The following is a 43,466-nucleotide window of genomic DNA, read 5'->3' as shown; positions in this document are numbered from 1 at the left end:
ACTGACAAAAGTGTTATAAGCCGCTGATACTCATAGAGTTGAAGCCGTGGCGCAGGCGGCCATTGAAGAATGATTCGAATCCGTTTGATTGCAATACATAAAGAAAGAGACCTGCGCATCCATTGCGCAGGTCTCTTTCTTTATATATGTTCATAAGGGAATCGGTCGTTTTTTGTCATTATTATCTGAAAACAATCTCTACCTTAGGGGAAAAACTCATACCTACCGTATCAGTTTGATGCGGACAACTTATGAACAATTTTTCTATATGACGCTATTTCTTGTAATTTTAATGGACTGGCGTTTGCCCGTAGAAGTAGCGTATAATCCGATACATATCCCTTTGTTCCGAGAGGTGAGACGTATATGATTGTCCCCCATTCCGCAGGTCTCCGTTTGCAGAAGCACACCGGATAACGAATAGATACGTAATATCCCGGCTTCTTTGCTCTTCAGGTACAACTCCTGTCCGTGGCAGGAATAGCTGACGATGGGATTTATGGTATACTCTGTTTCGTTCCGACGGTCTTTGATGCCATCAGGGTCGTCCGGTTGTACTTTTCGGATGATGGCGAAAGGAAATTCTGAAAACACGCTTCTCGTCGTTACGCTTAAAGCCGGATTGCCGGCATCGGTTTCGAGAAAACCTGAGCCTGCGGAAGAAGAAAGACCGATGGCGTACAGGTCTTCATCCGAATATTTGCGGAAGAGATTGAAGGAATGTTTGGAATAATCGTTCTTTGTAGTCAGTGTCCCTTCGTCAGACAAATGTTTATTGTTATCCGTTTGGCTGACAAACATGTAACGGTCGCCATAAAGCGGCATGGGACGTATCCTCCACAAAAAAGAGCGGTCGTCGGTTTCGTCCAGACCGGTGAACGTGGCATCCGTATTCCTCAAGTACCGCCCGGTTTGCGGGTCTTTAATATAAAAACTGTCTTTTACTTGCGGTTCGAGCGTATTGATCTCATATACAGGCAGGTTGAAATGCAAAACGGTTTCGGTTTTCGAGCCTGTTTGTGAAACGCGGTGGAACATCAACGTGTATTCCATGCAGGTGTCCAACACTCCGACACACAAGGTATCGTTCAGGTCGGCCACTTTTCCGCCCAAATCGTTCAGGTGGAAAGTCAATGTGTCGGCTTGTATGGTGTCTTTGTCGAGTATCCACTTGTAAATGCGCGTGGAGTTGGCAGACTGGGCGAGCAGGGAGTTCGGCGAGGCGTACAAAGACACGGCTGTGTGGCGTGGCACGGCCAAGGTCGTCCCGCTATAGTTTTTATCGTCGCCATACGCAATGAACGGGTCTATTTCCGACACCTCCACGCGGAACGTTTGTTGTAATCGGGCACCGGCCTGATTGGTCATTGTTACCCGGTAATAAGCATTCGATGAAACGCTCGGCAGCGTCATCAGATTTTCGTTGTGGCTCAGTGCATTCCAATTCTGCCCATTGGTACTTTTTTCCCACTTCCATTCACGCACGGGCGTATCGATATACTCCATCCCAAATGTCTGTTCATCATATTTCCTCACGTAAATCAACGTGTCTGTTCCCGTCGTGCCGTTCATTTTATAATAAGGAGTAAAGTTACCGGTCCATCCCTCCCCTTCCACATGAAGGGCGAACAACTGCGTGTTGCTCACGCCTTTTTCGTTGGTGTAATGCACACGGAAGGTACGCGAAGTGTCCAGCACGATGTCACGTGTGGCCGAAGTGCATGACGGCTCATCGTCCCATGCCCATTTGCCGGTATCCGTTTCTCCGTCCGGCAATAGGGCCGTCAGGGTCACGGTCGCCCCTTTGGGAATACAGTTCACGTCAGGCCGGTTGATTTCACGGCCTTCATACGCGATTTTTCCACTCAGGACCGTGGGGACTTTAGTCTTGTCCTCCAACGGGTCGAGCGTACACATCAGGGTACTGAAACCCAAATGGTCGTATCCGCCGCTGTTCCCTCCGCCGAATCCGCCTCCTGCGTCTATACCGTTTTCGTTCATTTCGAGCATCTTTCTGGAGTAAGGCACCTCTATGCCCCGTATGTTTTCATAGTAATTCACGATACGGGCTTGAGCCGGACGGTTGGTTCCCCGTCCTCCGTCTCCCATTCTCATGAAAGTCCCGTCGCAATTCGTATAAGGACTGTTCGGCAAGTCGTCCACTCCGGAATTATAGGCGTTGACGTATTCAAACCCACATACGATACGGTCGTCCTTCAGGGCATAAAAGTCATCGCCTTGGTTTCGCCCCGTGCCGCAAAGGTCTGCGGCCAACGCAAGCGCCATGGCGGCATGCCCTTGGTCGCGGTTGGATTCCTGCATCTGCCCGAAATAGCCGAAAGGGCCGCGTTCGTCCGGATGAAGTTTCCAGACCAAATGATGCAGCGATTCGCCATAACGGTGGTCTTCCATATACTTATAATACTCCGTAGCTTGGTTGTAGATGAAGACATCGTCGCACAAGATACCGATGCTCATCGCACACAGCACGTTGCACAAGCCCCAATTCGACCAATAATGGTCGTCTTGTGTCCCGTTGCGTCCTTGCAGGAAACCGATTACCCCGTGGTACCACACTTTCAGCATCCATTCTTTGAATCGTCCGAAGTCCGTGTCGTCCCATCCCGGATAGTCTCGCATCAGTTCGGCAGCGTTGGCAAACTGGTAGCCATACAGCCCGTATGCCAGACAGGCATTCGTGTCTCCGCTCACCTTCTTGCAGGTCTTGGCCCAAGCATTAAGGATTTGGACGGACTTGTCCGCATACGCCTTATTGCCGGATATGTGCCAGACCAACGCACATTGGTAAGCTGTGGCGGCATCCCGGTAAGCCAACTGGTAATTGTCCGGGTCGGGTTCCCAAATCGTCCGGCCTCCGCGTACGATTTTCTCGACCGGAGCAGCCTTCCAGTCCAAATTGACATGCGGGCTGGTCTGCAGTTTCCTGTAAGCGGAAGCCCAAGGCTCCTCGCCGGCTTCTACCTTGGCTTTTGTCCGGTCCAGGTCGGCCTGCGTATGCAACATGCCGGGATGGATGAAGTTTTGTGCATTCAGCCATAACGAACTGCACAGCGTCACGACTATCAAGTATCTTTTCTTCATGGTAAATGTTTTTGATGGACAGCGGCAAAGTTAGCAGGTAAATACCGTACGGGGGCGGATGAAAAAAAGCATCTTTTACGTCGTTCTGAACCAAATGCTACTGAAGGCTGATTTTCAGCCACGGCGTATGGGAAAATGTCCGAAAAAGACGGCTGATTCAGTACGATGCAACAAAACGACCTATATTTTGAACCAAAATATCCTACGTCAAATGATGCCGATTGCCTATCTTTGTCTAATCATCATTCGTTATTTGAAAGAAAAACCATGGATACCGTAAAACTAAAAGTCAATTTCCAAGCCTTATGGTTCATCGTTCCGACACTGTTCCTGTTTTTTGCCTCGTGCCTCTACGCACAAGACCGTCAATACAAATTCCGCCTTATCGATGCTTCGGACGGACTTTCGGACGGACAGATCCGCAGCCTGACGATGACGGAAGAAGGTTGTATCGCCATCAAGACCGGTTTCATCCTGAACATTTACAACGGTGCCACGTTCGATCGATTCCCCTACGACAAGCAGCGCAAATACACTTGGGCATACGACCGTCCGCCCAAAGAGTATTACGACCGCGAAGGACGGATGTGGCTCAAAGAGTTGGGCTACCTGCTTTTGCTCGACATGAAGAGCGGGCAATATGATTATTCCGTTACCGAAGTGTTGGCGTCCATGGGAATAGACCGACGGCTGAAGAACCTTTTCATAGACGATTATAAGAATTATTGGTTCGTGACCGAAGACAATACCGTCTCTTTCTACGACGTGGAACAGGGGCGTTTGCGCACCATAGAGGATGGTGGTAGCAAGTTTACCCGGCAATACGGCGTTCCGGTGGAAATGGTGCAATACAAGAACCTTTGTTGGATTGTATATGAAAGCGGGCTGATTCGCTGTTGGGACTACTCTTCGGCCGAGTTTGTATCGCAAGAGACACGTTTCCTGCATGTCATCAACCTGCTTACCGACCGCATATACTTGCATCCGGATACCCAAGGAAACATCTGGCTGATGTATAATAACGGGCTGTTTTTCTACAACCGTATGGAACGTACCTGGAAGGAGGCGTGCGGCATCAGCGGGCTTTCCAACTTCTTCACGTGCATGGATTTGGACCGGGAGGGCAATGTATGGGTCGGCACGTCAAAATCCGGCCTCCGCATCATCGATGCCCGGACGTTCGAGGTGACCACACTTCCTGCACTGGAACTGACCGACGGTGGAACACTGGAGAACGATATTTATACGGTATTTTCCGACCGAAACGGGGGAATATGGGTGGGCACCCTCTTTCAGGGTTTGTGTTATTACCATCCCAGCATGCAGAAGTTCTCTCTCGGCCACACGGTGAAGCGGTATTCGTCCGTTACCAACGAGAGTGTCCGATGCTTTTTGGAGGATGGCGACGGGAATATACTTGTCGGAGGTGCCTTCGGACTCTTCCGTTTCCGTCCGTCCACCGGTGAAATGGAGCAAATGTTCAAGGCCGAACCGAATGACATTTGCCTTTCCGTCTTTAAGGACAAGGGCGGACGTATATGGGTGGGCACTTTCCTTCACGGTTTTTATTGCATCGAGGACGGACAGGTTCGCAACCTTCTCCGTTCTACGGTGAATTGGGAACAAGACCCTAACCAGAACATATCCCGTGCTTTGTACGAAGACAGCGAAGGGCGTTATTGGGCCAGTGTGACCGGCGGGGTCGGACGTTTCGATCCGGTCACGGGGAAGATTACCTATATGTTGCACGACCGCCATCCCGAACTCCGTTCATACGCCGTGGTTCATGCCTTCTACCCGGTGGACGGCCATACGTTCGCCGCTTTGGGCAACAGCGGCATCTACTATTATGACACGCAGAAAGACAGCGTGTGGATTCCGGACTTTCTGAAAGAACAGCGGTATGCCGACACCAAATATTTCTGCATGCTGAAAGACCGCCACGGCGTGGAATGGTTCGGGACGGAAGACGGCATTTTAGTGTTTGACCCTCGCCGCAAGGAGGCCATGGTGCTGACCGAATCCGACGGACTGCCCAACAATGCCGTCACGGCTTTGTTGGAGGACAACGAAGGGACGGTATGGGCATCCACGTTGAACGGGCTTTGCAAAATCGCATCCCGTGATGACCGTAGCGGCAAAGGGTTTTCCGTGGTGAGTTATGGGGAAACCGATGGGTTGCAAGGCGGCAAGTTCTATGAGAATGCGGCTTTGAAGACCCGCTCAGGCCTCTTGTTTTTCGGTGGAGCGCACGGATTCAATTATTTCAATCCTTCGGAAATCCGGTACGACCGGAGCGACAACCATCCCGTCTTCACCCGTTTCTATCTGTTCAACCACCCGTTGAAAGTGAACGAAACGTACAACGGGCATGTGATTCTGACACAGACCGCAGACCAAACTTCAGAAGTCCGGCTCCGTCACGACGAAAACTTCATTATGATAGAATTTTCAGGTCTGAATTACGTCAACCCTTCGCACACTTACTATAAGTATAAACTGATGAACTACGACAAAGAGTGGAACGAAGTGGTGGCCAACGGGAGCGGACGCGCCACCTATACCGGATTGCAGCCCGGTGAGTACAAATTCGTGGCCTATACCGCCAACGGAGACAAGATTTGGGGGAAGACACCGGCCGAAATCACCATCGTCATTGCGCCCCCGTTCTGGGCGACGGCATGGGCCATCGCGGTGTACGTCGTGCTGGCTGCCGGCTTGATGGTCTGGTCGTGGAGAAGGTTCCGGAGGCGGGCACAGCTCAAAATCCGGATGGCTCAAGAAGCCAACGAACGGAAACAGCGCGAAGAGCTTGACCAGATGAAGTTCCGCTTCTTCACGAACATCAGCCATGAGTTCCGCACTCCCCTCACCCTGATTCTTACGCCTTTGGGGGCACTCATCCACGATACGGGCGAACCGGAGCTGAAAAAGAAGTTGGAACCTATTTACAATAATGCGCGCCGCCTGCTCAATCTGGTAAACCAGTTGCTCGATTTCCGTAAATTGGAAATGAAGGGCGAGCGTCTCAGGTTGAAGATGAACGACATGGTCTTTTTCTTGGAAGAAGCTGTCAGGCAGTTCACCGACTTGGCGGCAAGCCGTGAGATAGAACTTTCCTTCGAGCCTAAGGTGGAACGTCTTTTCATGAATTACGATTCCGACAAGATGTATAAGATGCTCAACAACCTGCTTTCCAATGCCTTCAAATTCACCTCCGCGCACGGACAGGTACGGGTCACGCTGGAGAAGGTATCGGAAGACGGACGGCCGTATGCGGCGGTCAGGGTGGAAGACACCGGATGCGGCATTGCGGAAAAGGATTTGCCCTTCGTTTTCGACCGTTTCTATCAGACAGCCACGGAGGGACAACCGGCCGGGCAAGGCAGCGGCATAGGTCTCCATCTGGTGCGCGAGTACGCCAAACTGCATGAAGGAAAGGTCACGGTGGAAAGCCGGACGGGAGAAGGCACGGCCTTCACCCTGTATATCCCGACCGACCTGCATGGCGGAGGGACGGCACCTGCGGCAGAAGAAAAGACGGAATGCCGGGACGAAGAGAGCGAAATCCACGACATGCCGCCCACGGAGACGGGAAGGAAGAAGATTCTGGTGGTGGAGGACCACGACGAATTCCGTCATTTCCTGGTGGAGCAACTGCAAAAGGACTTTTGTGTGGTGGAAGCGCGAGACGGCGTGGAGGGCGAACAGGCGGCACGGACGGAGTTGCCGGACTTGATTGTGTCCGACCTGATGATGCCCCGCATGGACGGCATGGAACTGTGCCGCAGGCTGAAAGGCGACATACAGACCTCACATATCCCGTTCATCCTGCTTACGGCCCGCAGCTCCGATGATTCGCGCATCGGGGGATACGAAGCAGGGGCGGATTCTTATATCTCGAAACCGTTCAACTGGGAAATGCTGCAAGTGCGCATCCGCCAACTCATCGAGCAGAAAGAACGGCGGCAAAAGATGTTCCGCAAGTCCATCGACGTGTCTTTCGAGGCCATCACCACGACTCCGGTAGACGAGAAGCTGATGGAAAAGGCATTGGAGTCCGTCAAGAAGAACATCAGCAATCCGGAATATTCCATAGGCGACCTGAGCTTGGACGTGGGGATGAGCAAGACCCAGTTGAACCGCAAGGTACAGTCTATCGTAGGCATGACCCCCTTGCAGTTCATCCGCTCCGTCCGATTGAAACGGGCAGCCCAACTGTTGAAGACCACCGGATGCAGCGTGAATGAGATAGCCGACCTCACGGGATTCAACACCATCAAGTATTTCAACCTGCATTTCAAGGAAGAGTTCGGCATGACACCGACACAGTTCAGGGAAAAAGAAGGAAAGGCGTAAAATGACGTAACAATCGGATGAAATCATCCCATCCCCTCGCCTGCCGTTAGGCTACTTTTGTGGTAGAAATCAAACGATGTGCCATGGAAGCAAAAAACGACGAAAAAGGACTGGCCGCGTGTTACGTACGGCAAAAGGAGGCTTTGAAGCATTATATCGCATCCCGCATCGACCGCCCCGACGAGGCGGAAGACTTGGTGCAGGATGTGTTTGAAAGATTATGGAGCCACAAGGACTTCATACATCCTGAGGCCGTACTGACTTTGACGTACAAGACGGCACGTAACCTGATAACCGACCGACAGCGAAGATACCGCAAGGAAGATGACGTGTATGGCGAACTGCTTTACACGCAAGAGTCCCTGCAAGACACGACGGAGGAAAAAGTCTCTTTCAAGGAATTGAAACTGATGTTCGACCGTTTGGTGTTTGCCCTGCCGGAAAAGCGGCGTAAGGTGTATTGCCTGTCTTTTTTTGAAAACCTCACCCTTTCCGAGATAGCCCGTGAATTGTCTGTCTCCAAGCGTACGGTGGAACAGCATATCTTGTTGGCGCGCAAGGATATTAAGGCGCAGTTGCGAAAGGAATACTTCAGATATGGGTGAAGCGTATGGAGAAACTTACATTTGTACGTTTTAGAGGACTTTAAGCTATCAAAAAGACAGTTTTTCCGGAATCCTCCTATTTCAAGAAGAAGGGAAAAAGGACTTTTCAGGTCTTTTTTCCGCATATTTATACGGTATAAATACAATATTATGGCATAAATCCTGCATATTCGTGCTTTTTTCTCAGCCGAACGGTAAATCGTTCGGCTGAAAGCGATTTTTCATTCTCAGCATATTGTGCATCCATACTCTTCCAAAAGGGGAATCCGGAGGCTGAAAACGGTTGGAAAATGCCCTTTGAGGGGTTCTTCAGACGCTAACTGAAGAAAATACGTCTCGCAAAAACGGAATCAGAATGTTCCGGAGATTCGCGTCCGGCTAACAGGCCAACTGTTTTCTTCCGTACTTCATTCCTTGTAGCCGGACAAAAAGAATGTGAAAACAAGTCTATGCTTACAAAATATTAAAATTCCATCCTCACGAGAATAGCGTATTTGTTTCCGGCTTAGAGCCTAAGAGCAAATACGCTATTCTCGTGAGGGTGGAAGTGACAGATTGACAAAAGTCAACGTTTTATCCTGATAACCGTGAAGGAATAGGCCGGCATTTCGTAGGGGAACTTCTCCCCTATTTCCATTGCGCTTTCCACCGGTACGGCATCCGTATCGGACGGACGGCCCGCAAGGACTGTCCGCTGCCCCTCGGCTTGCCGACCTGCCAACGACGGGATTTCCACATCCGCCTTGACCGCCACCGGAAGCAGGTTCACCAATTTCACGACAAGGTCACCGCTTTCGCCGTCTTTCACCACGGAAACGCCCACGCGGCTGCGCACATCATGCCTCCGGTTGTCCACCGTCAGCGTGGAGGGCAGGTATTCGCTTCCGGCGTTCTGCCCGTACATCTTTTGCACGTAGTAGTCCACAGTGGGTTTCACTTCCGTGTTGTTGAAGTAAATCAAGTCCGGCCTCCACTGCGTATGCCCCTCCTTGGCCAAGAGCGGAGCGTATGATGTCATGCTCACCACATCGCCGTTGCGCTCCACCGAAGTCAGGAACAAGGCAGCCGCCAAGGCCGTTTCGATATTGCTCGGCCGTCCCGGGGCATGGGCCGCATACTCTCCCAGATAGACCTTGGACTTGTTGCGGTCGTAGTGGTCGTAGTAATCTTGGTTGTAAATGAACCATCCCGGCGTGTTGTAATTATGCTCGTCCACCATGGGCAACTTCAAGCGGTCGGCCAAGGCCCATCCTTCCTCATAGTCCGTGCCTTCGCTGAAAGGTCCCGTCGTACCGATGACCGTGATTTCGGGATATTTCTCCCGGATGGCCTCATAAATCATCGTAAACCGTTCCGTAAACACGCGGCTGATGAGGTCTTCGTTGCCCAAACCTATATATTTCAGGTTGAACGGTTCGGGATGTCCGGCCTTGGCCCGTTCGCGTCCCCATCGTGTGGTCTTGACATCGCCGTTGGCGTATTCTATCAAGTCCAACACGTCCTGCACATATTGCCCCATCTCTTCCATCGGGATACCGCCCTGCTGTCCAAGGCTCGTCACAATGTCCTTGGAATGATGGCTCGGCCCTCCGATGCCTGAGTTCTGGCAGGGCACGCCTGCCGCCACGACCGGTAACGGTTCGGCACCGATGTCCTCGCAGAACTGGAAATACTCGAAGTAGCCCAAACCGCGCGTCTGGTGGTAGCGCCAGATGTTGGCCGCAGGCTTGCGGGCTTCCAACGGGCCGATGGTTTCTTTCCAATGATAGATGTTGTCCACCCCGTCCCCATGGGCCAAGCATCCACCGGGGAAGCGGACGAAGCGCGGACGGATGTCGGCAATGGCCTGAGCCAGGTCGGCACGCAACCCGTTCTTCCGTCCCTTGAACGTCTTTTGCGGGAACAATGAAATCATGTCGAGGGCATACCGTCCGGCAGACTGCGGGATGATGACGAGCCGGGCCTGAGCGACGGTGGCCGTGGCTTTCAGCACGGCTTCCCGTTTTTTCCAGGTTTTGGAGGACAACTTGACGGTGGTCTCGGCCACGGTCTTTCCCTGTGGGTCGACCAGACGTACCACGGACTTTCCGCCTCCCTTGCCGTCAGGTGTACAGGTAAAAAGCGAAAAGTCGTACTTCTCGCCTTCCTTCACCGCAATGCCGTCGAATCCCGTATTTGTGAAGCTGCCGCCGGGCTGCGCCACGTCGAGCACGGCGTAATGGGGATTGTTGGGATGAACGGGCTGTTCCGTGGACACGTCAAATGTCATGCCCTTGCCTTCCACGCTCCATGCGTAGCGGCTGTTCCAGCTCTTGTCCTTGTTACCATCGGTTTCGGAGTACTCGAAATCCCGGTTCTGCACCAGTTCGGCATACAGTCCGCCGTCGGCTGCATAATTCAAGTCTTCAAAGAACACACCAATCAAGTCCTCACTGATGGGCTTTGCCCGGCCTTCGTCCACGGTAATCCGCGCACTAACCGTTTGCAGTCCGGCAAACCGGGCCGCGTCATGTTCTGCACGTTCCCCGCGTTGGGCGTTGAGGGCAGAACGATATACGCCATGCCGTTCCAATCCTTCCACTATGCCGTACGGCACCTTCAGTGCAAATCCCGCGATAGTCTTGTCGCCCACTTGCACGGTGTCTGCCACCGGCATACGTGCGTTTTTCACCTCATGGCGCGATTTCTCGTCTGCCATGAAAAACTCTTGAGGTTTCCACCGTATCAAGTCTGTTGAAGAAGAACTGCCCATCGCGCTGCCGTCCGGGGTCAAATCCCAGAAGCAATGCCACCGCCCGTCCGTCCGATCCTGTACCAACTGCGGGCGGTACACATGTTTCCAAGGACCGAAGTCGCATTTCAGGAACACCATGCCTTCGGCCACGTCGTGCCATTGCTCGCGATCCGTGCTCCATACAAGTTGCATGCCGCGCCGCCCGTTGTCGTTCACCGTAGGATACGGAAAAACATACACGGAGTCCGGTTGTGCCGCCCACGTAGGGACAACAAAAAGATTGACAAAAGCAATACTTAAATAAATATTATTAAAATTCATGTTGACTGCACATTATGATATTTTTCTTCTTAATATAAAGGATAGCTGTGGGTAACAGGAGTCATGATGAAAGTGAAATCATAATCTCCATACGGCAGGCGGAATTCCGGTTCGGGCATGGCACTCCAACTGTCGATACAAGCCAATCCCATCTGCACCTTGTCTATCAGCACGTTGGTCAGGTCTGCCTTTTCCACTTCCTGCGAATGGCCTTGTTTCTTCACCGGCCCTTCGTCCAACGATTCGATGGTGTAGTGCAGGGAGGAAGCCGAGAACGGAGCATCGGCCACGAACTGCAACCCCGTGCCTTTCACGTCGAGGACTTTCCACCAACGGATGTCTGTTTTCGTGCCAGTCTCTTGCGGACGGATGTAGGGATAGAACTGCTCGTCTACGGTCTGGTGATAAATGCCAAGGTCCGTACTGTGGTTGCGGTTGCTGTAATTCTCCACCGGCCCGCGACCGTAGTAAGACACGTATTCAAAATCCTTGGGCATGACTAACTGCATGCCGAAGCGGAACATCTCCGAAACCTTTTTTCCCTTGTCGGCCACCATCTTTTGGTTGACCCTTACGGCTCCTCGGTTGTTGATGGTATAGGTCAGGTAAAGTTTGGCCGACACGTTTCTCATGTCGTATTCTGCCGACACGACAACCTGTCCGTCTTTCGTTTCGTGTTTTAAAGACGTGAGATGCAGGTCGGGATTTTTCCAAGCCGCGTATTTTTGTTGCAGTTTGGCACCGTAGTCATTGTCGGTCGGGGCGCGCCAGAAGTTCGGGGTCAGCGCATCGCCTTTCCGGATGAACTCTGTCCCGTCTACAGCATAACGTTCCATGTATCCGGTCATCTTGTTGAAACGTATCCGGAAGTCCTCTCCCGTGATAATCAGATGGGCAAGATTACGGTCGTTGACTTGTGGGACGGCATCCGGAATGTAACGCAGGCTTTCGTTCTTCAACACCATGTCCAGTGCCTGATAAGGCCGGAGTTCAATTTGTGCCTTGGCCACCACGTGGCGTGCCGGAAGAATTCCTTCCCTGTCCCGTTGCAGGTATCTCACGTTGAGCAACCATTCGCCTTCCCCGTCAGTTTTTCCCCAGTCCAAGTTCATCGTGACGGTTTGTTGCGGTTGGCAATCTATCCGTTCCACCGTTCCGCTGCGCACGACTTTCCCGTTTTTCAGCACGTCCCACTCCATGACGTATGCCGAAAGGTCGCGGAAGAAATTCTCGTTGTATATCTTGATTTCGCCTTTCGACAAATCTCCGGGCGTGGTCCAGATGTTCTGGTAGAAGTACCTCACTTCATGGCTATGCGGGTTCGGCACACGGTCGGGGCCGAACAGGCCGTTGTCCATGTAGTTGTCATCTTTCGTCTTATAATCATCGAAATCCCCGTCGTAACCGTATATCATTTCCCCGTTGCGACCTGTCCATCTGGGCGACTGGTCCACCCAGTCCCAAATGAAACCGCCTTGGAACTTGGGATATTTCCGGATCAGGTTCCAATAGATGTTGAAGTCGCCCAAAGCGTTGCCCATGGCATGGGCATATTCGCACATGATGAAAGGTTTCTGTTTGCTCTCGTCCTCGCAATATTTGATGCAACGGGAATAAGTGGGATACATCGGGCAGTAGACATCGGTGGTGGAACCGGTGTCGTAAGCCTGTTCAAAGTGGACGAAGCGACTGGGGTCTTCTTGTTTGACCCAATCGTAACAGGCCTCGAAGTTCGAACCGTTGCCGCACTCGTTACCCAACGACCACAGGATGATACTCGGATGGTTGAAATTGCACTGCACGTTGCGTTGGTTGCGTTCCAGATGTGCTTTCTTGTAGCTCGGTTCTTTGGCCAACGTGGTTTCCTTGAATCCCATGCCGTGGCTCTCCAAATTGGCTTCGGCCACAAGATAAAGGCCGTAACGGTCGCACAGCTCATACCAATAGGGGTCGTCCGGATAGTGGCAAGTCCGCACGGCATTGACATTGAATTTCTTCATGAGTTGTATGTCTTGGAGCATCCTCTCGCGGGTAACATACGAACCTCCGTCGGGATCCATCTCATGACGGTTTACTCCTTTGATGAGCACGGGCTGCCCGTTCACCAAAAGCTGGCTGTCCTTGATTTCGATTTTCCGGAATCCCACTTTTACGGGTATGACTTCACGGATGGTGCTGCCGTCCTTCAGTGTGACCCTGAGGGTGTAAAGGTAAGGAGTCTCTGCCGTCCATTTATGCGGGTTCTTCACCGGCATGGTCACAGACCGGTTTCCTGTTCCCCCGACCTCTTCCGTGCAAACGGTTTCCCCGTTGGCATCAAGCAATTCAAGCGCAACATGGGCTTTGCCTTTCACGTCCAGACGGACATCCAATGTCCCGTCCTGGTACCGGTCGTCCAAGCCGGGAGTGACCCGAAGGTCTTCTATCCGCTTGGTGTGGCGCACGTAGAGGTAACAGTCGCGTGATACGCCGCTGTAACGGAAGAAATCCTGGTCCTCCAAGTAGCTGCCGTCGCACCAACGGAACACTTGGAAGGCTATCAGGTTCTTTTGCCCCGGTTTCAGGTAAGGGGTCAGGTCGAATTCCGCTGCCATCTTGCTGTCCTCGCTGTAACCCACAAACTTTCCGTTGACCCATAGGTACATGTTGGAAGACACGGCACCGAAATGGGCGATGATGTCTTTTCCTTTCCAGTCTGAAGGAATCACCACTTCACGGCGGTAGGAACCTACGTGGTTGTTTTCCACCGGGACATGGGGCGGCTTCTTGAACGTGCGTCCTTCATAGCCTTTCCAACCGAAATCTATTCCCGCATACACCGGGACATCATAACCGTTCAGTTCCCACACGCCCGGAACCGGGAAATCTACCCAACCCTTGTCGTTGAACCCCGTTTTCCAGAAGCCTTCCGGACGTGCGTCCGCATGTTCCACCCAGTTGAATTTCCAGTTCCCGTTCAGGCTCATGAAGTTCTCGGAAAGTTCTTTCATTCCTTTTGCCGCCAGTTCCGTACTTTCGTAGGCAAAAAAATCGGCGTGCATGGGGACACGGTTGACGGCATTGGTTTCCGGGTCTTGCCACTCCTTGAATGTTTGTGCGTAGGCATGGCATGCGCATACGCCTAATATTCCCAATAATATTCGTTTCATCGTATGTCGATTCTATTTATGAATGTACATGGTACAATCTTTAATTATAGACTTGGAATGACTTGTTTTATTGTGCCGTCTTCATTAAAAACCACGCGATCCATGCAGACTTCGCGGTGATAACGCTTCACGCCCCATCGTGATGCCGTCGGGGAACTTGAAGCGATGGTAGACAATATACCATTCGTCTGTGCCGGGCACCTGCAGGAATGACTGGTGGCCTGTGGCGTAGATGCCCTGATCGGGCTTTTTGCAGACTACCACCCGGCTTTCCGACGGGTCAATCGGGCCGACAGGAGACTTGGAGCGCACGTAACGGACTTCATAGTCCGCGCTCCGCGTGTCGTTTTTAGACCATGTGAAATAATAGTAGCCGTTGCGGTAAAAGACATAAGGCGCTTCACTGTAATGCCGGTCGTTGTCGATAAGTATCTTCGTGGTGTTCGGTTTGATGGACACCATGTCGTCGTCCAGTTCACACACGGCCATGTAATAGTTGCCCCAGTACAAATAAGTCTTACCGCTCACGGGGTCGGTGAAAACGTCCGGGTCGATATTCTGCCCGCGTTTCATTCCGCTGGGTCGTTTGCGGCTTATCAACGGTTTTCCGCTATCACGGAACGGCCCTTCCGGACGGTCGCCCACAGCCACTCCGATTTGCCGTTCTGCTGTATAGTAAAAGTAATATTTGTAACTGCCGTCTGTCTGCTTTTTCTCTATGATGCAAGGTGCCCATGCGTTCTTTTTCGCCCAAGACACGTTTCTCAGATCCAAGACGACGCGTTCTTCTTTCCAAGTCTTCAAGTCGGCAGACGAGAAAGCCTTGAAACTCGTGCCGCCCCAATTCGGAATACCGTCCGTCGTGGGATAAATGTAATATTTCTTAGTCTGTTCGGAATACAGCACTTCCGGGTCTGCGTAATAACCGGAGAACAGGGGATTTTTCTGTATGGATGCCGTGGAGACATATTTCCGTTTGTTCTTCTGCCAGTAAGCTTCAAGCTTGTCGGCCTCTTCTGCGGTCAGATGTGCCACAGCCCCATGCTTGGGCGCGTTGAAATTCGTGGATTTCATTACGCCTTCGTTGAAACGTCCTAGATTCTTGAACGTGATGAAGTCCGAAGTTTCGGTAAAGGCGAAATTGTGCGGCGTGATGCTGTATACGTCGTACATCAGCACCCATTTGTCCTCTCCGAGGCGTTTCCATACCGTGGGAGCCTCACAAGATTTCGGTTCAAAGTCGTACCAACGCGGATCGTATTCGTAGCCTCCGTTGATACGATCGGAAACGGCCTGCTTGATACCCGGCTGTCCGTCGTGCGCCACGTAGAAAAGATGGTACTTGTCCCCTACCTTGGTGATGTCGCCGTCGATGGCCGAAACCGTTTCGTCCGGGTATTCGTAGAGCAGTTGAGGCAAGCTCTCGATACGGTCGAAATCATCATTCACATACACGTAATACAGTTTGTTGCGTTCGTCACGGAAGCGCATGGTGTAGTAAATCATCAGTTTGCCCACCCGTTCATCGTAGGCAATTTCAGGTGCCCATGCGCAGCCTATTTCACTCAAACCGGCTGTCAGTTGGTCGAAACGGATGTTGGCGCGTTTCCAGTTTACCAAGTCCCACGACTTCATCAGCACCAGTCCCTTGTTGTTTCCCCAACCGTACATGTTGCGGTCGCGCTCCCACTCCGTTTCGCGGAAACCGTCACGACGGGCAAATACGTGGAGGTCGGTCATGGCCAAATAGAATGCGCCATCCGGGCCACGATAGATATAAGGGTCGCGTATCCCTCTTTGGTAAGCAATCGTATCACCGGCTAAGACAGGTTCCCCGTCGTTCAGGGCCGTGAACGTGTATCCGTCGCGGCTCAATGCCATGTAGAGCCCGTGCGTTTCGTCCTTGTGGAACACCATCAGGTAGGCACTCAAGTCTTTTTCCTGCGGAACGGCGTTTTTATAACGGAACCGGTGGAAAGCCGCTTCACCCTTCCCGATGGAAACCAAGCCTATACGCAAGGCATAGAAACCCTTGTAGGCGTTGTGGTGCATGCCGGACACATCGATGCCTTCGGCCAGTGTGGCCCATTCCTTTCCGTCCTTTCCAACCAAAATGGAGACGTGGTTGCCTTGGTTCTTTATCCGTACCGTGAACTGTCTGCCTAACGTGTTGGGCATTTCTGTCTTTTGTCCGGCGTGCCGGTAGACGGTGAACGTCTTACCGTCCGATACCAGTCCGGCGTATGCTTTTTCGCTATAATAAAGCAGGAGTCCGGCTGTATTGTTTTTCCCGACCGTGACTTCAACTTGTGTTTCATAATTCTTGTCTTCCGCAGTAGCGAGCAACAGTCGGCCGTCTGCTGGAGTCTTGCCTTTGGCTTGCAGCCGCAATGTTTGGTTTTCGAGCGTCACGGCTTTCGGGGCATATTCTTTCCAGAACGTCCATTGTAAGCCCAATACCTTCCCCTTGAAGTCATCGGAAAGTTCCAGGCCGTGAGGGATGGGAGCCTCAGTCTTGGGAAGCGTGCCTGTGGATTTGGCACGGCACCATCCGTCTGGCGTCCACTCGATCGGTTCGATAAGGGTTTGCCGTCCCAACGTATGGTAACCTTTGGCGTATGCGTGGTACACCACCCACCAGTTTCCGTTTACGTCGTCTATCAGTGTGCCGTGCCCTTTAGACCACCAGCTTTCCCTTTCACTGTAAGTATGCACCAACGGGTTGAACGGAGAGTTTTCCCACGGACCGAGTACGCTTTTCGAGCGTGCCGTCACGACCATGTGACTGGTGCCCGGTCCGGCAGTTCCGCCTTCGGCCGACGTGAGGTAATAATACCCGTTGTGGTAATTCAGCTTCGGAGATTCCAGGTACATGCCTTCTGTTCGCCAGTTCCGGGGATAGGGCCAACCGTCGTAGACCTTTTTTACCTCGCCCACCGTAGACAATCCGTCGTCGGAGAGCTGCACGACTTTGCCTTCGGAAAGATAGAGGTAACGTTTTCCATCCGCATCGACCACATGTCCGGGGTCGATGCCTTTCACCTTTAAATCTACCGGTGTGCTCCACGACCCGAGGATGTCGTCTGCCCATATCACCCAATTCGTCCCTGCGGCCGGATAATAGATATAATACCTATTATTATATTTCACCAAATCCGGTGCCATGGCCGAGCCTTCCCATTGTGCCATGGCACGGCATACCGGTTCCCAATGTTCCAAGTCTTGGGAATGCCAGATCAGGAAGCCCGGCGCATAATAAAAAGGAGAATGCGTCATGTAGTAATCCTTCCCGTCGCGCAAGATGGAGGGATCGGGATAGTCTCCGGCAAGGATGACTTTGGGAAAGTCCTTCGCTGACGAATTCCATACCATGAGAAAGAACAGGAACAATGAAATAACTTTTTTCATAAAATCATGTTTGGGTTTGTGATGTGATACATTATTTAACAATATACTTTTTACCATCTACAATATAGATGCCTTTACGCAACCCTCTCAACGCATCCGTGCGTTTCACGCTTTGGCGAACCATGCGTCCGGTCAAGTCGAATACATCCACTTCGTCCTTTCCATCAGGATTACCATTTGAAATGCCGTGGATATTATCACCCTTGTTCTGTCCGACATAATAGAGGCGGAAGTTGTCTGCCCACCAGTATTGCCCGTTGCCTCCTACGACTCCGGTTCCCCGTACACCGATGACTACCGTACCGTTTTCCACATACACCTCCGGGATGACCGTGGTCGTGGAAAGTGCCCCTTGGGCTACGTCCCATTTGTCCTTATCCCCGTTGAAAGGCGCATCCGTGAAAACGCTGTCCGAATACACATAGACCGTACTATCAGCTCCTGTACCACTTTCAACAGTTTCAATATCAATTTGGCGTGTCAAGGCAAACAGTTGGATAAGTTCAGGCTGTTTTGTGCAATAAGTTGCGGCTTCTACACGATAAGCACCGTCTGGTAAAGCCACTTTACCTTCTTGGTTTCCCATATTGCCCAACACTTGGGAATAAACATTGGGTGTGCCGATATTATGTGCGGCATTTCCGGACCAACTCCAACAACTCAGCCATGTATCACCTGATAACTGGTCGGTTCTGGCCGGAGAATCCGCAGTACTCGTGCACTCCCAACCGTTGACGAGGGTGTTTATAGGGGAACCGTTTTCATCCGTCGCGTTTTGATAGACATTCGGGTTCACAATGAAACTGGTCATATCCAACGGATGATCCACACTCACTCCTGCCAATACTTCCGGAGTCATTGCTTCCACGCATGCCATCTTCAAAGCCTCCGTATTCATGTCGGCATCGATTTCGTCGAAATCATCGTTTTTCAATAATTCCACCACAGCCTTATAGGCTTCATTATCAGACAAACCACCGATTTGGTCTGCCAAGGTTTTGGCTTTGGCCATAGGATAGCACAAAGCTATGGAGGCTCTTAAAGTTTGCATACAGCCGTTAAGGGTTTCTATTTTGGTCTTGATTCTTTCATCCAAATAGTTATCCCAACTCATGTCTTCGGCATAAACCATAGCGTCTTCCAAAGCAACCGAGAAATCAGCCGTAGGTTTAGGCTGGGCGTATGCAAGCCCGTCTCTTATCTGGGCATCCAAAGCAGAACCTTCGCTTAACAGCGGTGTGATGGTCTTATAGTGCTTTATGATACTGTCAGCTTCTGCATTCAAATCATCCAAGTCTTCAATAGCCATTTTAAGTTCCTCTACGGTGGCATGTCCTATCAATGACGGATAACCTTCCTGCTCATCCAAAGCAATTCCATAAGTATCGCTGTCGTCAATTCCTATTTCTACTATCACCCCATGCTTTGAATATGCTGAATCCAAACGGACTTGTAAGCGGTCGCGGTAGGCACTGATTACATCTTTCTTTATGTAATAAAGGCGGAAATTATCCGCATTCCAATCCTTTCCGTTCCCGGTTACGGGGCCGTCGCAAACGACACCGATGTACAGTTTACCGTCACGTACCTCAAAACTGGACACTTCGGTCGTGGTACCGAATGTCTCGCTGGCGTTGTCATAAAGTGCCTTGTCAGCATTCACCTCGGCAAAAGCAAAATCCATACTGTCGGTAGAGGCATACAAATGCACACTGGACGGTTCCGTATTGGTCCACGTGGCGGCTTTCAGTGTATACAGGCCGTCCGGTAGCTTGACGGCACCATCCGAATCGCCTCCTATCAGTTGGCTGTAATTGGATCCCGTAAGGCGGCTTCCTGTCCAACTGTTACATATCAATCCTTTGTTACCTGTGCCTTCCGGAGTGGTATACCATTTTCCATCGGCACTCCCTTTCTGGCACTTCCAACCATCAGGCGGTGTCATTTCAGACGTTTTTTGGTAAATATTGGGATTGGTGATGAAACTGGTAAGTTCTATCGGATTCTCATCAGAAGCTCCTTCCAAAAATTCCTCTGTCATGGCTGGGAGACATACTGCATTCAGCGAAGAAGTCGCAGCAGCGGCTACATCATACGTAATTTCTTCCTTACCGGAGAGCAAAGTTTCCACTTGGGCATAAGCTTCGTTGCCTTCCAATCCACCTATCCTGTCGGCCAAATCCTTTGCCTTTTGCAGGGAATATGCCAAACTGATGAACGTAGTGGCTTTCGCCGTGGCGGCTTCCATATCGGCAATACCTTGTTCCACACCGTCTTTCACTTCGTTCAATGTAGATAGTTGTAATATGCTTTGGGCCGCTTCAATTCCATTTTTCAAGTCCGCCCTCACGGCATCTGCAACCTGATAAACACCGCTTTCCATTTTGCCGTATATATCCTGTGCCCTTGCGATGCTGTTACGTAAAGTTGCCCCATGGGTACACAAGGTTTGGGCCAAAGCCGTATGCTCTTCTATAATGACGGTAGCTTGTGCGATTTCGCTTTCAGGGGTGGAAGCATTATATTCCTTATACTTATCGATTATCGATGACAATTCTTGAGAAGCTGTAATCCCCAAGACCTGAAGAGAATCCTGTAGGAACTCCAACTTGTTGAGCTTTACGGCAAAAGCATCGAAAGCCGTACCTTCAATGTACAGTTTAAAATTGTCCCAACAAGTCCATGTCCCTCCGGCATTGGTGGTAATGGCGATACCCATTAGCATTTCCTTCCCTTCGTTCACGGTGAAAGTAAGTTCGTTCCAATAACTTTCCGGATATTTTTCACAATAGGCATGCATGCCTTCCATCCCGTCCGGCCATCCGTTTCTTTGGTTTGCCACGCTCCCATCTTTCGCTTCGCTATAAAGCGATTTCATTTTTACAGAATCCGTCCCGGCAAACAAGTAAGCCTGAATGACCTCCGTCCCGGCTTCATAACCGGCACCGTTGTCATTTCCACCCGCACGGTAAAAACCTTGCACTGCCAATTTGTATTTTCCGGCTTTCAGGCCCATGACTTTTTGGGAGGCCGAATTTTGTGATTGGTAAAGCTCTGCATTCTGGAACGTTGCATTTACCGCAGGAAGTATGGTTCCGGATTCCCACCCTTCGTTCGTACCGGTGGAGAAATCTGCGTTCACGATGTACGTATCTGTTACATCAATCCAATTTTGCGCGGAAAGCATGCCGCTGACGGCCAATGCCATGGCAAAAGTAGCCACCCCCCGCCGTGTATCCCGCAAAGGGCTACTCTTAAAAAAGTCTTTCTTCTTCATAACGAAATTCAAGGTTCTATTAGTTTTACCGTAAGACGCAGCAGAACCGATATAACTGCGAGACCGGACTGTTTTCTAGATAGTTTTATATATAGGACGAATGATGGGATGAAAATACCTAATTGGACCTCGAAATTTTAACATTTGACTCGAAATGCCTATTAATTATCAGGAGAAAGCGAAACAGGCATACTTCCTTTACTGTTTTTTTCGTACCTTTGCGCCCAAATTATGAAGTTAGGCTGTTTTCCTACATATAAATCAAACATACACAAGAAGAAACCAATGGAAGAATCAAACAAATCCGAATTAAAAACAGAGTTGATATACGGGTTGAACGATCGGCCGCCTTTACGCGAAACTTTATTTGCAGCTCTGCAACATTTATTGGCCATTTTCGTGGCTATCATCACCCCACCGCTTATCATAGCCGGAGCTTTGAAGTTGGACATCGAGACGACCAGTTTTCTGGTTTCCATGGCATTGTTTGCTTCCGGCGTATCCACGTTTATACAGTGCAAGCGAATCGGAGGTATCGGTACGGGATTGCTGTGCATACAGGGCACGAGCTTTTCTTTCATCGGTCCTATCATCTCTGCGGGGCTGACCGGAGGTCTTCCCGTTATTTTCGGGGCTTGCATGGCGGCCTCTACAGTAGAAATGTTGATTAGCCGCTTATTGAAATATACCCGTAAAATCATTACGCCGTTGGTTTCCGGTATTGTCGTGACGCTGATTGGCATGAGCCTTATCAAAGTGGGGATTACGGCCTGCGGAGGCGGTGCGGTGGCCAAAAGTAACGGGACTTTCGGCAGCTTTGAACATGTCGGCCTGGCGGCTTTGGTTCTGTTGCTGATTATTTTCTTCAACAGGAGCTCGAACCGTTACTTGCGTATGAGCTCGATTGTCATCGGACTTGTCATCGGTTATGCGGTGGCTTGGTGTATGGGGTTGGTGGACTTTTCTTCGGTACAGAGTTATGGAGGGTTCAATATACCTGTACCTTTTAAATACGGCTTGTCTTTTGACTGGTCGGCTTTTATCGCTTTGGGACTGGTGTATTTGATTACGGCGATTGAAGCCTACGGCGACATCACGGCCAATTCACTCATCTCGGGAGAGCCGGTAGAGGGAAAGACGTTCGTGAAACGGGCTTCCGGAGGGATTTTGGCCGATGGTTTCAATTCCATGTTGGCCGGAGTGTTCAATTCCTTCCCCAACTCAGTCTTTGCCCAAAATAACGGGATGATACAGTTGACTGGAGTAGCGAGCCGTTACGTAGGATATTATATCGCAGGATTCCTTGTCTTGCTAGGACTTTTCCCGGCCGTGGGTCTGGTGTTCTCCTTGATGCCTGAACCTGTATTGGGCGGTGCCACGCTGTTGATGTTCGGCACAGTGGCTTCCGCCGGAATCCGCATTATTGCAGCCCAGACCATCGACCGCAAAGCCACGTTGGTGATGGCATTGAGTTTTTCTTTGGGATTAAGTGTGGAATTGGTGCCCGAGATTCTTTCACAACTTCCGGAAACGGTGAGAAACATATTCTCGTCCGGAATCACGACCGGTGGTGTCACAGCTATTTTGGCCAATGCCTTGATTCGCATTAAAGAATAGGTAGAAAGGAAAAGAACGGCTTTGGGCAAGGGTAAAAACAACCGGATAGAGGAAGAGCAGCGTACGGTAGAATTGATGATTCGTCTCTACTGTCGCTACAAGGAAGGCAACAGGACTTTATGTCCGGAGTGCCGTGAAATGTTGGATTATTCCCGTGCACGTCTATCACGGTGTTCCTTTCAGAAAGATAAGCGTACGTGCCGTCTTTGCACCATACATTGCTACCGTCCGGACATGAAGCGACGCATCCGGAAAGTGATGCGATATGCAGGTCCGCGTATGTTATGGTATCATCCCCTGATTGCTTTGCGGCATTTATGGCGGGAATATAGGGGATAAAGCTACGATTATTCAGAAGGTTTTTGATAATAATAATACCACCAATACGTATTTCCGTACATGCGCCGGCATTGGTTCGAGCGTTCCGTCGCATGGGTATATTGCATACCGTAGTGGAGGAAGTCGTTCAGATTTGTTTCTATTACGCTGTTTTTGTACGTAATGGCCGGAGTGGTATGCAAACGGTTATATAGAATGAGAGCCTCTTTGTAATGTAACGGGAGGTTGTCGTTCACTTCATGGCAACGTGGTAGTACGGTGACAAAAGCATCAAGGTTCTTGTCCAACAGATAGGCGCAGAGCAAATAATCTTTTGCGGCAGCAGTGGCCGAAGGCCGTTGTGACAGAAGCTCGAGAAACTGAGTGTTGTCTTTCATATTTTTCCCCGGCTTCCCCCCTAAATGTTTGTATAAGGCCTTTGTCCAATCATGAGCGTAGGTTGTATCAGAAAAACTGGGCAACAGCCCTTGGCTACCATTATATTGAGGAAAATCGAAAAGCTTCTCGCCTAAAAGGTTCTCACGGCTTAGTGCAAACATTCTCATGGCAGTCAGGCTCCGGTCTGCCTGTAATGATTTGGCTCCTACTTGCAACGCCAATGAGTCCTGCCCTTCGACGAGGCATCTCTCGGCTTTGAGCCGATAGTGGTATACATCTTTCGTATTGGCTATGCTGTTTACCATGCAGAACTGCAACGCAAGCCATAGGAAATTCACCCAAAGGAAGGAAAAAGCATTCTGTTTTCCGTTTTTACGGTCCGGGAAATGCAGGGCTGTCCATGTCACAAGGATATACAGAAAAATGCAGACCGTGAGCCATATCCAATTAGTGGATAATTGCACATTCCATCCCGTTTGAGGAACAATGGACGTAAGCAATCCCAACACGACGCACGACGGGAAATAATAGAGCGCATGGAAACGCAACGGATATACCATTATCCGCCGAAAAACTCCCTGCAATAGCAGTAGCAGAAGGGTAATGACGACCGCTCCCCACAACGGAGAATAAACGGTCTGCCCTTTCGACAACAAATGTTGTGCGGTAGCCAATAAGTCAGCCTGCATCACAAACAGGTAAAGCAGGGAGAACAAGGTGAAAAGAGAACCGCATACCCATGAAATCATGCGTGCGGTTCTTTTCTTATATGTCGGTTTGTACATCCGGAATCCAGTTTCAGTTTATTTGTTTTTACTCTTATTCATTTTCCGTCTTTTTATCTTCTTGCGCCCGACGGAGTACCATGGCGGAACGTGCCGGAAGATAGAGTTTGAGCCATCCCTTTCCATCCCGGGCCAGAAGCGGGTCGAAGTTGGTCAAGTGGCGGAGGCTGTCATCATTCAATCCGTGTCCGCCGAATGCCGGGGCATCAGTGTTCAGCACCACGTCGTAAGCCCCTTGAGGCACCATGAAGCCGTAATCCGTATACGAACGGGCATAGCTGAAGTTAAAGACAAATATGAGGTCATTACGGCTATAGGCCAATACCTGGTCGCCATCGTTATGCCAGATTTCCGTCACGGGAGATTTCTGGATATTTTTCTCCTTGCCAATAATATCAAGCATTGCTTTGTCGAAATCGCCTAAGTAATGATAGCACAACTCTTTATTGTCTACAAGATTCCACTGTCTCCGTGCATACTTGTGACTCCATCCGTTACCTTCACGCGGAAAATCAATCCACTCCGGATGACCAAACTCATTACCCATGAAATTCAGATAACCGCCGTTGATGGTGGAAGCCGTAAGCAGGCGAATCATTTTATGCAAGGCTATACCGCGTTCTACAGCGTAGTTTTCATCTCCTTTTTTGAAGTGCCAATACATGTCGGCATCTATCAAGCGGAAAATGATAGTCTTGTCGCCCACCAAAGCCTGGTCGTGGCTTTCACAATAAGATATGGTCTTCTCGTCAGCCCGTCGGTTCGTTACTTCCCAGAACATGCTGCTGGGTTTCCAGTCCTCGTCCTTCTTTTCCTTGATGGTCTTTATCCAATAGTCGGGAATGTTCATGGCCATGCGGTAGTCGAACCCGTATCCGCCGATTTTGAACGGGGCAGCCAATCCCGGCATGCCGCTCACTTCCTCAGCTATGGTAATGGCTTTGGGGTTGACTTCGTGAATCAGCACATTAGCCAACGTCAGATAACAGATGGCATTGTCGTCCTCATGCCCGTTGAAATAATCCCCATAGTTGCAGAACGCCTCGCCCAACCCGTGGCTGTAATAGAGCATAGACGTGACACCGTCGAAGCGGAAACCGTCGAAATGGTACTCGTCCAACCAGAATTTGCAGTTGGACAATAGGAAGTGCATGACCTCGTTCTTGCCATAATCGAAACACAAACTGTCCCAAGCAGGGTGTTCACGCCGTCCGCCCGAATAGAAGTACTGGCAGGGGTCACCGGCAAAGTTGCCCAGGCCTTCCACTTCGTTCTTCACGGCATGGGAGTGCACGATATCCATAATCACGGCGATGCCCCTTTTATGGGCCTCGTCGATGAGCTGCTTTAGTTCCTCCGGCGTACCGAAACGACTGGAAGCGGCAAAAAAACTCGACACATGGTAGCCGAAACTTCCGTAGTAAGGATGTTCCTGTATGGCCATGATTTGTATGCAGTTGTACCCGTCTGCAGCGATGCGGGGCAGCACGTTTTCACGGAATTCATTGTAAGACCCTACTTTCTCCGCATCTTGCGCCATGCCGATGTGGCATTCATAAATCAGCAAGGGAGCCGTATTGGGGCGGAAAGTCTTCTTTTTCCATACGTAGGGCTGTTCGGGTGCCCAGACCTGTGCACTGAAGATTTTGGTCTGTTCGTCTTGCACCACGCGGCGGCACCATGCCGGAATACGTTCGCCGCATCCGCCTTCCCAATGTATTTTCAACTTGTAAAGGTCGCCGTGCTTGAGGGCTTTGCCGCGCAATTTGATTTCCCAGTTGCCGGTGTCCTTTATCCTTTTCAACTGGTATTTCGGCGATTCCTTCCAATCATTGAAATCGCCTATCAAATAGATTTCGGTGGCATGGGGCGCCCATTCGCGGAACACCCACCCCGTAGCCGTGCGGTGCAGGCCGAAATATAAGTATCCCGAAGCGAAGTCCGACAAAGAGCATTTCCCATTCTGCGTGAGTTCTGCGATTTTGTCTTCCGCATGCCGGTGGCGACCCACGATAGCGGCTTCATAATCTTTCAGCCAAGGGTCGTTTTTAATGATGTCCAAAGTCTTTGGACTTGACTTTACTGTTGATTTTGCCATAATAAGAATAGAATTAAGGTGTTATTTTTATTGTTGGTTCCAATCATCCGATACCGGAATTTTAAAGACGGCTTTCTTCAAAGCTGTCGGTGTTACGCCCGGCGCGTGTGCGTCTTGCGGGAAAAAGATGGCAAACATGCCTTTCTTTACGGTGACGAAATTTCCAGGGCACTCTTTATAGAATGAAATGTCTTTGGTTTCATCGTATGGTGTAGGCTGCAATTCTTTTAAGGGGGAATATCCCATGGTTTCATCGCCCGTGAGAGGTATTTGTATGTCTACCATTTTCCTGTGCGATTCGAGAACGGCTTGGGAAGAAGCCTTTGGAGGGACGGTCTGCACGTTTACGAAGCATCCGTCGGCATCCCATTCAAAGCGTCCTTCCGGTAAAGCTTGCAAATCGTGGCTTTCCAAAAAGCCGATGACCGTCTTCAATGTAGGGAGAAGACGGGTATAATCTTTCAGGTGCGCTATGTCATCGATAATCATAATGTCAGGGGTTTATCGTTCTGTCGGTGCAAATATAGACGTTTGTACGAATATCTCATTCATTTTTCAGTAACTTTTTATGCCTTTGGAGCACTTTCAAGAGATCTTCATGCACTTTTCCGTTCGAGGCGAACACTTCCTTGGCCCCGAGGCAATCAGGATTGCCGTCAAATCCAGTCATTTTACCACCTGCTTGTTTCAGGATGATGTACCCCGCCGCAATATCCCATGGCCCTATGAAAGCCTCCACGCGGGCTTCAAAGCGCCCGGCTGCAATATAGCAGATTTCTGCGGCGGCCGCGCCCATAAGCCGCAGCCCTCCCACATGGCCGTACAAGTCTTGTATGAGGCCGAGGGCGAAAGAGCGGTAGTTCTCTGCTTTATATGGGAACCCTAATTCAATGAAAGATTGGTCGAGCACACTTTGGTCGCTGACGTATATCTCCTTGCCGTTCAAATAAGCCCTACTGTCTTTGTTGGCCCAAAAGAGTTCTTCACGGCCGCACTCGTACACTACGCCCAACAGTATTTCCTCACGGTTGCGCAAGGCAATGCTCACGCAATACGGCATGCAGTCATGAATATAATTGCTCGTCCCGTCCAAGGGATCCACCACCCAACAATATTCCTGTTCTTCCAACGAACCGGACCCTTCTTCGGCAATAAAACCGGCTTCGGGGAGCAATTCATGCAACCTCTCCACGATATGTTTTTCAGATGTCTTGTCCACGTACGACACATAATCATGTGCCGCTTTCTGCTCTACACGGCTACGGTCAAAAGAAAGCCGTTCTTTTTTTAAAAACTCACCGGTCTGTCTGGCCAGTTTCTTGACTTCCTCGGTCAGAAAATCCAAGTCCATTTATGTTCCTCCTATTTTACTATCACTCCGTGGCTGTACTCTCCTTTTTGGACTATATTGCCGTCCTTGTCTTTCATCACGAAAGGGCCGTCTTTCTCATTGTCCTTGAAGTTTCCTTCGAAGCGCATACCGTTTTCATCCTCCATGATGCCGGGGCCGTTCTTCTCTCCGTTCTTGAACATTCCCTTGAACTTCGAGCCGTCTGTCATACGCAAGATGCCTTCCCCGTCCATTTGTCCGTCTTTCCAGTTCCCTTCGTAGGTGTCGCCGTTGCTCCACACGTATTTTCCCTGTCCGTCGCGTTTGTTGGCTTTCCACATGCCGGTGTACGATGCGCCGTTGTGCCACGTGAACGTGCCTTTACCGTCTTGGAATCCGTTCTTGAACTGGCCGACGTACTTGTTGCCGTTGGCAAAAGTGAAAATGCCTTCACCGGTACGTTCGCCCTGTACGTAACCGCCTTCATATTGGTCGCCATTGTGGAATTTGTACACTCCCTTCCCGTGCTGCACGTCGTCCACCCATTCTCCGGTATATTTGTCCCCGTCGGCATAGTTGAACGTACCTTTGCCGTTGCGTTGGTTGTCTTTCCACATGCCGTCGTACCATGAACCGTCGTTCCAGTCGAAGATGCCTTTGCCGTTTTTTTGGTCATTGCTCCATTCTCCCCGGTAGAATGCCCCGTTGGCGTATTTATATTCCCCGTAACCTTCCCGCTTGTCGGCTTCCCAATTACCTTTATACACGTCTCCGTTGTAATAGTACATGGTGCCCTGTCCCTGTTGGAAGTCGCGGAACCACAAGCCTTCGTATTTATTGTTGTTCATGAAATAATATATGCCATGCCCGTGTTGTTGGTCTTGAAACCATTCGCCTTCGTATTTTTCTCCGTCAGGAAATTTATACACGCCGTATCCTTGGCGTTTGCCTTTCACGTATTCGCCTTCGTAAGAGTCCCCGTTTTTGAAGTGGGTAATGCCTTTGCCGTAGGGTTTGCCTTTGAACAGTTCCCCCTGGTATTCCGCACCGTCTTTAAAAGTATAATTTCCTATTTTGATTTCTTGGGCGTAGCCTTGCAGGGCAGGCCATAACAAAACTATGCCGAAGAGTTTGTGTTTCAATCCCATTGCCGTATTGTATGTATTTGAATGTGTTATCGTTTGCTCCTGTTCTTCAGGAAAGCTTCGGCCGCTTCGAGGTCGGCCGGCGTGTCGATGCCGATGGTTTCTATTTCACTGGTGCCCACCTTGATGGTGTAACCGTTTTCCAACCACCGTAATTGTTCCAACGATTCGGCCAGCTCCAACGGTGATTGCGGCAGGGAGGTGAGTTCTTTCAACACATCGGCCTTGTAAGCATACAAGCCGATATGCTTGTAATACACATGCCCCTTCAGCCACTCCGTTTTATCCTTGTTGCGTTGGTAAGGAATGATGGAACGGCTGAAATAAAGGGCCTGCATCCGGCGGTTGACCACCACTTTGGGCGAGTTGACGTTTTCCAAGGCAGACCAACCGTCGGCTGACGTGAAAGGCTTCACCAAGGTGGCGATTTCCGTTTGCGGGTCTTCAAAACAAGCCTTTACGGCATCCAACTGCTGCGGTTGGATGAAAGGTTCGTCGCCCTGGATGTTGACGACCACGTCGTATGGTTTGCCCTGCGATACGTAAGCCTCATAGCAGCGGTCCGTGCCGCTCTTGTGGTCTGCGCGGGTCATGACGGCCTTGCCGCCGAATCCTTCTACAGCCTTGAGAATCCGTTCGTCATCGGTGGCCACGAGCACATCGTCCACCGCGCCGGCCACTTGCTCGTACACCTGTTGGATGACAGTCTTGCCGCCCAACATGGCCAAAGGCTTGCCCGGAAATCTCGTGGAAGCATATCGTGCCGGAATAATCCCTATGTAATTCATTTTTTAGCTATTAATAAAGTATACCATACAAAAATACAAAAAGATTTTGTAAGGGAGGGTAAAACTCCCTATTTTTGTGGATAAAAAGAACGGATGAAGAAATGTTTCATAGGATTGGGCAGCAATGAATGCACGGCGGCACGGCTTTTGGCAGCGCAGTCCGACTTGCGCATGTCGTTTCCCGGCATCGTGTTCAGTCGCTTGGTGCGGACTGCCCCTGTGGCCTTCGATTCGCCCCGCATGTTTTACAATCAGGTGGCTTGTTTTACTACTCCGCTCACGGCATCGCAAGTCCGCGAATGCCTGAAAAAGATAGAACGTGACCATGGGCGTACACCGGACGATAAGTCGCGAGGCATCGTGAAAATAGACATCGACCTGCTGTGTTACGACGGGGAATTACTCAAACCGGAGGACTGGCAGCGGGGTTATGTCCGCGAGGGGGTAGCGGAACTGGCCTTTTCCTGAAGGACGGAATGCCTACGTATATTTCAAATCATAAAAACAAAAAAGCGTATGAGAACAAGACTTTTATTCATGCTGCTCCTGGCCGGTTGGGCATGGGGCGTGGTGCAGGCCGTTACTGACGAAGGGCGTTACATTGAAGTGACCGGTACTTCCGAGGTGGAAATCGTACCGGATGAGATACATTACATCATCGAAATCAAGGAATATTTTGCCGAAGAATTCGACGGCAAATCCAAAGAGGAAGATTACCGTACGAAGGTACCCTTGGCCCGGATAGAGGAAGGGTTGCGGAAAACACTCCGGGAAGCCGGTGTCCCGGACGAAGCCGTGCGCACACAGGAAATCGGTGACTATTGGCGCGAGAGCGGACGGGAGTTCCTCGTTTCCAAGCGGTTTGACCTCACGCTGACCGACTTCAAGCAAATCGACCGCATTGTCCGGCATGTGGACACCAAAGGCATCCATACGATGCGCATCGGTGAGTTGAAGAACAAAGACATGCAGCTTTACCATCAAAAAGGGAAAATAGCCGCCTTGATGGCCGCCCGGAAGAAAGCCGCTTATTTGGTTGAGGCATTGGGCCAAAAACTTGGAGGAGTGGAACGCATCATTGAAAATGGAAACAACGGCCTTTCTCCCATGTTCACGGCACAAAGCAACGTAAGTTCTTCCGACGCGGCTTCTTTCGATGGCTTTCGAACGATTAAGAACCATTATTCCATGTCGGTTCGTTTTGAAATTTTGGATGAATGACCATTGGCATATTGTCAGAATGTCAAATCCGGCCACACGAGAATCGCGTGCATGTGGGCAGGGCAAGCCTACGAAGATTTTGAGCGATTCTCGCGAGTTTTGCCCGATTCAAAAAGAAAGAAAAACGTGGTCGTGCCTGTCATTTGGCTAGGACTGGTAGTGCGTCTTGCCGCATGGTGAGCCGTTCCGAGTAAGCCGGTTGGGACTTTCCGGGTACAGGATGCCGCAGTGCCCTTGTCGGACGAATAAGAGCTAATAAATTCGCCATGCGCAGAAAAAGCCGGTAAAAAAGGCCGTGGAGCAGGTCTTCGCTTTGATATTCGGACGTGCGTTTTCCAATCTGCGCCAAGTGAAAAATCGCTTTCAGCCGAACGATTTTCCGTTTGGCGCAGAATGAATTGATTCTTGCCACGAAAAAACGAAAAAAACTCCGGTTGTCGCCTCTCTGACAACGGCATCATAATCGGACGGCCCCGAAAGGGAAGCTTTTTTCCATGCTTCGCCTTCGGGGCCGTCTTCATGATTTGCGTCTTTAGGAATGACTTTATGCTTCTTTTTTAAGGTTTTTGGTGACACTTTGTCCGCATGCCATGGCTTATTCAAAAACCTCGTCGATGCCGCCATATTCCTCCACCGGTGCCTCTTCTGTCAGGATGGTGTCCTGGCAAGGGTCGAACCCTTCGGGAATGCTGAACTTCTCGTCGGGGGAATATCCCAAGTCTTTGTCTTTATATACCTTTTGGAAGAAATAGGCGCAGACGGGCAAAGCCGAAGAGGCTCCCTGCCCGTACGTCATGCTGTTGAAATGGATGTCGCGGTCTTCGCCGCCCACCCAACAACCGGCGGAAAGCGACGGCGTGAAGCATACGAACCAACCGTCGGAGTTCCGGTTGGTGGTTCCCGTCTTGCCTCCCATGTCTGCGTTGACATGGTAACGGAAACGCATGCGTCCGCCCGTACCTCCGTTCATTACGCCTTGCAGCATGATAATCATTTTATAAGCGCTTTCCTCGCTGATGACTTCCGTCATGCGGGGTTGGAACTCCCCTACCACATTCCCTTCGTTGTCTTCTATCCGCGACACGAAAAGGGGAGCCGTGCGGATGCCGCGGTTGGCAAAGGCGGTATATGAACTGACCATCTCTGCCACGGAGATTTCACAAGGACCGAGGCACAGCGACATGGAAGGATGGATGTCGCGGTTGAGCACGCCGAACTCGTGAATCAGCCGTACCAAGGCCGACGGACTGAGGCGGCTCATCAGGTAGGCAGAAATCCAGTTGTTAGACTGGGCCAGTCCCCATTTCAACGTAACCATTTCCCCGTATCGGGAGCGGCTGCCGTTGCGGGGAGTCCAAGGCTTTCCGGCCACGATATACGTCTGTTGCACGTTCGGCGCAAGGTCGCAGGGCGACATGCCGTTTTCCATGGCTAGCGTATAGAGGAATGGTTTGACGGTAGACCCGACCTGGCGTCGGCCCACTCCGGCCATGTCGTATTGGAAATAGCGGTAATCCGGTCCGCCCACGTAGGCTTTCACGTATCCCGTGCGGGTGTCCATGCACATGAATCCTGCACGCAGGAAACTTTTGTAATAGCGGATGGAATCCATTGGTGTCATGATGGTATCCACTTCGCCGTGGTAAGAGAAAACGGTCATTTCTTGTGGCGTGTTGAACGACTTTTTGATGTCTTCTTCGCTAGCTCCGTTTTTCTTCATGGTGATATAGCGCTCGCTTTGTTCCATCGAACGGCGCATGATTTTTTCCACCTCCTTAGTAGAAAGTTGGTTGGAGAACGGACGTGTCGTCTGGTGACGTTTTTCTTTGTCGAAGATGGGCTGCAGGTAACCGGCCACATGCTCTTCCACGCTTTCTTCCGCATATTGTTGCATGCGTGAGTCGATGGTGGTGTAGATTTTCAGGCCGTCCGTATATAGGTTATAAGGCGTACCGTCCTTTTTCCGGTTCTTGTTGCACCACCCGTATAAAGGGTCGGTTTCCCATGCCAACGAATCCTCATAATATTTTTGGTCTTGCCATGAAGCATAATCGCTTCGGTCGGGTTCTTTGGCCATCAGCATCGTGCGCAGCCGTTCGCGCAGGTAAGTGGCCAGTCCTTCTTTGTGGTCCACGCGGTGGAAACGCAGCCCGATGGGTTCCAACTTGTGCAGCTCGGCATCTGCCTTGCTCAAATAACCGGCCTTGACCATCTGGTCCAGTACCACGTTGCGTCGCTCACGGCAACGTTCCGGTTTCCGCACCGGATTGAAATAAGACGGGTTTTTGCACATGCCGATAAGCGTCGCCGCCTCACATACCGAAAGGTTCTGCGGTTCTTTGTTGAAGTATGTGCGGGATGCCGTCTTGATGCCCACGGCATTATGCAGGAAGTCGAAATAGTTGAGGTACATGGTGATGATTTCCTCCTTGGTATAGTACCGTTCCAACTTGACTGCAATCACCCACTCTATGGGTTTCTGCAAGGCACGCTCCATCGTGCTCTGCGCCACGTCGCTATAAAGTTGTTTGGCCAGTTGCTGCGTAATGGTACTTCCTCCCCCGGCATTGCTTTGCCCAAGGATACCACGCTTTACCACGGCCCGCGCCAAAGCACGGTAGTCGATGCCCGAATGATCATAAAAGCGCTCGTCTTCCGTGGCCACCAACGCCTTGACCAACCAAGGGGAAAGGTCGTCGAAGCCCACGAAAATACGGTTGGCCCGGCTGTACGACCAGGTACCCAGAAGTTTGCCGTCGGCCGAAACGGCCTGTGACGCGTATTTGTTGACGGGGTTTTCTAATTGATATAAGTTCGGCATGTATCCAATCCATCCGTGCCAGATGGCGTAAAAAGCCAAGGAAACTGCACTGACGCAAAGAAACAAAATCACCCACAAAGTGATTACAAACTTCTTCCTCATAAATCTTTTTCTTTCATTTATCAAAGTGGCAAAGTGCAAAATTACAAATAAACTTTATAATAGGCTGTTTATTTGTGGAAAAGTTAACGAAATGATGCGCACTCCTCTCTCGTTCCACTTTTTTTATGTAACTTTGAAAGCTGAAGAAATTCTATATATAAGCAAAAAGAAATCCGAAATGGAAAACAGGAGTTTGGTGACTATTGCAGACCATTCCAAGGAAAAGATCATGTATCTGCTCAGAATGGCCGGAGAATTTGAGAAACATACCAACCGCAAGCTGTTGGAGGGTAAAGTCGTGGCTACTTTGTTTTTTGAACCGTCTACGAGGACACGGTTGAGTTTTGAAACGGCAGCTAACCGTTTGGGAGCGCGCGTCATAGGGTTTACCGACCCGAAAGTGACCAGTTCCACCAAGGGCGAAACCCTGAAAGACACCATCATGATGGTAAGCAATTATGCCGATTTGATTGTCATGCGGCATTATCTGGAGGGGGCGGCCCGTTATGCTTCCGAGGTGTCTCCGGTGCCCATTATCAATGCGGGTGACGGGGCCAACCAACATCCTTCGCAGACCATGTTGGACCTTTATTCCATTTATAAGACGCAAGGCACGCTTGACAACTTGCAAATTTATATGGTTGGTGATTTGAAATACGGACGCACTGTACACTCTTTGCTGATGGCCATGCGTCATTTCAACCCTACGTTTCATTTCATTGCCCCCGAAGAGCTGAAGATGCCGGACGTGTACAAGCAGTATTGCGACATTCATCATATAAAATATGTGGAACACACGGACTTTACCGCCGATACCATTGCCGGGGCGGACATTCTCTACATGACCCGTGTACAAAAGGAGCGGTTTACCGACCTGATGGAGTATGAACGGGTGAAGGACCTCTATCTGCTCAAACTTTCCATGTTGAAGAAAGCCAAGGACAATATGCGTATCTTGCATCCGCTCCCCCGCGTGAACGAAATCGAGTACGCCATCGACGATGACCCGCACGCTTATTATTTCGAGCAGGCCCACAACGGCCTGTTTGCGCGGCAGGCTTTGATATGCGACGCCTTGGGGCTGACCTTGGACGATGTGATGAACGACCGGACGATTATTGACTAAAATACCGTAAGCATACAATGAAGAGACAAGAACTTTTGGTGGCCGCGCTTGAAAGCGGTACGGTGATAGACCATATTCCATCCAGCAAGCTCTTTGAGGTGGTCAACTTGCTCCACCTCGAACAGATGAAGACTTCCATTACTGTGGGCTACAACTTGAAGAGCAAGAAAATGGGACATAAGAGCATCATCAAAATTGCGGGCAAGTTTTTCTCGGACGAAGAACTGAACCAGTTGGCCGTGGTGAGCCCGAACGTGACCTTATGTATTATAAAGGACTATGAGGTCGTGGAGAAAAAGGAAGTCGTTTTGCCCGAAGAACTGAAAGGTATCGTGAAGTGTGCCAATCCCAAGTGCATTACGAACAACGAACCGATGAAAACATATTTTCATGCCGTACCGGGCAAGGAAGGTGTGCTTCGTTGCCATTATTGTAATAAAGAGGTGGATTTGGACCACGTTAAACTGGTGTAACCCTTTGGGCTATGAAGCAAGACTGGAAACCCGGAACTATGATTTATCCCCTGCCCGCCTTGTTGGTCAGTTGTGGCAGCACGCCGGAGGATTATAATTTGTTCACCGTGGCGTGGGCAGGAACCATTTGCACCAATCCGGCCATGTGCTACATCTCCGTACGACCGGAACGGCATTCTTACGCGCTTATCAAGCAAAGCATGGAGTTTGTCCTCAACCTGACTACCGAAGACATGGCGTACGCCACGGATTGGTGCGGCGTGCGTTCGGGGCGCGATTACCGTAAATTCGAGGAAATGAAGCTCACTCCGGGAAAGGCCCGCATGGTGGCAGCCCCCATCGTGGAGGAATCGCCGCTGAACATAGAGTGCCGTGTGAAAGAGGTTGTATCTTTAGGGTCGCATGACATGTTCATCGCGGAAGTACTGAATGTGAAAGCCGATGAGCGTTATTTGGACGAGCAGAGCGGGAAATGGAGCCTGGACGCCAGTCACCCTTTGGTTTACCTCCACGGGGCTTACTATGGCTTGGGCAGGAAAATCGGTAAATTCGGTTGGAGCGTGGAGAAAAAGAAAGAATGAAATCCAATTATTTAAAGTCAATAAAAATGAAAACAGACACAACAGTATTTGATTTGATTGAAAAAGAGCACCAACGGCAGCTCAAAGGAATCGAACTCATCGCATCGGAGAATTTCGTGAGCGACGAAGTGATGAAAGCCATGGGGTCTTGGCTGACGAACAAGTACGCCGAGGGATATCCGGGAAAGAGGTACTACGGAGGCTGCCAGGTGGTGGACGAAGTGGAGAGCTTGGCCATCGAACGGGTATGCAAACTGTTCGGTGCCGAGTACGCCAATGTGCAGCCCCACTCGGGAGCGCAGGCCAATGCTGCGGTATTTTTGGCATGCCTGAAGCCGGGTGACACCTTCATGGGCTTGAATCTGGACCACGGAGGCCATTTGTCCCATGGTTCGGCTGTGAATACTTCCGGTATCCTCTACCATGCCATCGGTTACAACCTCAACAAGGAAACCGGCCGTGTGGATTACGACGAGATGGAGAAACTGGCTCTTGAACATCGCCCGAAAATGATTATCGGCGGCGGTTCGGCTTACAGCCGCGAGTGGGATTATGCCCGCATGCGTGAGATTGCCGACAAGGTTGGTGCCATATTCATGGTAGACATGGCACATCCGGCCGGTTTGATTGCAGCCGGACTGTTGGAGAATCCGGTAAAGTATGCCCATATCGTGACTTCTACCACCCACAAGACATTAAGAGGTCCGCGCGGGGGTATCATCCTGATGGGTAAAGACTTCGACAACCCTTGGGGATTGAAGACTCCGAAAGGCGAGGTGAAGAAAATGAGCCAACTGCTCAACAGTGCCGTTTTCCCCGGTATCCAGGGTGGCCCGTTGGAGCATGTGATTGCCGCCAAGGCCGTGGCTTTCAACGAGGCGTTGCAACCCGAATTCAAGGAATGGGCCAAACAGGTACAGAAGAATGCCAAGGTTTTGGCCGATGAACTGATGAAACGCGGTTTCGACATCGTAAGTGGCGGAACAGACAACCACTCCATGTTGGTGGACTTGCGTAGCAAATATCCCGACTTGACGGGCAAGGTGGCCGAAAAAGCCTTGGTAGCAGCCGACATTACGGTGAACAAGAACATGGTGCCGTTCGACAGCCGCAGTGCGTTCCAGACTTCCGGCATCCGTTTAGGTACGCCGGCCATTACGACACGTGGGGCAAAAGAAGATTTGATGGTACTGGTTGCCGAGTTGATAGAAAAGGTATTGAATGCGCCGGAAGATGAGAATGTCATTGCCGATGTGCGCAAGCAGGTGAACGAAGTGATGGCAGGTTATCCTTTGTTTGCTTATTAAGAAATACGAATTGTCGAGAATAAGACTGAAAAAGAACCGGACTCCTGTAACCCTTATGGAGTCCGGTTCTTTTTTTATTTCCCTCCCTTAGCAAAGTTGCAATAATAGCCTATTTTATAAAAGGCAAAGAAATACAGGTTGGGATGCCTGCCATACAAGTTCCGTCGTAACATCGGTTCGCACAGGCGAAACAACAGGAATACAAAAGAAACAAGATGCAATCGTTGGAGAATGCCGTACAGGCGCAGCATCTCCGAAGACCCCTCCAACTTCTTGCGGTGCACATAGAGCGTCCGTAATGACTCCTCCGTCTTTCGCAACACGTTGAGGTTCGTATCTAAGCCACAGTTCATCAAAGGATTGTCGATATGCAGGATTTTGATGCCTTCTTTTTTTAATGCCAATCCGAATAAAGTGTCTTCATGCCCGTAGTGCGTGATGGTTTCATCAAAAGGATGTTTGAGGAACGTTTCGCGGAGAATCATGAAATTAAACGTGCGGAAGACTTTGTAGGGGTGCAAAGCCCGTTTTTCGGCAGTGAAGTGAGGTTCGGCGTTTTTTTCGTAAAGATATGCCAAAGAAACCTCTGGTGACGGAAGCTGTTCCGGATGCACCAAGCCTCCGTAAACGACTTCAGCCGCATTACGCACAGCCATGTACCGGGACAGGAAGTCGCTACCGACCACCGACGCATCACAATCCATAAAAATAAGGTAGTCATATCGGGCGAGGTGCCCCAAGATATTGCGGATACGCGAACGACCCACGTTTTCTTGTAATTCGATATATTTACAGCCGGGAATGCCGTTGATTTTACGGTTTTCACGCTTAAAGGCTTCCTCCGAAGCATCGTCAGCCACTAATATTTCGTAAGGGCATTCCAGTCTTTCAGCCTGTTGTTGCAAGTCGGTCACCAATTTAACGCACACGTAGTTATACGTCGGAATCAAAATGGAAAGCATATTCTGTTTTATGGTATTTCGGTTTTCAAAACTTTATGAGGCCTGCGGGGTTCTTTGGCATTGTATGATGAGTACATGGTTCGTCTTGTCATCTATCCGGAAACGGTTGTCGCTCCGTTCGTTGACCAACCAAGCGATGTGCTCTCCGCTACATACGACTAACTGCCTTTCTTTTTCAAACAGGTTTTTCAGGCAGTTTGTCAGGTAGTCGCTTACCAATTTCTGCCCCGTCATGCCGAAAGGGACAAAACGGTCCCCTTCTTGCACGAGCCTCACCGTTATGGGATATTCTATTTTGTCCAGGTCCAGGCACACCGTATCCTTGCTTCGAGGTATCGTAAAATGCCGGTCATAATGCACCCTGCGAATGAGGAAGGTAAGGTCTTGTGTTACTTTCACACATCCTTCCAATGGAAGGACATGGCACAAACACTTGTATTGTTCGTCTTTACGGCTAAGCACAAGCGTTTTTCGGTCCCGAAGCAACCGCCATTCATGGCTTTCATAAACTTTTCCGGAACAACCATCCAAGTGGTCGAAAATCTCTTCCGCCTGCACGCTGTTGAAACCGTACGCGGACAGCAGTTCAAAGAGCACGGTGCGCGCGGCAGGAACAGCCTTCAAGGCTTGTATGTCGATACGGTCATTCCGGCATATACGCGCCTTCAAATCCTCTACGGCCATATTATATAAGGTATAGGCATCTTCCAGATGGCGTATCGTGCCTTGTAAGGTGTCGAGGATGGACGGGTTCACGGTTTTCAGCATCGGCAAGAACTCCAGACGGATTTTGTTACGGACGGCTTCCGTTTCCAAGTTCGTGCTGTCCGTGACGTAAGGCTGTCCTTTCCCGGCCAAATATCGTTCGATTTCTTTCCGGTTCGTGTCCAACATCGGGCGTATGACATAACCGTTATGGTAGCGCATGCCCGTCAAGCCTTTCAGCCCCGTGCCGCGGACCAGATGCAACAACAGTGTTTCCACGTTGTCGTCACGATGGTGTGCCACAGCAATTTTATCAAACCGCCAGTCTGCACGAAGCTCTTCAAAATATCCATAACGCAATTCACGTGCGGCCATTTCTATGCTGATACCTTTTTGACGGGCGTACGCCGCCGTGTCGAAATCTTTCGTATGCAAACGTATGGACCGTGAACGGCATAAATCGCGCACGAATTTCTCATCACGGTCGGACTCCTCCCCGCGCAGATGAAAATTACAGTGCACGGCTTCGCAATGGAAACCGGCCTGTTGCAGCACCAATAGCAAAGCCACGGAATCGGCTCCTCCACTCAAGGCCACAAGTATCTTGTCATCCGGTCCAACCAACTGGTGCTCCCGGATACACGACATGACACTGTCATAAAAAAATTCTTCCTTCACCATATCCTCTTGTCTAAAACAAACAAACCCGTTGCAGGAGTATGCAAAGATAACAAATAAGCCTTAAAAATTAGCGATAGAAGTATTTTATTCTGTCGTTCCCTGTTCTCTTTTTCATAATATAAGGTAAAAAGACGGAATTTGTTCCCCATGGCTTATTCCGTTATCCGTTTTTACATTATTTTTGTCCGATACATTTTATATGGTTCGACTTATGTGGCATGAATATATAGCTTATTTCATTATCGTGGTGGCTTTCTGTTGGGTGGGAAGGCGCGTTTACCAGTTCATACGTCATCCGGAAGACTCGTCGGCATGTGCAAGTTGTACGGCAGACTGTAAATTGAGGGGGTTGAAACGACCTACAAGGAAAGAAAAACGGAGAAACTGCACCAAAAAAGAGGAAAATGCGCATAAATAATTGCGGTTTTCAAAAAAAGTTGTACCTTTGCAACGCAAAACGGAAATGGTTCCCTGACCGAGTGGTTAGGTAGCGGTCTGCAAAACCGTCCACAGCAGTTCGAATCTGCTGGGAACCTCTTCCAAGATGCAAAGATGTTGGTTCCCTGACCGAGTGGTTAGGTAGCGGTCTGCAAAACCGTCCACAGCAGTTCGAATCTGCTGGGAACCTCTTGACAAGAAAGCCGTTTCAAGTAGAAACGGCTTTTTGTATTCCCTATTCCAAATTCGGGTTCTTTTCATGGGGTTTGTATTTTCCGTCAGTTGCCGATTGCGATTTGGCTTCCCTGCGGTATTCGTTAGGTGTCATGCCGGTAATCTTCTTGAAAACCCTGTTGAAATAAGAGAAGTCCTCGAAACCGACCAGATAGGAAGTTTGTTTTACCGGAAGGTCGTTCGTGACAAGCAATAACTGAGCTTTTTCTATTTTGCGTTGAATGATGAAATTGGCAGGAGTCGTTCCCGTTTCCTTTTTGAAGATACGGATAAAGTAGTTTTTAGATACACATAATGTTTCTGCCACTTTGTCGATGCAGAGGTCGTCCGAAATGTGATTGCGGATATAGGTGATGGCTTTTCTTATCCGGTCGTCCGTCACCACGGATTTAAGATGAGCCGTCCTGAAAAAGGGGGCAAGCAATTGGTAGACAATACCGCGCGAAATCATTTTGTTATAAAGCGGTCTCTGTTTGTTCTTTAATAAGTTGGATGCCAATGTGGAACTGTTGTCATAAGTAGTGGGATCGGATTTGCTCAACTTCATCGTCGGATTCAAGGAGTATAGTTCCTGGAAGATAGAACGTTCAAGGGAACCGGCCTGGATTTCCTCCGGCAGGATCCAATCTTCCAAGAACAAGCTTTTGGCCTGAGGGTCTTCATAAATGTGGGCATAGTAATGGGCAAAAGATGAGGTGCATTCATAACTGTGCGTAGTAAATGCGGGAATAAAGTACATGTGCCCTTCGCGAAGCTGCACGGTATGGTCGGGCAATATGACTTTGGCCGTACCTTCTATGACATAATAAAGGCGAGCAAAAGGGCTGCTCACGTTTTTCCAATTCCAATCTGCATTATGCAGGGCCAGTCCCACATTAAGGACAAAAGGGTGAAAATTGTCTATGTTAAATTCCATGGCGTATAAAATGAATTCAAAGATGGTAATAATATTCATTATTTTGCCCCCCGACAGTTAAATTATCATAAAACAGTTTTGTCCTATAAGATTTAGCCGATATTGTTCTTATTAAAGGCTATAAAGTCCAATAAGAACAATATGTTTTCACCTACTTTTGCATAAGCTATTTATGGTGCAAACAACATGATGAAAGAAATGACATCAATAAAAAAGATTCTATTATGAAATATTCATATTTAGGAAAAACGGGAATGAAAGTGCCCGTATTGAGTTTTGGTGCCTCTTCATTGGGAGGTGTGTTTCGCTCTGTCAGCGAAGCAGAAGCGATTCGTGCCGTATTTACGGCGATAGAACATGGTATGACCTTCATCGACGTGTCGCCTTATTACGGTCACACGAAAGCCGAGACGGTATTGGGAGAGGCTCTGACGGAATTGCCCCGGGAATCGTTCCTTTTGTCTACCAAAGTCGGACGTTACGGTGCAAATGGGGTGAACCTTTGGGACTATTCCGCTCAAAGGACTCGGGAAAGCGTTTTTGAAAGCATGGAACGGCTACATGTGGACTACATCGACCTTATTAATGTGCATGACATAGAGTTTGCAGATCTTTCCCAAGTAATAAACGAGACCTTGCCGACATTGGTGGAACTACGGGAGAAAGGACTCGTTGGCCATGTAGGAATCACCGACCTACAGCTCGAAAACCTGAAATGGGTCATCGACCGTGTGCCGGAGGGGACAGTGGAAAGCGTGCTCAATTTTTGCCATTATTCGTTAAACGATGACCGGTTAGCCGATTTCTTGGATTACTTCGAGGCAAAAGGAATCGGAGTCATCAACGCATCTCCATTCTCTATGGGGTTGTTGTCGCAGCGTGGTGTACCGGAATGGCATCCGGCTCCGGATGCATTGGTCGAAGCTTGCCGCAAAGCCTCGGACTATTGTCTGTCACAGGGTTATCCTATAGAAAAGTTAGCGATTCAGTTTTCGGTCAGCAATCCTCGTATTGGTACCACCCTTTTCAGTTCTGCCAATCCGGACAACGTGCTCAAGAATATACAATATATCGAGGAGCCGATAGATTGGAATTTGGTAGCCAAAGTGAAAGAAATCATCGGAGACCAACAACGTGTAACGTGGAAAAACACATAAAACCGGAAAGAGATGGAATATACAATCATTGATGCCCATTCCCATTTATGGCTCAGACAAGATACCGAAGTCGACGGGCTGCCCATCCGCACCCTCTCGGGAGGCAAATCGCTTTTCATGGGAGAAGTCCGGCAAATGCTCCCGCCTTTTATGACGGACGGAAGAAACACGGCTGAAGTGTTCCTCTCTAACATGGACTATGCGCAAGTCAGTGCCGCCGTGGTCACACAAGAATATATCGACGGCATACAGAACGATTACCTGATGGACGTACAGGCCCGTTACCCGAATCGCTTTTTGGTATGCGGTTTGTGCGAGTTCCGCAAACCGGGATTTCTGGCGCAGGCCAATGAACTGATAGGAAAAGGATTCAAGGCCATCAAGGTTCCGGCCAACCGCTTGGTTTTGTCCACAGGCAGGATTCCGTTGAACGGCGACGAAATGATGGCCATGTTCCACCTCATGGAGGGACACCGGATCATCCTGTCGATAGACATGTTGGAAGGCGACACCCAAGTGGAGGAGTTGAGAGACGTGATTACGGAATGCCCGGATCTGAAGATTGCCATCGGACATTTCGGGATGGTGACTTTTCCCGGTTGGATGGAACAAATCAAATTGGCACGTTATCCCAACGTATTCATAGAGTCCGGTGGCATCACATGGCTTTTCAACGATGAGTTTTATCCTTTCAAAGGAGCCGTGCGTGCCATCCGGGAAGCTGCCGGACTCGTCGGGATGGAAAAATTGATGTGGGGATCGGACTATCCGCGCACCATCACGGCGATAACCTATCGCATGTCCTACGACTTTGTTGTAAAGAGCAATGAGCTGAGCGATGAGGAAAAATCCCTGTTCTTGGGAGGCAATGCAAAAACTTTCTACGGCTTCGGTGCCTTGCCCATATTACCTTATATTAAAAACATGTCAGAATGAAAGCATTTCAGATTATATCGCCGCTTCATACGGCTTTAAAGGAAATAGAAGCGCCTGCCTGCCGGACGGGCGAAGTATTGTTACGTATCCGTTATGTGGGTTTCTGCGGCTCAGACCTCAACACCTATTTGGGGCGGAACCCGATGGTACGGATGCCTGTCATCCCCGGCCATGAAGTGGGCGCTACGATAGAAGCTGTGGGCACGGATGTCCCCGACTTTCTGCGCCCGGGACAGAATGTCACCGTCAATCCTTACACGAATTGCGGCAAGTGTGCCGCTTGCCGCAACGGGCGAGTCAATGCTTGTGAACATAACGAGACTTTTGGCGTACAACGGGATGGCACCATGACGGAATTCGTGGCCGTGCCT

At 50.0% G+C, this 43,466-nt stretch carries 28 protein-coding genes, 2 tRNA genes and 2 pseudogenes (1 of these 32 only partly in view); 15 read left to right on the top strand and 17 right to left on the bottom strand.

The features are described from left to right. Positions 1–264: 264 nt before the first annotated feature. Entirely contained in the window at positions 265–3,102 is a 2,838-nt protein-coding gene (locus tag AC5RDV_RS09130) for an alginate lyase family protein (protein ID WP_130892897.1), read from the bottom strand. A 267-nt stretch (positions 3,103–3,369) separates the two neighbouring features. Between AC5RDV_RS09130 and AC5RDV_RS09125 the strand changes: the two genes are divergently transcribed. Both AC5RDV_RS09125 and AC5RDV_RS09120 read left to right on the top strand, forming a co-directional pair. Further along, positions 3,370–7,461 (top strand): hybrid sensor histidine kinase/response regulator transcription factor, encoded by a 4,092-nt coding sequence (locus tag AC5RDV_RS09125; protein ID WP_282748231.1) that lies wholly within the window; start codon positions 3,370–3,372, stop codon positions 7,459–7,461. Positions 7,462–7,544: 83 nt separating this feature from the next. Further along, positions 7,545–8,066: a sigma-70 family RNA polymerase sigma factor gene (locus AC5RDV_RS09120; protein ID WP_130892896.1), complete on the top strand. Its 522-nt coding sequence runs from the start codon at positions 7,545–7,547 to the stop codon at positions 8,064–8,066. 565 nt (positions 8,067–8,631) lie between these two features. On the opposite strand, the gene AC5RDV_RS09115 is transcribed toward AC5RDV_RS09120, so the two are convergent. The 5 genes and pseudogenes from AC5RDV_RS09115 to AC5RDV_RS09095 all read right to left on the bottom strand — a co-directional run bounded on the left by AC5RDV_RS09115 (position 8,632) and on the right by AC5RDV_RS09095 (position 20,955). After that, entirely contained in the window at positions 8,632–11,121 is a 2,490-nt protein-coding gene (locus AC5RDV_RS09115; RefSeq protein ID WP_130892895.1) for an alpha-L-arabinofuranosidase family protein, read from the bottom strand. Between the two features lie 29 nt (positions 11,122–11,150). Next, on the bottom strand, positions 11,151–14,270 hold the full coding sequence (locus AC5RDV_RS09110) for a glycoside hydrolase family 2 TIM barrel-domain containing protein (protein WP_282748232.1): 3,120 nt from the start codon (positions 14,268–14,270) through the stop codon (positions 11,151–11,153). 84 nt (positions 14,271–14,354) lie between these two features. Beyond that, positions 14,355–15,155: pseudogene (locus AC5RDV_RS09105) on the bottom strand (family 43 glycosylhydrolase); the annotation flags it as partial. A 102-nt stretch (positions 15,156–15,257) separates the two neighbouring features. Continuing rightward, positions 15,258–17,678: pseudogene (locus AC5RDV_RS09100) on the bottom strand (family 43 glycosylhydrolase); the annotation flags it as partial. 31 nt (positions 17,679–17,709) lie between these two features. Beyond that, on the bottom strand, positions 17,710–20,955 hold the full coding sequence (locus tag AC5RDV_RS09095) for a T9SS type A sorting domain-containing protein (RefSeq protein WP_282748234.1): 3,246 nt from the start codon (positions 20,953–20,955) through the stop codon (positions 17,710–17,712). 285 nt (positions 20,956–21,240) lie between these two features. Here AC5RDV_RS09095 and AC5RDV_RS09090 point away from each other — a divergent pair, with 285 nt between their 5' ends. Together AC5RDV_RS09090 and AC5RDV_RS09085 are read left to right on the top strand one after the other, a co-directional pair. After that, the gene (locus AC5RDV_RS09090; RefSeq protein WP_040603101.1) at positions 21,241–22,572 is read left to right on the top strand and encodes a nucleobase:cation symporter-2 family protein; all 1,332 of its coding nucleotides are present in this window, start codon (positions 21,241–21,243) and stop codon (positions 22,570–22,572) included. A gap of 21 nt (positions 22,573–22,593) precedes the next feature. Then, positions 22,594–22,911 (top strand): nitrous oxide-stimulated promoter family protein, encoded by a 318-nt coding sequence (locus AC5RDV_RS09085; RefSeq protein WP_282748235.1) that lies wholly within the window; start codon positions 22,594–22,596, stop codon positions 22,909–22,911. Between the two features lie 8 nt (positions 22,912–22,919). Here AC5RDV_RS09085 and AC5RDV_RS09080 read toward each other — a convergent pair whose 3' ends face one another. The 6 genes from AC5RDV_RS09080 to kdsB all read right to left on the bottom strand — a co-directional run bounded on the left by AC5RDV_RS09080 (position 22,920) and on the right by kdsB (position 29,435). Continuing rightward, positions 22,920–24,038, bottom strand: a complete 1,119-nt coding sequence (locus AC5RDV_RS09080) for a DUF6057 family protein (protein WP_282748236.1) — start codon at positions 24,036–24,038, stop codon at positions 22,920–22,922. Positions 24,039–24,108: 70 nt separating this feature from the next. After that, a complete protein-coding gene (locus AC5RDV_RS09075; RefSeq protein ID WP_282748237.1) occupies positions 24,109–26,172 on the bottom strand; it encodes an alpha amylase C-terminal domain-containing protein in 2,064 nt (687 codons plus the stop codon). Positions 26,173–26,199: 27 nt separating this feature from the next. Then, a complete protein-coding gene (locus AC5RDV_RS09070) occupies positions 26,200–26,661 on the bottom strand; it encodes a NanQ anomerase/TabA/YiaL family protein (protein ID WP_282748238.1) in 462 nt (153 codons plus the stop codon). 55 nt (positions 26,662–26,716) lie between these two features. After that, positions 26,717–27,523: an inositol monophosphatase family protein gene (locus AC5RDV_RS09065; protein WP_008629150.1), complete on the bottom strand. Its 807-nt coding sequence runs from the start codon at positions 27,521–27,523 to the stop codon at positions 26,717–26,719. An 11-nt stretch (positions 27,524–27,534) separates the two neighbouring features. Then, a complete protein-coding gene (locus AC5RDV_RS09060) occupies positions 27,535–28,650 on the bottom strand; it encodes an MORN repeat-containing protein (RefSeq protein ID WP_008629155.1) in 1,116 nt (371 codons plus the stop codon). Between the two features lie 26 nt (positions 28,651–28,676). Next, entirely contained in the window at positions 28,677–29,435 is a 759-nt protein-coding gene (kdsB, locus tag AC5RDV_RS09055; protein WP_282748239.1) for a 3-deoxy-manno-octulosonate cytidylyltransferase, read from the bottom strand. Positions 29,436–29,528: 93 nt separating this feature from the next. On the opposite strand from kdsB, the gene AC5RDV_RS09050 reads away from it, so the two are divergent. Together AC5RDV_RS09050 and AC5RDV_RS09045 are read left to right on the top strand one after the other, a co-directional pair. Then, positions 29,529–29,903 carry a 2-amino-4-hydroxy-6-hydroxymethyldihydropteridine diphosphokinase gene (locus AC5RDV_RS09050; protein ID WP_282748240.1) on the top strand — a complete coding sequence of 125 codons (375 nt, stop codon included), beginning with the start codon at positions 29,529–29,531 and terminating at the stop codon, positions 29,901–29,903. 48 nt (positions 29,904–29,951) lie between these two features. After that, on the top strand, positions 29,952–30,656 hold the full coding sequence (locus AC5RDV_RS09045; protein WP_282748241.1) for an SIMPL domain-containing protein: 705 nt from the start codon (positions 29,952–29,954) through the stop codon (positions 30,654–30,656). Positions 30,657–31,019: 363 nt separating this feature from the next. Here the strand turns inward: AC5RDV_RS09045 and AC5RDV_RS09040 are convergent, their stop codons facing one another. After that, positions 31,020–31,280 carry a hypothetical protein gene (locus tag AC5RDV_RS09040; RefSeq protein WP_282748242.1) on the bottom strand — a complete coding sequence of 87 codons (261 nt, stop codon included), beginning with the start codon at positions 31,278–31,280 and terminating at the stop codon, positions 31,020–31,022. Further along, on the bottom strand, positions 31,252–33,579 hold the full coding sequence (locus AC5RDV_RS09035; protein WP_008629165.1) for a transglycosylase domain-containing protein: 2,328 nt from the start codon (positions 33,577–33,579) through the stop codon (positions 31,252–31,254). The genes AC5RDV_RS09040 and AC5RDV_RS09035 overlap by 29 nt, the downstream gene beginning before the upstream one ends. Before the next feature lie 178 nt (positions 33,580–33,757). Here AC5RDV_RS09035 and pyrB point away from each other — a divergent pair, with 178 nt between their 5' ends. The 4 genes from pyrB to glyA are packed head-to-tail and all read left to right on the top strand — an operon-like array spanning position 33,758 to position 37,066. Continuing rightward, the gene (gene pyrB, locus AC5RDV_RS09030) at positions 33,758–34,705 is read left to right on the top strand and encodes an aspartate carbamoyltransferase (RefSeq protein WP_039865552.1); all 948 of its coding nucleotides are present in this window, start codon (positions 33,758–33,760) and stop codon (positions 34,703–34,705) included. Positions 34,706–34,722: 17 nt separating this feature from the next. Then, positions 34,723–35,178 carry an aspartate carbamoyltransferase regulatory subunit gene (pyrI, locus tag AC5RDV_RS09025; protein ID WP_008629168.1) on the top strand — a complete coding sequence of 152 codons (456 nt, stop codon included), beginning with the start codon at positions 34,723–34,725 and terminating at the stop codon, positions 35,176–35,178. Between the two features lie 11 nt (positions 35,179–35,189). After that, complete coding sequence (locus AC5RDV_RS09020; RefSeq protein ID WP_008629169.1) at positions 35,190–35,759, top strand: flavin reductase family protein; 570 nt, start codon at positions 35,190–35,192, stop codon at positions 35,757–35,759. A 26-nt stretch (positions 35,760–35,785) separates the two neighbouring features. Then, positions 35,786–37,066, top strand: coding sequence for a serine hydroxymethyltransferase (glyA, locus tag AC5RDV_RS09015; protein WP_040603118.1), 1,281 nt, complete (start codon positions 35,786–35,788; stop codon positions 37,064–37,066). Positions 37,067–37,140: 74 nt separating this feature from the next. On the opposite strand, the gene AC5RDV_RS09010 is transcribed toward glyA, so the two are convergent. Together AC5RDV_RS09010 and tilS are read right to left on the bottom strand one after the other, a co-directional pair. Further along, positions 37,141–38,028, bottom strand: a complete 888-nt coding sequence (locus AC5RDV_RS09010; protein WP_282748243.1) for a glycosyltransferase family 2 protein — start codon at positions 38,026–38,028, stop codon at positions 37,141–37,143. A gap of 33 nt (positions 38,029–38,061) precedes the next feature. Then, positions 38,062–39,414, bottom strand: a complete 1,353-nt coding sequence (tilS, locus tag AC5RDV_RS09005) for a tRNA lysidine(34) synthetase TilS (protein ID WP_282748244.1) — start codon at positions 39,412–39,414, stop codon at positions 38,062–38,064. A 465-nt stretch (positions 39,415–39,879) separates the two neighbouring features. On the opposite strand from tilS, the gene AC5RDV_RS09000 reads away from it, so the two are divergent. After that, a tRNA-Cys gene (locus AC5RDV_RS09000) sits at positions 39,880–39,950 on the top strand. A gap of 21 nt (positions 39,951–39,971) precedes the next feature. Further along, a tRNA-Cys gene (locus AC5RDV_RS08995) sits at positions 39,972–40,042 on the top strand. Positions 40,043–40,087: 45 nt separating this feature from the next. Here AC5RDV_RS08995 and AC5RDV_RS08990 read toward each other — a convergent pair. Next, entirely contained in the window at positions 40,088–41,002 is a 915-nt protein-coding gene (locus AC5RDV_RS08990; RefSeq protein WP_282748245.1) for an AraC family transcriptional regulator, read from the bottom strand. A gap of 224 nt (positions 41,003–41,226) precedes the next feature. Between AC5RDV_RS08990 and AC5RDV_RS08985 the strand changes: the two genes are divergently transcribed. The 3 genes in view from AC5RDV_RS08985 to AC5RDV_RS08975 are tightly spaced (at most 12 nt apart) and all read left to right on the top strand, a layout consistent with a single transcriptional unit that may run on beyond the window. Continuing rightward, a complete protein-coding gene (locus AC5RDV_RS08985) occupies positions 41,227–42,159 on the top strand; it encodes an aldo/keto reductase (protein WP_282748246.1) in 933 nt (310 codons plus the stop codon). 12 nt (positions 42,160–42,171) lie between these two features. Continuing rightward, the gene (locus tag AC5RDV_RS08980; RefSeq protein ID WP_282748247.1) at positions 42,172–43,095 is read left to right on the top strand and encodes an amidohydrolase family protein; all 924 of its coding nucleotides are present in this window, start codon (positions 42,172–42,174) and stop codon (positions 43,093–43,095) included. After that, positions 43,092–43,466: the start of a zinc-binding alcohol dehydrogenase family protein gene (locus AC5RDV_RS08975; protein ID WP_130892883.1), read on the top strand. 642 nt of this gene lie beyond the right edge of the window; only the first 375 of its 1,017 coding nucleotides appear in the window; its start codon is at positions 43,092–43,094; its stop codon lies beyond the right edge, outside the window. Before AC5RDV_RS08980 ends, AC5RDV_RS08975 begins: the two co-directional genes overlap by 4 nt.

The organism is Paraprevotella sp., assembly GCF_986071375.1.
Note: the sequence above shows the minus strand (reverse complement) of the source record. Positions and strands in the feature narration are given on the sequence as shown.

Coding starts and splice junctions, on each gene's coding strand:
- AC5RDV_RS09065 (WP_008629150.1), bottom strand. CDS start 27,523: ATGGACTTGGATTTTCTGACCGAGGAAGTCAAGAAACTGGCCAGACAG.
- AC5RDV_RS09045 (WP_282748241.1), top strand. CDS start 29,952: ATGAGAACAAGACTTTTATTCATGCTGCTCCTGGCCGGTTGGGCATGG.
- AC5RDV_RS09020 (WP_008629169.1), top strand. CDS start 35,190: ATGAAGCAAGACTGGAAACCCGGAACTATGATTTATCCCCTGCCCGCC.
- pyrB (WP_039865552.1), top strand. CDS start 33,758: ATGGAAAACAGGAGTTTGGTGACTATTGCAGACCATTCCAAGGAAAAG.
- AC5RDV_RS09120 (WP_130892896.1), top strand. CDS start 7,545: ATGGAAGCAAAAAACGACGAAAAAGGACTGGCCGCGTGTTACGTACGG.
- kdsB (WP_282748239.1), bottom strand. CDS start 29,435: ATGAATTACATAGGGATTATTCCGGCACGATATGCTTCCACGAGATTT.
- AC5RDV_RS09060 (WP_008629155.1), bottom strand. CDS start 28,650: ATGGGATTGAAACACAAACTCTTCGGCATAGTTTTGTTATGGCCTGCC.
- AC5RDV_RS09115 (WP_130892895.1), bottom strand. CDS start 11,121: ATGAATTTTAATAATATTTATTTAAGTATTGCTTTTGTCAATCTTTTT.
- AC5RDV_RS09070 (WP_282748238.1), bottom strand. CDS start 26,661: ATGATTATCGATGACATAGCGCACCTGAAAGATTATACCCGTCTTCTC.
- AC5RDV_RS09035 (WP_008629165.1), bottom strand. CDS start 33,579: ATGAGGAAGAAGTTTGTAATCACTTTGTGGGTGATTTTGTTTCTTTGC.
- AC5RDV_RS09075 (WP_282748237.1), bottom strand. CDS start 26,172: ATGGCAAAATCAACAGTAAAGTCAAGTCCAAAGACTTTGGACATCATT.
- AC5RDV_RS08980 (WP_282748247.1), top strand. CDS start 42,172: ATGGAATATACAATCATTGATGCCCATTCCCATTTATGGCTCAGACAA.
- AC5RDV_RS09040 (WP_282748242.1), bottom strand. CDS start 31,280: ATGGCGGCATCGACGAGGTTTTTGAATAAGCCATGGCATGCGGACAAA.
- pyrI (WP_008629168.1), top strand. CDS start 34,723: ATGAAGAGACAAGAACTTTTGGTGGCCGCGCTTGAAAGCGGTACGGTG.
- AC5RDV_RS09095 (WP_282748234.1), bottom strand. CDS start 20,955: ATGAAGAAGAAAGACTTTTTTAAGAGTAGCCCTTTGCGGGATACACGG.
- AC5RDV_RS09130 (WP_130892897.1), bottom strand. CDS start 3,102: ATGAAGAAAAGATACTTGATAGTCGTGACGCTGTGCAGTTCGTTATGG.
- AC5RDV_RS08990 (WP_282748245.1), bottom strand. CDS start 41,002: ATGGAATTTAACATAGACAATTTTCACCCTTTTGTCCTTAATGTGGGA.
- AC5RDV_RS09080 (WP_282748236.1), bottom strand. CDS start 24,038: ATGATTTCATGGGTATGCGGTTCTCTTTTCACCTTGTTCTCCCTGCTT.
- glyA (WP_040603118.1), top strand. CDS start 35,786: ATGAAAACAGACACAACAGTATTTGATTTGATTGAAAAAGAGCACCAA.
- AC5RDV_RS09010 (WP_282748243.1), bottom strand. CDS start 38,028: ATGCTTTCCATTTTGATTCCGACGTATAACTACGTGTGCGTTAAATTG.
- AC5RDV_RS09050 (WP_282748240.1), top strand. CDS start 29,529: ATGAAGAAATGTTTCATAGGATTGGGCAGCAATGAATGCACGGCGGCA.
- AC5RDV_RS09125 (WP_282748231.1), top strand. CDS start 3,370: ATGGATACCGTAAAACTAAAAGTCAATTTCCAAGCCTTATGGTTCATC.
- AC5RDV_RS08985 (WP_282748246.1), top strand. CDS start 41,227: ATGAAATATTCATATTTAGGAAAAACGGGAATGAAAGTGCCCGTATTG.
- AC5RDV_RS09090 (WP_040603101.1), top strand. CDS start 21,241: ATGGAAGAATCAAACAAATCCGAATTAAAAACAGAGTTGATATACGGG.
- AC5RDV_RS09110 (WP_282748232.1), bottom strand. CDS start 14,270: ATGAAACGAATATTATTGGGAATATTAGGCGTATGCGCATGCCATGCC.
- tilS (WP_282748244.1), bottom strand. CDS start 39,414: ATGGTGAAGGAAGAATTTTTTTATGACAGTGTCATGTCGTGTATCCGG.